This window comes from Streptomyces sp. NPDC051041 (assembly GCF_044456065.1).
Taxonomy (GTDB): Bacteria; Actinomycetota; Actinomycetes; order Streptomycetales; family Streptomycetaceae; genus Streptomyces; species Streptomyces glaucus.
On sequence record NZ_JBITFM010000001.1, the window covers coordinates 1 to 55,506 of the forward strand.

A 55,506-nucleotide genomic window follows, 5' to 3' on the forward strand; every position below is an offset into this window, starting at 1 on the left:
CGCCCGTGGCCAGCATCGGCACGAACGCAGCGGTCAGCACCCCGACTTGTACGCGGGTCAGCTTCGCGCCGGTCATCGGGCACCCCCGGCGGTGAACAGAGCAGCGACGATGAGCAGGGCGCCACCGGTCATGGTCAGGTCGACCGCACGGCGCAAACAGGTGAACTTCGCGACCGCCAGCCGGGACAACCCGGCGATGTCGGCGGCCAGATCCGAGATGACGGCATCACCGATCTCGTCGGCGGTGAGAGTGGCCCACAGGGGGAAGCCGTGCCGACCACGAAGGTTCGGGCGCACCGACCGCAGCAGCAGACCGGCCGCACCGACCAGCATCGCCAGGCCGATGCCGCCGGCGATGTAGGCGGGGAGGTTCAGCGAGAGGTCGCGGGCGACCGTCCAGCTTCCGGCGAGCACCGCGCCGACGAACGCCAGCAGCAGCGCCGTCTTGGCGTCGGTCCGCGCGATCTCCGCCTTCACCTCCGCGTGCGCGGCGGTCAGGTTCCGGTCGGTGGCGCTCACGCGGCACCTCCCGGACGGGGCAGGGCGCGGCACTTCTCCGCGTGGGCCTGGGCCCAGGTACGCGCCTTCCGGGTCGCCCACTCGCTGTTTCGGTCGAACGAGGGGGGGCTGCGGCTCGCCGTGCTCATTGGCCCAAAAGTCGAAGCCCCAGTCCTCGGTGTGGTTGTCGTGGCACCCCGTGCACTTCGCGGTCGTCTCGGTGTTCTGGGAGACGTGCGTGTAGCCGGGCTGTTCGATCAGGTCGACGAGCACACCGCCGACGGTGAGGTAGCGGGCGATGACACCTTGCGGCCACTCGGTCGGCTGGATGCTCACGCGGCACCCCCCGGCAGGCTCGTGTCGGCCGCGCGGTTGAGCAGCGCGACCCGGGCGGCCAGTGCCCGACGGCGGGCCCGGCGGATACGCCGGACGTCCAGCTCGGTCGGCATGCGGTCCAGCGTCATGATCTGCGCGTCCAGCAGGTCGACGTCCGCAAGAATGACGGGCATCTCCTCCTCAATCGCCTCCAGCTCCGCGGCCGTCGGCTCACGCCAGTCGGCGAATGCGGTAACAGCGTCCTGAACAGTGACGATGTGGTCCATGGGTCGTGGTTCTCCCTTGCAGGTGAACGGCCCGAACAGCGCCCCTGGAGCTGCAACTCCGGGGGCGCGCGCCGTTCATCGGGTGTGGGTGAGGCGGGCTGGTGTGCCTACTTCTGGGTGATCGTGATGGTGCCGGTCGGCTCGTAACCCCTGCTGCGCAAGCTGCGCTCGACCGCCTTCCTGGCGGCCTGCGGCGAGGGCGCCCTCAGCGTGCCGCTCGCGCTCGTGCTCTCCCCACGGGTCAGGGTGTCGGCGATCTTCTCAGCGGTAAAGGTGTACTTCGGCATGAGGTTCTCCCCTCAGTCTCGGGACCGGCCCGGCCCGGCTCCCCTCGGCGCTGCTCGTACGAGACGAGCAGCGGAGGCAACCGGCCGCAGCAGGAGAGCTGCGAAGGGTCGAAGAGCACGCGGGCGCCGTAGCCCCGCGCCGACCGCCTTATTGGAGGAGGCGACGACCTCATCACGCTGTTGAGTTCTCAAGCAACGACCAGCCCAGGGCCCAAGGCGTGCGGCCGTAGCCGCCTTCCTGTCGGGCTGTCCCGTCCGGTGTGACTTCAGATTGACCTAGGTCAATCTGGCTGTCAAGTGGTTCGGTTGGAGGATCTGAGATTGACCTAGGTCCGGTTACTCTCGGAGGCATGGACCAGAGCGCCGAAGCGCCCAAGACATCGCCCACGGCCAAGCAGATCGCGGCGGATTTCCGCACGAAGATCACGGGCCCCGACCGCGAGTACGAGCCGGGTGACCGCCTTCCGGCCGCTCGCGCGCTCGCCAAAAAGCTCGGCGTGCAGCTCATGACCGTGCAGAGTGCGTACGGTCAGCTACGCGATGAAGGGCTGATTCTCACCCAGCAGGGGCGTGGAACATTCGTTCGCGACCCCTCCGTACCTCTCGGTACTGAACCCGGCAGCAGCCCAGCGTTCACCGCGTTGGCGGCGGAGCTGAACACGATTCATGACGCTCTCCGCGCACTCGGAGAGCGGCTTGATCGCCTTGAGCGGCTCGTGGAAGGCGAGACTCCATCTTCTTCGTGAGTTCGTCCGCACGCCTCAGCAAGCGTTCGGCCTTGGCGCGGGCCTCACTCAGGCTGGCTTGCACCAGTGCGAGTTCGGCAGGAGTCAGGCCTTCCAGCTCGTTGTTCCCTGGCATGCCCCCAGCGTGCAGCCGGAAACAGCAGTGGACCCGGACACACTGTCCGGGTCCATCTCTCTTGCTGCTCAAGAGAGTTGAATGAGCGTCATCGCGTGACCTGATTCACCGTGCTCAACACCGCTGCCCAGGGAAGGTCACGTCTTGCCGGCGCCTCCCGAGGCTCGTACAGCGGCCACACCTCCGGCCCGTAGACCAGGTGCACGCCTCCCGCCCGGAGAGCGTCGATGTGGCGTTGCCACGACGGATGCCGGGCGTGCGCAGCGTTCACCCTTGGGAAGACGACGACGGGCAGATCGAGGGTGCCGATCGCCTCGCCGACCTGCGTCAACGCCTGGTTGTCCATCACGCCAGTCGCAAGTTTGGCAACCGTGTTGGCGGATGCAGGAGCGACGACGTAGCAGTCGACCGGTGGGTGCGGTCGAGCCTCTCCCGGCGACCTGGGTTGGTCTCGGACCGGTAGCCCGGTCAGCTTCTCCAGCCGCTCGACTTCCCCGCTCAACCGAAGCCATTGACCGGCGTTCGGGGTCAGGGTTACGGCCACCTGCCACCCCTGGCTCATCGCCGGCTCGACAAGGCTGGTCCGCAGACCTTCCACGCCACCGGCCGCCGACCCCACTACTCCCAGCACCCCTGGCTTGCTCGAACTCACTGCACCGCCCTGCACCGTTGTGCCATCACGAACACCTCAGAGGAGCGCGAGCCGCCCGTCACCGGTGACTGTTTGATCAGGTCTCGCAGCGTCTCGCGAACCCTGGGATTGTTGCGTACAAGCTGGGGGGAGGTGCGCTCAGCGGTCCGAAGTTCCTGGAACGCATCGTCTCCACGGCCGGCGAGCGACAGGGCGCGCGCGAAGTCGATCCGATGGGACACGCTCCGCTCCTGCGGCATGTGGTCGACGTTGATACGGCCGTACTCCACCACGTACGCCACGTTGTCGAGGTCCAGCTCGATGGATACGCGGTGCAGCAGTACGTTCGTGGGCCCGAACCCCGTCTGCCAGTAGTTTTCGTCTGAGCCGAGGTTTTCCGCAAGTTCTTCGGCTCGATCCAACAAGCCGGCCGCGGTAGATCGGTCTTGGTGGCGGGCCGCTGCGACAGCGGCCCGCAGGTGGATCATCCCCAGCAGGCTCAATGCCGCGGGGTCGTTGTCGGTCACCTGAGACGAGAGCCATGCGGCGGCCGTGTTGCCCAGCTCCAACGCGTCGTCGTACCTGCCGTTGGCCAGTAGCGCGTGTGTGCCGGACCGTGCGGCGGACGCCAGAACGAGCGGGTCGTCGGACTCGTCTGCGGCACGCATCGCGCGCTCGGCAGCGAGCCATGAGATGTCCGATTCGCCGATCTTCGCGAGCGTCGTTGCTGCAAGGTGGTGGGTACGGGCCGACACTGCCCAGCAGTCGCTGCGGTCCTCGCCGCGTCGTGCGGCTCGTTCCTCCAGCTCTTGAGCAGTCTGGAGGAGCGCGGGAAGCGCGGCAATGACGCTGCCAAGCCGCCCAGCCTGATAGTCGTCCCATGCCTGCTCCACGCGCACAGCCACGGGCGCGGGTGTTGGGAGCTGCACCTCAGCCTCGGGGCCGAAGAGCAGACGAGACAGCCGACGCGGGCTCATGAGCGCGTCGCGCACGGCCGGAATGTCGTCCTGCTGCTTCTCGTCCTCCATGAGCACGGTCTGACCGAGCAGGTCCCCGAGGGGCGCGCGCAGGATGCGCGACAGTTCCGCGAGCATGTCGATCCGGGGAGGTTTCCGGCGCCCCGTCTCGATCTTCGCCAGCCAGTCAGTGCTACGCCCGACCAGGCCGGCGAGCACCTCTTGCGTATAGCCACGCCGCTTCCGGTAGAACGCGATCCGCTCACCGATGCTGAGGTGATCTCCAAGGCCACGCATTGCGTGCTGCCTCCTGCTGGGTTGTAGGGGCCCCTCTACGGTATAGGGCACGGTGTTGGGCAGGGGACCTTGCTTCCCCCCAGCCCAGAACGAGCGTGGGCGATTCAATTCGCAGGGACCCGGACAGTCTGTCCGGGTCCCTGCGAGCGGGTGTGAGCCACATCGGAGGAGCCACATCTCGCCGCTGTTACGGGTCGGAGATACTTCACGTCTCTCCGTCAGGAGATCTGATGAGTAGCCAGGGCTGCACCACTCCCAGACCCCTGATGGGACGCTGCCACATGGGCATTGCCTGGAATCTACCTCCCTCTGCCCCCTCCTCACGCAGAGTGGCTTCCTCGCGGAGCTGCTCGACTAATTGCTGATCAGCCAGTACTCCGTCTTTGGGTGCTATGGCGCAGAGCCTCTCTGCGAGACTAACCGTCTGACCCAGAATAATTCCGGCTTGCGAATAAACTCGTCCGTAAGCGAGGCCAGTTCTGACCTCAGCGTATGAACCATCTGCCTCTATTTGCTCCACAGACTTTACGGCCTCTGAGTGGGTCAGCAGTAAGGCAGTTTCTGCTCCTGCGCTTGCGGAGGAGGTGATGAATGTTACGTCGCTATTACGGGTATGGAAGAATCTAGCTCCCGTAATCGCCGCAACCTGTTGGTATAGCCTTCGCAGTCTCTCGATAATCGAAACTACGTCCGCTTCCTCCAGTCTCCTGACCAGGCGGGTGAAACCGACCATCTCAAGCATCCCGACAGTCATAGCGCCCGTAATTGATTCCTCTTCCCCGGGGCCTTCGAGAGCGGCGACCTTGATCTCAAGCGACGAGCATTCGGCTTCCAGTTCCTCGGCCCGTCTGCCAACTCTATTCAACTCGTCCCTGAGTGCCGTCACTTCGTTTTCAAGTTGGGCCTTTTGTTGCAGCAGGCCGTCGCGCTCCTCCGTGACCCTATCAAGCTTCAACTCCATGATGGCGTCTCGATGCTGAAGCTCGCGCAGTTGTAGTTCAATATCATGCAGAAGAGTCTTACGGTCCTGCAGTGCCTCCGTTAAGACTCTGATCTGAATCGCACTCTGTTGTGCTTTCCTGTCAGCCTCGGCGAGCTGTTGTCGGGTTAGCTCAAGAAGACTTGCAGGGTTTCCGCGGGCTTCGACGGCTGCGCGGTACTGATTTCGCAGGAGCTCTAACGTCTCATCCTTAATCGACTCGCCCCTGTGGGCGGCAACATCTCGTGCTAGCTCTAGGATGAATTCCCAGGGAGGCAGTCGAGACCCATTTAGGTATCGCGAAATCGCTCCAGCATCGCGTGAACGGCGCACCGCATATCGCCTGACTGACGTTTCTAGTCCATTGAATAGCACGCGGAGGCTATTGGCCAGGGATCTAGCTTCGGCTGGTAACTCACCATCGAGAGGCCTCAGAAGAGCTGGAACGTTCTCGTTAGCCATAGAGGTCTCCTCACGCACGTGTTGCCAAGTGGTTGGCAACACGTGCCACGTCGCGCAACAGGGCCGTAGTCGAGAAGTCTAGGCAGCGACAACCCGCCATGCAGACGAAAGGTGTTGTTCGTTGATCCCGGTTCCCGGCTCTCGCTATCTGGCAGCTGTCCAGCGTGTGGCTCTCGTCTTGCTCCTGGTGCCTCCCTTGCTGATCGTCACCGTGGCGTGCGTCCCTGCCCTACTGATATTGCCGTTCAGTCGAGCTGGGTGCGACCGAGCAGGGATGCTTATTGGGCGCTTCGTCAGCTGGACACGAACCCTTCTCCACGGTGTTCGCCCGCTCGATTGACGCAGGTGTGCCCCCGCTTGGACCTGCTGGAGCGGGGCCGTCCCTGGGCCGTCGGAGGACGGCCCAGGGTGACCACCAACGACCAACGCCGACCACTCGACCGTTGGTCCACGCTGCGTCTACGTCTATTGCCTGAGGTCACGCCCGAGCTGGGTCACTTCCTGCGCAACAAGCGGCAGGAGTGGGAGGAGTACCGCTCCGAGGTCACCGCGTTCGAGCTGCGCAAGAACCTGCCGGTGCTGTAGGCGCGGGTCGGAGCGGGCTGCCGCCGGTCCGATCCCGCCGGGCCGCCCGACCGGGGTCAGGCGGCCCGGTCCCCCGGCGGCAGCGCCAGCACCGCGACGACGGCCCGGTGGTCCGTCCCCGGCACGGTGCGCTCGCCGACGGAGATCCCCGCCAGGCCGGGGCCGTGCAGCACGTGGTCCAGCTGGATCAGCGGGGGGACGAGGGCATGGCCGACGGGCCAGGTGCGGGCCCAGCCCCGGCCGAGTTCGGCGTGGGTGTCCGTGAGGCCGGCCGCGAGCAGCCTGCGCATCGGGGTGTGGTCGAGGGAGGCGTTGAAGTCGCCCAGGAACACGGTGTCCGGGCCGCTGCGCCGGGCCAGGGAGGCGAGGGCGGTCATGTCCCGCGTCCAGCGCTCCGCGTCTCCGAGCGGGTAGTAGGTGTGGACGGCCACGAACCGCACCCTGCGCCCGCCGACGGTCGCCTCGGCGGTGGTCTGGGGCCAGGCGGTGTCGGCCCGCGTCGTGCCGGCGCGGGACAGCGGGCGCCGTGCGTAGATCGAGGAGTCGTACTCGGGGTGGAGTTCCCGGTACGGCATCAGCGTGTCCAGGCCCGCGGCGTCGAGCGCGGCCACCCCCTTCGACGGCAGTTGCTGCACGGCCAGCACGTCGATCCGCTCGGCGCGGACCAGCTCCACCAGCGCACGGGCGTCGGCGCCGCCGCCGTCGGCGTTGACGGTGGCGACGCGCAGCCCGGCCGACCCCGGCGGCACGTGCCGGCTCTCGGGTACGAACCGCGGCGCCAGCAGCGCCACGTGGACGGCCGCCACGACCGCGGCGACGGCCACGGACCACCGGGACCGCAGGCCGGGGGCGGCGGCCAGCACGCCCAGCACCAGCACACCGAGGACGGCCGCGCAGGGCAGGAGCACCAGGGGCACCGCGAGCGGCGTTCCCGCGTCGAGTCCCGTCAGCCGGACCACGAGCGGGGCGGCGGCTACGGCGAGCGCGACGCCGCAGCCCAGCCGTGCCCACGCGCGTCCGCGCCGGCCGGGTGTCCGCCGCCGGTCCGCGTCGCGGAGGGCGCCGGTGGCCGTGTCCGTCATTCGTCCCACCCCGGAGTCGTGTCCGGCGAGACGCTCGTGATCACCGGTTCCCGGTAACGGGACGCCGGCGCGGGTGCGCGCGGTTCCCCGTGCGGTCGGCCGCCGGGCCCTCCCGCCGCTCAGCGCCCCGGCGTGGACCGGAAGGGCCCGCGGCACGCCGGGCGCGCGGGGCCTGCGGTGTCGCGCCGCCGGCCCCTCCCCGCGCGTGGGCGCGCTCCCACAAAATCCGGAGGAAAACGTTCCGTAACTGCGCGGAACCTTGCCAGTTACTCCCGCACCACTCTACTGTCGCCGCCAGAAAGCGCTTTCCCAACCCATGAGCCGGGTCGCGCGGCCGCTTCCGGCCGCTCCGCTGACATGCCCATGTCATATGACGGGTCACGCCCGGCATGCGAGGACGAAAGGCGAGGCGAGGATGAGACGACCAGTCGCTCTGCGACTCTCCGCGGCGCTGGCCACGGGGGCCCTTGCGGCCGTGGCCGGTGTGGCCCTGTCGCTGCCCGAAGCGGCGGCGGCGACCACCGGAGCCACCGGCTACGCGACCCAGAACGGCGGGACCACCGGCGGCGCGGGCGGACAGACGGTGCGGGCCACCACGGGAACCGCGATCCACCAGGCCCTGTGCAGCCGGGCCAGCAGCAGCACCCCGATCACCATCCAGGTCGAGGGGACCATCAACCACGCCAACACCGCCAAGGTGTCGGGCAGCAGTTGCAGCACCGCGGCCGGAGTGATCGAACTCAAGCAGATCAGCAACGTCACGATCGTCGGAGTCGGCAGCGGCGCCGTCTTCGACCAGCTGGGCATCCACATCCGGGAGTCCCGCAACATCATCATCCAGAACGTGACCGTGCGGAACGTCAAGAAGTCCGGCTCGCCCACGTCCAACGGCGGCGACGCCATCGGCATGGAGAGCGGCGTCCGCAACGTCTGGGTCGACCACGTCACCCTGGAGGCGTCGGGCGGCGAGTCGGAGGGCTTCGACGGCCTCTTCGACATGAAGGACGACACCCAGTACGTGACCCTGTCCTACAGCGTCCTGCGCAACTCCGGCCGCGGCGGCCTCATCGGCTCCAGCGAGAGCGACACCTCGAACGGGTACGTGACGTTCCACCACAACCTGTACGAGAACATCGACTCCCGGGCGCCCCTGCTGCGCGGCGGCATCGCCCACATCTACAACAACCACTACAGGAGCCTCAACGAGTCCGGCATCAACTCCCGTGCCGGGGCCCGCGCCCGGGTGGACAACAACTACTTCGAGGACTCCAAGGACGTCCTGGGCACCTTCTACACCGACGCGGCCGGGTACTGGCAGGTCAACGGCAACATCTTCGACAACGTGACCTGGTCCGCCCCCGGTGAGGACACCAACCCGGCCGGTCCGGACCCGCAGTCCAACACCAGCGTCAGCGTCCCGTACTCCTACAGCCTCGACGCGGCGAACTGCGTGCCGAGCGTCGTCGCCCAGACGGCGGGCGCCGGCAAGGGCCTGAAGGTGTCGGACGGCAGCTGCACGCCGCAGAACCCGGGCCCGACGCCGACCGACCCGACGCCGACCCCGACCGACCCGACCCCGCCCAGCGGGACGAACCTCAGCCTCGGGGCCGGCGCCGACGGTTCCAGCAAGGCCGACGGGACGAGCTACGGCAACGTGCGGGACGGGGACCTGAGCACCTACTGGTCGCCGGCCGGCTCGACCGGTTCCGTCTCGGTCAAGTGGGGGTCCGCCACCGGTGTCTCCAAGATCAACATCCGGGAGGCGGCGGGCTCCGCGGGCGTCATCGGGTCCTGGCGGGTCGTCAACGGCGACACCGGCGCCGTGCTGACCTCCGGCAGCGGCGCGGGCGTCATCAGCTTCCCCAAGGTTTCGCTGAAGAAGATCACCTTCCAGATCACCGGCTCGACCGGCACCCCGAAGGTCGCCGAGTTCGAGACCTACGCCGGCTACTGAGGTTGAACTCGTGATGTCGTGTCCTTGCTCAGTGAGCCGAGGCACGATAGTTGTCACATAGGCACCTTGTTGTCACCGTGGCCGGGGTTGGTGGGCGTTGTAGCCGGCTGAACGCTGACGCCAGTTGAGGCAGCAGTGGACTGTCGGTGGCTGGTGGCAGGATCACCGGCATGGTTTTCGTACGTACTACTCCGCCGCGGCCCGTCCAGGTCACCGCGGTCTTCCCCGAGCTGGCCCCATTGGCGCGACCTGCCATCCGGTTGCATCCACGTCCGGGGTCGCCTTCGGTCAGGGACAGCTCGGTCGGTGGGCCGTTGCTGTGGCCAGCAGGGGAGCCGTGGCCGCACTGCGAAGACGTGCACCTGCACGTGGACACTGGATTTCGTGAGTCACTGACCGAAGTGCGGCTCCAGAGACGCTTGCAGTCCCGGTGGCGCCCTGATGACCGGCCTCCCGCGTACACGCCCGAGGAGGAGGCGCTCAAGGAACGCGCTGCCGCGCGACTCGCTGAACGGCTCGACGCCGGCCCTCCCTGGCCCGCCGAATGCCCGGTCCCGCTGTTGCCCGTGGCTCAGCTGTTCCTGCGTGACATACCCCTGTTGCGGCCGCCCGGCCAGGCCGATCTGCTTCAGGTTCTCTGGTGCCCGTACGAACACGAACCGGACTACAAGCCGTCGACCGCGCTGTTCTGGCGGTCGGCCGTAGAGGTCGGCGATATCCTCGCCACACCGCCGGAACCGTACGAGGCGGACTATCCGGGTTATGTGCCAGAGCCGTGCGTGCTGGCGCCAGAAGCGATCACCGAGTACCCCAACAGCCTGGATCTGAGCCCGGAGCTGCAACGGATGCTGGAGGACTGGAACAGGTGGCAGGCGGCCGGTGCCGGCGTGGACAGCTCCTACGCGCGGTATCCGCGCGAGTTCTATTCCATTCATCTGGGCAATGCACCCGGCTGGAAGGTCGGTGGCTGGCCCCCTTGGGGCCGTACCGACCCGAACCCCCGGCACTGCGCTGTGTGCGGGGTGCAGATGATCCCGCTGCTGACGATTGCTTCCCGGGAGTGGGACGGCGGTGAAGGTCACAGCTGGGCGCCGCAGGAAGAGCAAGCTACCGCCCTCGCTGGCTCTCGCGGCCCGGGCCAGTACCCCTCGCAGCCGACGAGGGTAGAAGTAGGCAGCACGGACAACATGCAGATCTACGTCTGCCCGGCCTCCCCCGAACACCCACACAGAGACCTGATCCAATGAACTGTCGGCCTGCCACACACCCTCCTGCAGACGGGGACAGGAACGCTGCCGAGTCAGGGCTTGTGACGAACCGCTTGTCTCACCGGTGACAACCAGGCTGCTTCCTCCGGTCGAAACCGCAGGTCGACGGAGGCCGAGGATGACAACTATCTCACTTCGGCTCACTCAGGTGGGTCTGATGTCAGGCCGGTCTCGGCGAGGCAGCCGTCGATGAGGTGGCTACGGTACTGGATGTGCCGTAGACCGCGTCGGATGCGCTGGATGAGGTGTTCGGGGGTGTGGAAGGCGACGTGGGAGAGCCAGCCGCGTCGCAGGAGGGACCAGATCCCTTCGACGGGGTTGAGGTCGGGTGCGTAAGGCGGCAGGTAGTAGATGGTCAGCCAGTCCCGGGCCGCGGCCCATTCCCGCAGGTCGGCGGCCTTGTGGACGTTGAGGTTGTCCCAGATGAGCACGATCGGGCCGCCGAGCTGCTGGTGGGCGGCGATCAGCAGGTCGCGGTAGTCGCGCCAGGAGAAACTCTTGCGCCCGTCCCGGCTGCCGTCGTCCCGGCGGGGCCGGTAGACCAGCCTCGACCGGTGGCCGGGTTTGTAGCAGGTCAGCGCCGCGATGGAGACCCGTCTGCGGGAGCGGCCGCGGACCCGCACCACCGGGGTCCGGCCGCGCTGTGACCAGGTCCTGGACTGCGGCGGCGTCATGGAGAATCCGGCTTCGTCCTCGAAGACGAGCCAGGCTCCACGGGCCGCCGCGAGCCTTCCGCGCAGGGCCACACCTCCTTGACCCACCCGGCCACCGCCTCGTCGTCCCGCTCGATCGCGCGTCTGGCCGGGACCTGGCAGGACCACCCGTTACGCACCAGCAATTTGCGCACGCCCTGGATGGTGTAGGTCAGGTGGAAGCGCCGGCCGATCAACGTCTTGATCCGCGCGAGCGTCCACCGCTGGTCTTCCCAGCCGTGCGCGGCCGGCCCCTTGACCAGCTCCGCCTCCAGCTGAGCGAACTGCTTCTCGCTCAGCCTCGGCAGCGACGCCGGCCCCTGCGACCGCAGAGCCCGCGGACCACCCTCATCCCACATCTGCCGCCATCGCTGCACCGAGCGGACGCTGACCCGCAGGTCCTTGGCGATCACAGAACTCGCCTCGCCCCGGGCGAACCTCTCGGCTGCCCTGAGTCGTAACTCCTGGCGAAACTGCTGCCGTTCGGCCGTCAGCCCGCCCCCTTGTGGATACCGCATGTACCGGTGATACCGCAGCCGACGACCAGCCGTCAGCCCCTACGACTCCACGAGTTCAACCTCAGTAACCGGCCCGGGGGCCGTCCCCGTGACGGCCCCCTCCCGGCACGTCACGGGGCGGCCGTTCCCCCGGCACACGTCACGAAGCGGCTCCACGCGGCCGTCGTGAGGATGAGGCGGGGGCCGTCGGGGGCCTTGGAGTCGCGGACGTGGACGGCGCCGGGGGCTGTCGCGATCTCCACGCAGTCGTTTCCGTCACCGCTGCTGCTGTGGCTGCTCCTGCGCCACGCCGACGTGGGGGAATCCTCGGTGGAGGGGGTATGGGTCATGACTCTCCAAGCATCTGCTCGATGAGGGCCCGCGATTCTCGGGGCGTGAGGGCCTGGGCGCGGATCATGCCATAGCGCAGTTCGAGGATCCTCAGCTGCTTCGGGTCGGTCACCGGCCGCCCGGCGAACGCCCCGTCGGAGCGCCCGACCGCAGTGCCGTCGGGAAACTTCAACACCTCGATCAGCCCGCCCGTCCCGAAGTGGTCCTCGATGTCGGTCGGCATCACCTGGATCGACACGTGCCGCAACTTCCCGAGTTCCAGCAGGTGTTCGAGCTGCCGACGCCACACCATTCTGCCCCCGACCGGACGGCGGAGCGTCGCCTCCTCCTGGACGAAGCTGAGCGCAGGTGCCGGTGACCTCTCGAAGACCGAACGCCGGGCCAGCCGTGCGGCCACCATCCGTTCGGTCTCCTCCTCGGTGTAAGCGGGAAGCCACACCTCGAACAGCGCCCGCATGTGTTCCTCGGTCTGCAGCAGGCCGTGGATGTTGTGATTGCTGTACAGCCCGATCTCGACCGCACCGGCCTCCAGCCTCGCCAGGTCCCGCACCTTCTTCGGATACCGGACCTTCGCCACGTCCTCCTTCATCGCGGCGAGCAGCCCGCCCGCCCCCAGCACCTCGTCCGCCTTCTCCAGGTACTCGGGCCGGGGGATCCGCTTCCCGCTCTCGACCTTGTAGACGAGGTCCTCCCCGTACCCCGCCGCCGCCGCGAAGTCCGCGGCCCGCATGCCCACGGCCTCCCGGCGCAGCTTCAGCTGCCGCCCCACCGTGGCGACGACGGCCACCCCCCATTCGTCGTCCGGGTCGACCTCCCACCCCGGCTCGTCCGCTCCCGTCCCGTCCTCGGGCCGTACCGCCCCGCCGTCCACCGACATCCGCACCCCTTCGCCGTACGTGTGCGCCGTACGCGTCGTATCGCGACGGGGGCCACGGTAGGCGGGGCGGCGGCGCCGGGTGACGCGAACGGGCTCCGCGGCACGCCAACGGGTGACGCGGGCCGTTCCCGTGACCGGCAAGGTCCGTTTCCCGCGCGCGGCGCCTGATCGATCCGGCACGGCGGGGTACCCGGGGGCCATGTTCTTCTTCTTCAGCAACCGGATCGGCTGTCTCGGCTCGCTGCTCGTCAGCCTGGTGGCGACCGTCGTCCTGATCATGATCTTCAGCCGCTGACCCGCCGGCTCGCCCGGTCCCGCCCGTCCGCGTCCCGGTCCCGGGGCACATGGAGGAGCCCCGCGCCTCGGGTCCGAAGCGCGGGGCTCCGCTCGAACGCGCCCGGTGCCGGCGGGCGGCGCGGCGGACCTCAGCCGCCGGGGCCGCGCTGCCGGGCCTCGTCCGCGAGGTGCCGGCCGGAGTCCCGCGCCTGCTCGGTGACCTGGCCGGTCTGGCCGCGCGCCTCCTCCTGCGTGGTGCGGGCGGCCTGCGCCGCGGTGTCCTTCACCTCCGCGGCAGCGCTCTGCGCCACCTCCTTGGCGCCTTCCTTCAAGTGCTGGGCGGACTCGGCGGCGGCCTGCTTCACCGGCTCCAGCGCCTCACCGCCGCGTTCCATCAGATCGGAGGCCTTCTGCTGCTCGGCCTCGGAGGCGGGCAGCAGCGAGGACGCCAGCAGCCCGACGCCGAAGGCGACCAGGCCGGCGGCCAGCGGGTTGCCCCGGGTCCGGCGGCGGGCCATGTCGGGCGCCTGCTGCACGGCCTGTCCCGCCTGGCCGACCGCATCGCGTGCCGAGCCGGCCACCCGCCCGGTGCCTTCCTGGAGCGAGCCGGCCACCCGCCCGGTGCCCTCCTGGAGCGAGCCGGCCGCCGACTGCGCGGTGTGCGTCACGCCGTGGGCGGCGTCCGACGCGGTGCCCATGACCCGTTCGCGGATGCCCGCCACCGCGCCGCGCATCCGTTCCGTGCGGCGGCGGACCACCCGCCGGGGGCTGGTGCGGTCGGCGAGCTGGTCCACGTCCGCGGACAGCTGGCCGCGCGTGGCCTCTATCTCGGCCCTCATTTGGTCGGGTGACGTGCCCATTCCGCGTTCTCCTTCATCGTCTCGACGGTTCGCTCGGGCTTCGGTGAGACGGTGCGCATCCGTGCGCGCCCCTTCTGGTACAGCACGGCCGCGACGACGGCCCACACCGCGGCGACGATCAGCGCGGCCCAGCCCCCGTCCATCACGTTGGCCAGCCCCAGCACGGCGGCCAGCGACAGGAACAGCAGGACCAGGTAGCCGGCGAAGCCGGCCCCGCCGTACATCCCGGCGGCCTTGCCCGTCTTGGTCGCCTCCTCCCTGACCTCGGCCTTGGCCAGCTCGATCTCCTGGCGGAAGAGGGCCTGCAGGTCCGAGGTGATGACGGACAGCAGCTCGCCCACGGACCTGTCCTGCCCCTGCGGCTCGGCCGAGCCGGGCGTGGGGGGGATCGAGGTCATCTCACACCTCCGGGTACGGACGGCCCGGCGTGCCGCTCGGCGGCGTGCCGACGGGCGGCGAGACCGGCGGTACGGGCGACGTCTGCGACGGGGCCTCCGTCAGGGAGGGCGTACGCGGCGGGACGTCCGTCACGGGCCCCGGAGCGGGTCCGGGCGGCAGCGGCCGGGTCGCCGGCGCGCCCAGTGCGTCCTGGTCCGGCGCGCCGGCGGCCCGCCCCTGTCCCGGCCCGCCGGACCGGGAGGCGGCTCCCGCCGCCTTCGCCAGGCGCCCGACCGCCAGCCCGGCCAGCAGCGCGCCGCCCAGGAAGGCCCCGGGACGCCGGCGGGCGAAGCCCTGGAGGTCGGCGACGAGGCCTTCGACCCCCTGCTTCTCCAGGTACTCGGCCGCCCGGTGCCCCTTGTCGGCCGCCTGGACCGCCAGACCGCGGGCGGGCGAGCCGTTCCGGGCGCCCTCGGCCATGCCGGAGAGGTCGTCGGCCCACTGCCTGAGCGCGCCGGCCGCGCGCCTGGTCTGTTCCTCGGCCTCGTCCATCGCGCGGCTTCGCAGGTCGTCGATGACTGTGCCGGCCTGCTGCCGCGCCTCGCCCACCACGGCCCGGGCCTGGTCCGCCGCGGTCCCCGCGACCTGGGTCGCGGCCTGCTTGGCCTGGTCAGCCGTCGCGGAGGTCTCTGCCTTGACCCTCTCGCCGGTGCCCCCGGTTCCGGTCTGTACGGATTCACTCATCGGCGACTTCTCCTCATCGGATGTCTCGCGTTCGGTCCCGTGTCCCGGACGGCCGGAGGCCGTACACCGGGCATGACACGTGACCGTCCGTCCCGATCCGAGTGGCCATTTACAGCGGTTTGACACGTTTTGTCCGAAGGTGGGTCGGGTCGGGACCGCCGACGCGCGGGGCGGGAGCCCTCGGGTCCGGACGGCCGGCCCGTCCGGCGGGCCCGCCCTCCGCGCGACGCCGGTCGCCTGACGGCGCCTCGGACCCGGGCCGGACCGCCGCGGGCCACCGGCCCTGCCGCCTCCCCGCTCCCCGGGCCGCCCTTCGGCCGCCTCCCCGCTCCCCGGCCGTCTCCCCGGCCGCGCAGGCGCCCGACGATGATCCGCAAGCGCCCGTCGGCGGTCCGTCGGCGGTCCGCGGGTGCCTGTCGGCGGTCCGTCGGCGGTCCGCGGGTGCCTGTCGGCGGTCCGTCGGCGGTCCGCGGGTGCCTGTCGGCGGTCTGTCGGCGGTTTGTCGGCCGGGGCTGACACCGTCGTCGGCATGACGCGAATCGACAAGCCGACGAGCGGAACGCCCGCCGTCACCGTGCGCGGGCTGGTCAAGCACTACGGCGAGACGAAGGCGCTGGACGGGGTCGACCTGGACGTGCGCGAGGGGACCGTCATGGGGGTGCTCGGGCCGAACGGGGCCGGGAAGACCACCCTCGTCCGGATCCTCTCCACCCTGCTGGCCCCGGACGCCGGGCGGGCGGTCGTCGCCGGCTACGACGTGGTGCGGCAGCCGCGGCAGCTGCGCCGGGTGATCGGCCTCACCGGCCAGTACGCCTCCGTGGACGAGAAGATCCCCGGCTGGGAGAACCTCTACCTGATCGGGCGGCTGCTGGACCTGTCCCGCAAGCAGGCCCGCGCGCGGGCCGACGAGCTGCTGGAGCGGTTCTCGCTGACCGAGGCCGCGAAGCGGCCGGCGGGCACCTACTCCGGCGGCATGCGGCGGCGGCTCGACCTGGCCGCCTCGATGATCGGGCACCCGGCCGTGCTGTACCTGGACGAGCCGACGACGGGGCTGGACCCCCGGACCCGCAACGAGGTGTGGGACGAGGTCAAGCGCATGGTCGGGGACGGGGTGACCGTGCTGCTGACCACGCAGTACATGGAGGAGGCCGAGCAGCTCGCCGCCGAGCTGACCGTGGTGGACCGCGGCAAGGTCGTCGCGAGCGGCGGCATCGAGGAGCTGAAGGCCCGGGTCGGCGGCCGTACGCTGCGCGTCCGCCCGGCCGACCCGCTCCAGCTGCGCCCGCTGGCCGCCGCCCTGGACGAACTGGGCATCACCGGGCTCGCCGGCACCACCGTGGACGACGAGCGCGGGGCGGTCCTGGTGCCGGTCCTCAGCGACGAGCAGCTGACCGCCGTGGTCGGCGCCGTCACCGCGCGCGGCATCACCCTCTCCTCCCTCACCACCGAACTGCCCAGCCTGGACGAGGTCTTCCTGTCCCTCACCGGCCACCGGGCCAGTGCCCCGCAGGACGCCCCGCCCGCCGACTCCCGCGAGGAGGTCTCCGTATGAGCGCCGCCACCGCCCCCGCCGCCGACACGCGCATCCCGCTGCGCGGCCATCTGCGCCACACCGGCGCGCTGGTCCGCCGCAACCTGCTGTGGATCCGGCAGGACCCGGAGTCGATGTTCGACGCCGTCCTGTTCCCGGTGGTCTTCACCCTGCTGTTCGTGTACGTCTTCGGCGGCTCCATCGGGCAGGCGCTCGGCGGCGGGCAGGACCAGTACGTGCAGTACGTCGTGCCCGGCCTGATGGCCATGATGGGCATGAACATGGCCCAGGGGGTCGGCACCGGCTTCAACCAGGACTTCAACAGCGGGGTGATGGACCGGTTCCGGTCGCTGCCGATCGGGCGCGGCTCCGTGCTGTTCGCGAAGATCGCGGTGGAGCTGCTGCGGATGCTGCTCGCGACGGCGATCCTGATGGTCGTCGCCGTGCTCGTGGGGTTCGACATCACCGACTGGCCGGGACTGCTGGCCTCCGTGGGGCTGTCCGCGGTGTTCGGCTCGGCCCTGATGTGGGTGTTCCTCACCCTCGGCGTGGTGATGAAGAACGCGCAGTCGGTGCAGGCGATGGGCTTCCTGGTGCTGCTGCCGCTGCAGTTCGGCTCGTCGATCTTCGCGCCGACCGACTCGATGCCCGGCTGGCTGCAGGCGTTCACCGACTACAACCCGCTGTCCTCGCTCGCGGACACCGCGCGCGGGCTGATGGTGGGCGGCCCGGTCGCGCACGACCTGTGGGTGACGCTGGCCTGGTCGGCGGTGCTCACCGCGGTGATGGCGCCGGTCGCGATCCACAAGTTCCGGACGAAGAACTGACGCGTCCGGCCCGGCGGCCCGCGCCGGACCGGGCTCAGACCAGGGCGGCGGCCTCCTCGGGGGAGAGGCCGCCGCCCTCGGCGTACGCGGCGTCGTAGGCCTCGGCGCCTAGCGCGGCGCGGGTCCGCTCGACGGCCCGCTCGTGCACGGCCCGCTCGTAGGCGCTGTCGACATGACCGGTCGGCAGCGCCGCGTCGACGGCGCCGAGGCAGCGGGCGGCGTCCCGGGCCCGGCGTCCGCCGTCGAGGCCGGCGAGGGCCAGCGCGGCGATCCTCAGGTACCCCGAGCGCATGCTCGGCGCGATGACCGTGGACAGCGGGTCGCCGGCCTTCGCCAGTGCCCGGCGTATCTTCTCCAGGGCCGCCTCGTTCCGGTCGTCGGCCGCGTCCAGCCACGCCTCGAACCCGAGGATGATCGCGTCGAAGACCACGAAGTGGGAGATGTCGAACTCCTCGCGCAGCAGCCGGAGTTGCTCGCGCGCCTCGGCGGTCCGCCCGGTCGCGCCCAGCCGGCCGACGAGGAAGAGCCGGGCGGCGGGCCCGGCCTCGTTGCCGTGGCCCTCCCGCTGGTCGATCACCTCGCGCAGCAGCCGCTCGCCCCGCTCGGTCTCGCCCGCCTCCAGCAGGGCGCTGCCCAGGCGGGAGATGAGCACCGCCTTCTGGGCGCGGGCGCCGAGGCGTTCGGCGTGTTCGATCGCCGCCTCGTAGTCGGCGGCGGCGAGCAGGTACGCGCCCTTGCGCTCGCGGGCCTCGCCGCGCGCGGCGAGCGCCTCGGCGCTGCCCCAGGCGTCCCCGAGGCGCCGGTAGATCTCCAGCGCCTCGTCGGCGTCCCGGCCGGCGTCCCCCGCCCACTCGGGGCGGTTGGCGAGCAGGTTGGCGCGCATCTGCAGGCTGGAGGCGAGCTCCCAGTCGTATCCGGGGGTCTGCCGGCAGGTGCGGACGGCGGCGTCGACCAGGGCCCACAGCCGGTCCATGTCGCCGGTGAGCATCACGGCGTAGAACCAGAGCATGCCGGGGATGCGGCAGGTCTGCGGCAGCCCGGGCTCGTACACCTTGCTGATGGTCCGCAGCTTCTGCTGGGCGCGCGGGTTCTGCCAGGCGTCCAGCTCCATGTCCATGCAGGCCAGATGGGCGAGGTGGACGCCGCGCCGGGCCTCGGCGAGGACCTCGCCGGTCATCGGGGGCGGCGCGGCCGTGCACGGCTCCGGCACGGGCGCGGCCCGGCGGACCGGCTCGGTGAACGGGTCGGGGCCGAGGGCCATGACCTCGCGGCACCAGGTGCGGACCTCGGTGCGCAGGTCGCGCATCCGCCAGAACCAGACCAGCGACAGCACCAGGCACAGCCCCTCCTGCTCGTCGCGGGCGGCGACGGCGTGCCGCAGGGCGGTGCGCAGGTTCTCGTACTCGCGTTCCAGCCGCCGGGCGGCGGCGAGCTGGTCCGGGCCGCGCAGCAGCGGGTCGGTGGTGCGGGCGAGTTCGCGGTAGTACGTCAGGTGCGCGCGTTCGGCGGCGGCCCGCTGCCCCGCCTCGTCCAGCCGCTCGCCCGCGTACTCGGCGACGGTCTCCAGGAGCCGGTAGCGCATCCCGCCGTCGTCCGAGGGGGCGGCCACGACGAGGGACTTGTCGACGAGCGAGCCCAGCGCGTCCAGCGTGCCCGGCCCGCACACGGCCTCGGCGGCGGCGAGGTCGCAGCCGCCCGCGAACACCGACAGCCGCCGCAGCACGTCGCGTTCGTCCTCGTCGAGCAGGTCCCAGGACCAGTCGACGACCGCGCGCAGCGTCTGCTGGCGGGGCAGGACGGTGCGGCTGCCCGAGGTGAGCAGGCGGAAGCGGTCGTCGAGCCGGTCGGCGATCTGCCGGGGCGTGAGCATCCGCAGCCGGGCGGCGGCCAGCTCGATGGCCAGGGGCAGCCCGTCGAGCCGCCGGCAGATCTCGGCGCACGACGCCGGGTCGTCCTCGACGCGGAAGCCGGGCCGGGCGGCGGCCCCCCGGTCGGCGAGCAGCCGCAGCGCCGCCGGTTCGGGCAGCGGCTCCACCGGCCGCAGCACCTCTCCGGCCACGCCGAGGGGTTCGCGGCTGGTGGCGAGGACGGTCAGCTGCGGGCAGCGGGCGAGCAGGTCCTCGGCGAGCCGGGCCGCCGCGTCGACGACGTGCTCGCAGTTGTCGAGGATGAGCAGCATCCGGCGCCGGGCGCAGTGCTCGACGAGCCGTTCGAGGGGGTCGTCGTGGCGGTCGGAGACGGCCCGCATCTCCTCGGCGCCGGCGCCGTACAGCACCGTCTCGCGGGCGCCGACGGCGGTGAGCACGGCCTCCGGCACGGCGTCCGGGTCGTCGACCGGCGCCAGCTCGGCCAGCCACACGCCGTCGCGGGCCGCGTCCCGCACGGTCTCCGCCGCCTCCTGCGACAGCCGCGTCTTCCCGGCGCCGCCGGGACCGAGCAGCGTGACGAGCCGGGCCGTGGCGAGGTCGCCCCGGATGGCGTCGATGTCGGCCTCCCGCCCGACGAAGGAGGTCAGGCGGGCCCGGAGGTTGCCGGGGGGCGGGGAGCCGGCGGGCGCGGCGGGTTCGGCGCGGGCCGCCCGCGGGGGCGGGGCGGGGCCGTCGCCCAGCAGCTGCCCGTGCAGCTCCCGCAGCTCCGGGCCCGGATCGGAGCCCAGGCGGGCGGCGAGGAGGCGGCGTACGTCCTCGTAGGCGGCCAGGGCCTCGGCGGTGCGGCCCGCGTCGCGCAGGGCGCGCAGGCGCAGGGCCTGGAGGGACTCGTCCAGCGGGTGGCCGTCGCACAGGGCGGTCAGCTCGGGCAGGGACCGCTCGGCGTCGCCGAGGGCGAGCGCGGCGGTGTGCCGGGCGCGCAGCGCGTCCAGGCGCCGCGCCTCCCAGCGGGCCGCCTCGGCGGTGCGGTCGGGCAGGTCGGCGAGGGCGGGGCCCCGCCACAGGGCGAGGGCGTCGTCGAGGACGACGGCCGCCTTGGCGGCGTCGCCGTCGGCGAGCGCGCGCGTGCCCTCGCCGGTCAGCCGCTCGAAGCGGTGCAGGTCGACGTCGTCGGGCGCGGCGCACAGGCGGTAGCCGCCCTCCGCCGAGGCGACCGCGTCCGCGCCGAGCGCCCGGCGCAGCCGCCCGACCAGCGCCTGCAGCGCGCCGGTGGCGTCGGCGGGCGGGCCGCCGTCCCAGACCTCCTCGACCAGCAGGCCCACCGGCACGCTGCGGCCGGTCCGCAGGGCGAGGACGGTCAGCAGGGCACGCAGCCGCGCCCCGCCGACCGGGACGACGGTGCCGTCGGGGCGGAGCGCCTGCGTGGTGCCGAGGATGCGGTAGCGCACGGGGTTCATTCTCCCCGGAGGCGTCGAGGACGGTCACGGGGCTCCGGCGGCGCGGCGCGAGGGCCGGGCGGCCGCTCGCGGCGGCCCGGCGCGCTCCGGGCGCCGGGCACCCGCCCCCGCCGGCCGTCACGAGCCGCGCACAGCGCTGTGCGCGGCACCCGGCGCGGGCGGCCGACGATCGCCGGTCCCGTCCCCCGCCTTCCCCGGAACCGATGGGCCCGCGCGAGACGTTCTCCCTCCGCGCCCGGTACGGTCGGGCCGTCCCCACCCCGTGCCCGAGCGTCCAGGGAGCCCCATGACCACCGCCACCATCCGCCCCGGCGACCGGAGGGTCAGCCCCGTCTTCGTGGGGATCCTGGCCGTCACGGCGGTCACGGGCTGGGCCACCTGGACCGGGTTCGCCGAGCAGCCCGGCGTGGCCGTGTTCCTCTTCGTCACGGCCGCCTGGATCGTCTCCCTGTGCCTGCACGAGTACGCGCACGCGCGCACCGCCCTGCACGGCGGCGACATCTCGGTCGGCGCCAAGGGCTACCTCACGCTGAACCCGATGAGGTACACGCACGCCCTGCTCAGCATCGTGCTGCCGGTGCTCTTCGTGATCATGGGCGGGATCGGCCTGCCCGGCGGCGCCGTCTTCATCGAGCGCGGACGCATCCGGGGCCGCTGGCGGCACAGCCTGATCTCCGCGGCCGGGCCGCTGACGAACGTGCTGTTCGCGGTGGTGTGCACGGCCCCGTTCTGGCTGGACGCCCTGGACGGCGTGCCCCGCGAGTTCCGGTTCGCGCTCGCCTTCCTCGCCCTGCTCCAGGTCACGGCCGCGATCCTGAACTTCCTGCCGGTGCCGGGCCTGGACGGCTACGGCGTCGTGGAGCCCTGGCTGTCGTACGGGGTGCGGCGGCAGCTGGAGCCGTTCGCGCCGTTCGGCCTGCTGCTGGTGTTCGCGCTGCTGTGGGTGCCGTCCGTCAACGCCGTCTTCTTCGACGCGGTCGACGCCGTCCTGCGGGCGCTGGGGACCGGCGGCTTCGACACGTACTGCGGCTTCGAGCTGTTCCGCTTCTGGGACACGGACGAGATCTGCTCGGTCGCCCCGTGACGGGACGGGCCCGTCACGGCCTCCCCCGGGGCGCTCCGCGACGGCCTCACCCGGTGACGGAGCCGCCCCGCCCGGCCCGGTGGCGCTTGAGGTAGTACCAGGTCATGTTGGACGACAGCCCGGCCAGCAGCACCCAGACGATGCCCAGCCAGCTGCCCCGGACGAAGGAGATCACGGCCGCGGCCACCGCGAGCACGCAGACGATCAGGGTGTAGAGGGCGAGGCGGGGCATGGGGTCGGCTCCTGTCGGGGGACACTGCGCTTGTTCCTGCCGACCAGTGTCCCCCATCGCCTCATACGTCCGTGATCCGGAGCCCCGCGTGCGCCTTGTAGCGGCGGTTGACGGAGATCAGGTTGGCGACCAGCGACTCCACCTGGTGGGCGTTGCGCAGCCGCCCGGCGTAGATGCCGCGCATGCCGGGGATGCGCCCGGCGAGCGCCTGCACGGTCTCCACGTCGGCGCGCGCCTCGCCGAGGACCATCACGTCGGTGTCGATCTCGTCGATCCCCGGGTCCTGGAGCAGGACGGCCGACAGGTGGTGGAAGGCGGCGGTGACGCGGGAGTCCGGCAGCAGGGCGGCGGCCTGCTCGGCGGCGCTGCCCTCCTCGGGCTTCAGCGCGTAGGCGCCCTTCTTGTCGAAGCCGAGCGGGTTGACGCAGTCGACGACGAGCTTGCCGGCCAGCTCCTCGCGCAGGGACGCCAGGGTCTCGCCGTGGCCCTCCCACGGCACGGCGACGATCACGATGTCGCTGCGGCGCGCGCACTCGGCGTTGTCGGCGCCCTCGACGCCGTGCCCGAGTTCCCCGGCGGCGGCCCGGGCGCGTTCGGCGGCCCGGGAGCCGATGATCACCTTCTGGCCGGCCTTGGCGAGCCGGTAGGCCAGGCCCTTGCCCTGCGGTCCGGTCCCGCCGAGCACGCCGACGACCAGCCCGGAGACGTCGGGCAGGTCCCAGGGGTCCTTGGCGGGGGCCTTCTGTGCACTGTCGGTAGAGGTCATGGGCCCGACCTTACGTCCGCGGCGGCGGGACCACGGGCTCAGGTGAGGCCGCTCACGGGAACGCGCCGGAAGGCGATCGTCTCGTACGCGCCGAAGTCGCCGGTCTCGTACAGGAGCCCGACGGTGTTCTCGTCGACGCGGACGAGGTCGGAGTAGGCGGCGGGCAGGCCGTCGACGGTGTGCACCGGGCGCCAGGTGGTGCCGGCGTCGGTGGAGGCGCGCACCGTCATCAGGGCGCGGAAGCCGGGGTCGGCGGGGCCGGAGAAGAGCAGCACGTCGGGGTCGCGGAGCTGGAGCAGGCTGCCCTGGCAGACGGGGCCGGTCAGTCCGGCCTGCGGGCGGAAGCGCTTGACCAGGGTCCGCCCGCCGTCCCCGGAGTACGCGTCGGCGCGGTTGCCGGGGGACGGGGAGTCGTTGCGGGCGTTGAAGTAGACGCGGCCGTCGGGGAGTTCGGCGGCGGTGGTCTCGTTGACGTTGACGTAGCCGTCGGTGTTGTCGTCGACGTAGCCGATCCGCCAGGTGGCGCCGCGGTCGTCGCTGAGCAGGCAGTGGCCGCCGTTGTACCGGCCCTCGGTGCCGTCGTCCCCGCCGGCGGGCGGCAGGGAGTGGTTGGCGGGGACGACGACGCGGCCGCCGCTCAGCTGGAGGGCGTGGCCGGGCGTGGTGGCGTACCAGCGCCACTCGGGCTTCTTCACCGCCTTGGTGATCTCCCTGGGCGCCGACCAGGTGGTCCCGCCGTCGTCGCTGTGCCGCACCCACACCCGCCGCCCGTCCGCGGCGCCGACCGTGCCGCGCCGGATGGCGTCCTCGGTGGCGGAGGCCGCGTTGCGCACGTGGACGAGGAGGACCCGGCCGGTGTCCAGAACGACGGGGGCGGGGTTGCCGGCGAGGCCGGCGCCGTTCTCCGCCGCGACCTGGAGCGGGCCCCAGGTGCGGCCGCCGTCCGTGGACCGCTTCAGCACGATGTCGATGTGCCCGAAGTCGTCCCGCGAGTCGACCCGGCCCTCGCAGAAGGCGAGCAGGGTGCCGTCGCCCGTGGCGACGAGGGCGGGGATGCGGAAGCTGGCGTAGCCCTCCCGGCCGGCGCGGAAGGGGACGCTGGTCTCTGCCATGGGGGCTCCTCGGAACGGACGGCGGGCCTGCGGGTGGCCCTGGCCCATGCCCGTTCCGGGCGAACTCCCGGTGAACTCCGCGTCACGAGTGGTGACGCCGGCGGGGTGCGGCCGCCCGGGCGCGGCGCCGGGGAAGCGCCCGCCGGGACGGGGCGGCCGGGGCGACGGGGCGGTCCGCGGGGCCGCCCGCCGCGGCCGGCGGCACGCCGCGCGGTCCCGCCGGTGCTCCGCGCCGGCCCTCAGTCCTCGCCCCGGTCCCGCGCGGGCGCGTCGTGCCAGCGGGGGTCGTTCTCCCACTGGAGGTCGCGCTCGCGGGCGAGTTCCATCGCGTGGGCGGCCTCGTCCCGGCCGGGGTACGGTCCGAAGCGGTCCTTGGCCGGGCACTCCGGCCCCTCCTCGACCTTCTGGTGCTTCAGGCAGTAGTACCACTCGCCGGGCTTGCCGGCCGTGCGCTTCTTGAACAGGGCCATGGGCAGCTCCTCTCGCCACCGACATGTTCCCCCACGCCCGCTGGTTAGACTCGCTGGCATGTCTGGCCAGTCGCTGCTCGTCCCGGGGAAGCTGTCCCCCGTCCGTTCCGTGCCCGGAAACATCCGCCGCCCCGAGTACGTCGGCAAGCCGGCGCCGACGCCGTACACCGGCCCGGAGGTGCAGACCCCCGAGACGATCGAGGCGATGCGCGTGGCCGGCCGGATCGCCGCGCAGGCGATGGCCGAGGCGGCCCGGCACATCGCGCCGGGCGTGACCACGGACGAGCTGGACCGGGTGGCGCACGAGTTCCTGTGCGACCACGGCGCCTACCCCTCGACGCTCGGCTACCGCGGCTTCCCCAAGTCCCTGTGCACCTCGATCAACGAGGTGATCTGCCACGGCATCCCCGACTCCACCGTCCTGCGGGACGGCGACATCGTCAACCTGGACGTGACGGCGTACATCGGCGGGGTGCACGGCGACAACAACGCCACCTACCTGGTCGGCGAGGTCGACGAGGAGAGCCGCCTGCTGGTGGAGCGCACCCGCGAGGCGCTGAACCGGGCCATCAAGGCGGTCCGGCCGGGCCGGCAGATCAACGTCATCGGCCGGGTCATCGAGTCGTACGCCAAGCGCTTCGGCTACGGCGTGGTCCGCGACTTCACCGGCCACGGCATCAACAGCTCGTTCCACTCCGGCCTGATCGTCCCGCACTACGACAGCCCGCACGCGACGACGGTCATGCAGCCCGGCATGACGTTCACGATCGAGCCGATGCTGACGCTCGGGACGCACGAGTACGAGATGTGGGACGACGGCTGGACGGTCGTGACCAAGGACCGCAAGCGCACGGCCCAGTTCGAGCACACGCTGGTGGTGACGGACACGGGCGCGGAGATCCTCACCCTCCCGTAGCCGGCTCCGGCCCGCGGCCCGTCCTCCCCGCGGGGCGGGCCCCCGGCCGTCGGGGAACCGCCTCCGCGTCTTCGCGCAGGCGTCCGGGCGCGGCTGCCGAAAGCCGCCGGGCACGGCCGTGCTCCGGCCCCCGGGCGGGCGGTTCCCGCTCCCGGCCCGGCTCAGCGCTCCAGCCGGACCCGCCCCCCGACCTCGACCCATCCCTCCGGCTGCGGGGCGGTGAGGATCTGGGAGCCCGCGCCCTGGGTGATGTTCAGGGCGCGGCCCAGCCGGTCGGTCAGCAGCAGGGCGGCGGCGCCGGTCGCCTCGTCCTCCTCGATGCCGTCCCCGCGCCCGGGAAAGCCCCGGGCGCGGACCCGCCCCGCGCTCTCGTCCTCCCACGCCCAGGCGTAGAGCCACTCCCCCGCCGGCGGGACGGCCAGGTCCTCGACCTCGGCGGCGGTGGCGTACCGGCGCAGGGTGCGCGGCGGCGCCCACTCGGCCCGCGCCTCGATCCAGCTGAACTCACCGTCCTGCCGGGCGCCCACGACGCCGGCGGGCGTGACGAGTTCGGGCACGTCGAGCAGCCAGGCCACGCCGACGCAGGGGTAGCCGGCGAAGGGCAGCCGCATGCCGGGCGTGTAGATGTCGATGACGCCGCGCTCGGGGTCGTCGACGAACACGGTCTCGCTGAACCCCAGCTTCGCGGCCAGTTCCTGCCGCTCGCCCGCGTCCGGCACCACGGACCCGTCCCGGACGACGCCGAGTTCGTTGCCGTATCCGCCGTTCGGCCCGCAGAAGACGCGCAGCACGTCGTAGTTGGTCACGGGGGCATTGAAGCATCACGGGCCGCGGCCGGCCGCGCCCGCGGCCCGTGCCCGGGTCGCGGTGGGGCCGCGGTACCCGGTCCCGGCATCCGGGCTTCGCCCGGTCCCGGTAGGGTTCGCCTCCGGAAAGGGGAAGGGGAAGGTACCCGATGAGCAGGGATCGCGGCCCTCGGGGGCTCCGCAGGCTTGGCCGGGGCGTGCTGGCGGCGGCCTCGGTGACCGCTTTGTCGTTGACGGCGAACGGGTGCGTGGTGGTGCACGGGGAGCGCGAGGTGCTTCCGGCGGCCACCCGCGCCGAGGCCGCGCAGGCGCTCCGGCAGTTCACGTCCGCGTACAACAAGGCGGACCGGGCGTACGACAGTTCCCTGGACGCCGACCACACCACCGGCGCCCTCGCCGCCATCGACTCGGCCCGGCTGAAGGCGGGGCACGCCAACCATCCGGGCGGCAACCCCTCGCACACGCCGCTGGAGCTGACGGACGCGAGGTTCACCATCCCCAAGAAGGCGGGCTGGCCGCGCTGGTTCCTCGCCGACGCCAAGGGCAACAAGGGCGGTGACGTCCGCTGGCTGCTGGTGTTCACCCGCGACGGCCTGGACGAGACCTGGCAGGTGGCGTACCTGACGCTGGTGGCGCCCGGCGACATACCCGGGTTCCGGACCGACCGGGACGGCTGGGCCGAGGCCGTCCCCGCCGACTCCGCCGAACTCGCCGTCCCCCCGCAGGAGTTGAGCGAGACGTACAGCGAGTACCTGGAGAGCGGCGGTGAGGACTTCGCGGCGGGCGCGCACACCAGCGACTGGCGGGCGCTGCGGAAGAAGAACGCGGCCCGGCCGGGGCTGGCCACGCAGTACATCGACGAGCCGCTGACGAACGGCGACTACGCGCCGCTGGCGCTGCGCACGGAGGACGGCGGGGCGCTGGTGTTCTTCGCCACGCGCCACTACGAGCGGCAGGTGGCCGCCCAGGGCGCCTCGGTCCCCACGCCGAACGAGGACGTGCTGGCGCTGACCAAGGGCGAGATCAAGCAGTCGCTGACGATGGAGTTCGTCTCCAACGAGGTCGCCCTGGACCCGAAGCGGGGCACGGACGGCGGGAAGGTGTCGGTCCTGGGCCGCATCCAGGGGCTGACGTCGGCGCAGGGCGGGTAGGCCGCCGGTTTCAGCGGCGCAGGGGCCAGGCCGCGCCCGCGTGGCCGGCCTCCTCGCCGGCGTACCGGGCGCAGGCGTCGGTGAGGTGTTCCAGCAGGCTGAGCGGATCGGGCAGCGCGTGCTCGGGGCCACGCACCCAGTGCACCGACTGGTCGCCGGGGAGCCGGGCGGGCGGGACGAGGACGTAGGAGCCGCGGCAGTGCCAGCGCAGGCCGGGATGCTCGTCCATGGTCTCGGGGTGGCAGTCCAGCTCGCACGGCCACCACTCGTCCTCGTCCTCGGGGGTGCCGCGGGTGAGGGTGAAGAACAGCATCCGGCCGTCGTCGCTCTCGGCGACCGGGCCGACCTCGATCCCGGCCTCGAGCAGCCGCCGGAGCGCCTCGCGGCCGGCCTGGAGGGGCACGTCGAGGACGTCGTGCACCATGCCGGTCGCGGTGATGAAGTTGGCCTGCGGCTGGTGCCGGGCCCAGCGCTCGATCTGGGCGCGGTCGGTGGTGGACTGCGTCTGCCAGGCGAAGGACACCGGGTGCCGGGCCGGGGTGGGACAGCCGACGCGGTCGCAGGAGCACATGTAGCCGGCCGGGTGCGCGGCGGGCGCGAGGGGCAGGCCCGCGGCGGCGGCGGCGAGCAGCAGGGCCTCCCGGCCGCCGTCGCCGGCGGCCTCCTTCGGGCGGCGTCCGCGCAGCCACTGGGAGAGTTTGCCCCGCAGGCCGGTCCGGCCGCCGAACTCCGCGCTCATCTATCCCCTCGCCTCGCCGTCGTGCGGAACAGCATGCCTCATCGTCCCATCATCCCGCGCCGCGGGGGGCACGGACGGCATACCGGGTACCGGGGGGACGGGGAGCGCCCCCCGGTCCGCGGCCGTCACCCGCCCCCGCCGGGTTCCGCCGCCCCGCCGGGGGCGGGTTCCGGCCGGGGGCGGGCGCTCACCGTGGCAGGAGGCCGTACAGCGCGTAGTCGACGAGGGTGTCGGTGTACTCGTGGGAGATCGGGCCGGTGCGCTGCAGCCAGCGCTGGGCGAGCGGGGAGACGAAGAGTTCCAGGGCGATGCGCGGGTCGATGTCCGCGCGGATCTGCCCGGCGTCCTGTGCGGAGCGCAGCCGGTCGGCGTAGAGCTGGAGCCCGGGTTCGAGCAGGCGGGCGAGGAAGACCCGGCCGAGCGGCTCGTTGACGACGCCCTCCGCGGCCAGGGCGCGGTACGGGGCGTCGTACTTCGGATCCCGCAGTTCGTCGACCGTGGCCCGCAGGACGGTCTTGAGGTCGGCGGCGAGGTCGCCGGTGTCCGGGAAGGCGTACTCCTCCTGCCCCGCCGCGCGCGCCGCCTGCTCGCCGAGGTCGAGGAAGGCCTCCAGCAGGACGTCCGCCTTCGACGACCACCACCGGTAGATCGTCTGCTTGCCGACGCCGGCGCGGGCGGCGATGCCCTCGACGGTGGTCCTGGGGTAGCCGACCTCGGCGACCAGCGCGAGGGCGGCGTCGTAGATGGCGCGCCGGGACCTCTCGCTGCGGCGGCCGGCGTCGGGGGCGGGCTTGCCGGAGGCGGGCTGGGGTGGTTTCTGGACGGCCATGGGCCGAATCTATCAGCTTGACAAGACGGAACGTCTCGCCGGACAGTGGAGCGGTTGGAGCGGCGAGACGAACCGTATCGTCACGTCGCTGTGGCTCGACGGGAGGAGTCCTCATGCCACGCAACGGAACCGGGGACATGCTGGGCGTCGGCGGCACCCGGCAGAACCTCGGCCGCGCGGCCCTGCGCGGCGGCGGCCGGGGCGACCGGGTCGGCGGCGGACCCGACCGTCCGGCGCAGAAGCGGGAGCTGCTGCGCCGGCTCCGGCAGGAGCGCCGGGCCGGCCGGGACGCCGCCGGACCGGCTAGGGACGGGCGTACGGCCGGGTCATGATCTCCATGTGGTGGCCGTCGGGGTCGTCGAAGTACGCGCCGCGCCCGCCGAACAGCCGGTTGATCCGCCCGGGTTCGGTGTGGCGCGGGTCGGCGTAGCAGGTGACCCCGGCCGCCTCCAGGCGGCTGATCGCGGCGTCGAACGCGGTCTCGGGGACGGGGAAGGCGTAGTGCTGCGGCTGGATCGGCTCGTCCCGCTTCTCGCGGTGGTCGAGGGTGACGCCGTTGCCGAGGTCGACGGGCAGGAACGGGCCGAACGGGGCGCCGACCTCCAGCCCGAGGACCGCGGCGACGAACCCGGCCGACCGCGCGCGGCCGGTGGCGTAGACGGCGGTGTGGTCGAGCCGGACGGCGGTCGCGGGCGGCTGCGGAGCCCGCGACCGCCGGGGGGACATGGTCTGGGACATGGCTGAGGTCTGCCTCCGGTCTTCGGTGACGGGATGCGCGCGGACGCGCTGGGGACGAAGACGCGGAGAAGGGGGCGGGGCTCTCGCCCGCCCTCGGCCGCGCTCGAGCGGGGAGACCCCCGCCGCGCTCACTCCGGGGCCGGGAACCTCACTCGTGCGTGGCCCATGGCCGACCCGGCAGTCACCCGGCCAACTCTATTGATCGCCGCGGGGGCGGGACAACGGCGTCTTCCGGCCGGGGCAGGGGCCCGGTGCCGCCGTGCCGGGGACGGGGCCGGGTGCCGTCGGGGACGGGACCGCGGCCGGGTGCCGCCGGAACCGGGGCGGGCCCTAAGGCGCCGGGGGCCAGGGATCGCCCCAGTCGGTGTCGCGGGCCGCCCGGTACAGCTCGCCGTGGCGCTTGGTGACGGTGGCCCGGCGCAGGGCGGGCTCGGTCTCGCACAGGTCCAGCAGCACCTGGCCCTTGCGGATCTGCGGGCGCCGGACGACGCGGGCGGGGGCGGGCGCGACGGGGAAGCGGGCGGCGGCGACGTAGGCGAACTTCTCGTCCTCGTAGGCCAGGGAGCCGCCCTTGACCTGGCGGTGCAGGGAGGAGCGGCTGACCCGGGCCGAGAAGTGGCACCAGTCCGTGCCCGGGGCGATGGGGCAGGCGGCGCTGTGCGGGCAGGGGGCGGCGACGTGGAGGCCGGCGCGGACGAGGCGGTCGCGGGCCTCGAGGACGCGGGCGTAGCCGTCGGGGGTGCCGGGCTCGACGACCACGACGGCCTGGGCGGCGCGGGCGGCGGCGTCGACCGCGGCGGCCCGGTCGGCGTCGGTCAGCTCGCCGAGGACGTACGAGACGGTGACGAGATCGGTGCTCTCGATGGTGAGCTCCGCTCCGATGCGTGAGCGCCGCCACTCGGCGGTCCTCAGCGCCGGGTGCGCGGCGGCGAGCTCCCGCCCGAGCGCGAGCGCCGGCTCGGCCCAGTCCAGGACGGTGACCGGCCGCTCACCCGGCCAGGTGGCGCCGACGGCCCAGGTCGCCGCGCCGGTGCCGCCGCCGACGTCCACGTGGCCGCCGGGCGTCCACCCGGGCGCCGCCTCGGCGAACGCCGCCAGCGCCGCGCACACCGCCTCGAACGTGGCCGGCATGCGGTACGCGGCGTACGCCGCCACGTCCGAGCGGTCCCGCAGCACCGGGGCGTCCGTCGGCGTCCGGCCCCGGTAGTTCGCGATCAGCCGCTCCACCGCCTGCGCCGCCGCCTTCGGCGGGAGCCCGTCGAGCAGCCCGGCCAGAGCGGCGCGGAGGGCGTCGGCGGGGGAAACGGAGGAGACGGGGGCGTTCACACGGCGATTCTACGGGGGCGCCGGGCGGCGGCGGGCCGGGCGGGCCGGGGAGCGGCGGGCCGGGCGGCCCTCGTCACCTTCCCCGCACCGCCCGCGCCAGGCGGGTCCCCGCAGCCGCGCGGGCCCGGTTCAGGGGGTCGCGGCGTCGCGGATGGACCGCGTTGGTCAGCAGGACCAGGAAGGTGTCCGTGGCCGGGTCCAGGACCAGGGAGGTGCCGGTGAAGCCCGTGTGGCCCGCCGCGCCGCGCCCGGCCAGCTCCCCCATGAACCACGGCTGGTCCAGGGCGAAGCCCAGCCCCGGCGGGGTCAGCAGGAGCTCGACGAAGTCGGGGCCGAGGATGCGGGCGGGGCCGTACGAGCCGCCCGCGAGCAGCGCGCGGCAGAAGACCGCGAGGTCCCGGCCGGTGGAGAACAGGCCCGCGTGGCCGGCCACCCCGCCCAGCGCCCAGGCGTTCTCGTCGTGCACCTCGCCCCGCAGCATCCCCCGGTCCGCCCTGGCCCACGGCCGCCGCTGGTCCTCCGTCGCCGCCGCCCGGGGGCAGGGGCCGAAGCCGGTCGCCGTCATGCCCAGGGGCCGGGTGATGCCGTCGCGGAGGAGGACGTCCAGCGTCCGGCCCGTGAGGCGTTCCAGGACGTGCTGGAGCAGCAGCATGTTCAGGTCGGAGTAGCAGTACGTGCCGGGTACCCCGACCGGCGGCTCGGCCCGCAGCAGCGCCAGGCGCTCGGCGTCGTCGGCGCAGTCGTACAGCGGCAGTTCGGGCCGCAGCCCGGAGGTGTGGGTGAGCAGCTGCCGCACGGTGATGCCGTGCCGGACCGCCGCGGGGAAGTCGGGCAGGTAGGCGCCCACCCGGGCGTCGATGCCCAGCGTGCCCCGCTCGATCTGCTGCACGGCCGCGACCGAGGTGAACAGCTTGGTGAGGGAGGCCAGGTCGAAAGGGGTGTCGACGGTCATCGGCACCCGGGCGCCGGGCGGCAGTTCGACGCCGCTGTCGGACCCGGGGTCGTACGCCGCGTACCGCACGGCCCAGCCGGCCGCCTCCGCCACGGCGATCACCGGCCCGCGCCCGGCCACCACGACCGCGCCCGCCGCCCGGGGGCGTTCCCCGGCGGTGAGGCCGCGGACCTCCCGGACGAGCCGGCGCAGTTCGCCGGGGTCGAGTCCGGCCCGCTCCGGCGCGCCGTCGCGCAGCCGGGGCGCGCTCAGCTCTCCTCCCGCTCCCGCTCGGCCGTGCGGGAGCGGGGAGCGTCCCCGTCCGGTGCGCCCGCGCGGGCGGCCCAGGGCCGGCACAGTCCCACGAAGCAGGCGAGCGCCACCAGCGCCGCGGCCAGCTGGACGAGCGCCATCGGCAGGGCGGTGTCCTCCCCGGCGACGCCGACCAGCGGGGAGGCGACCGCGCCGATGAGGAACGAGGAGGTGCCGAGCAGGGCGGACGCGGCGCCCGCGTTCTGCCTGACCCGCATCAGGGCGAGGGTCTGGGTGTTGGGCAGGGCGACGCCCATCGCCGACATCAGCACGAACAGGGCCGCCGCGACGGGCACCAGCCCGGTCTCGCCGAACACGCCGAGGGACATCAGCAGCAGCGCGACCGCCGCGGCGATGACGACCGCGAGGCCGGCGCCCAGCACCCGGTCGAGCCCGACCCGGCCGACCAGCACCCTGCCGTTGATCTGGCCGACGGCGACCAGTCCGACCGAGTTGAGGCCGAACAGCAGGCTGAAGGTCTGCGGGGAGGCGCCGTAGATCTCCTGGACCACGAACGGCGAGGCGGAGACGTAGGCGAACAGCGAGGCGAAGGCGAAGCCGCCCGTGAGCATGTACCCGGTGAAGGCCCGGTCGGCGAGCAGGCCGCGCATGGAGCGCAGGGCCTCGCCGACGCCCCCGCCGTGGCGCTCCCCGGCCGGCAGCGTCTCGGGCAGCCTCGCCCACACCACCCCGGCCAGCAGCACCCCGACCACCGCCAGCAGGAGGAACACGCCCCGCCAGTCCGTCACGCGCAGGATCTGCCCGCCGATCAGCGGCGCCACGATCGGGGCGACCCCGGAGATCAGCATGAGGGTGGAGAAGAAGCGGGCCATGGCCATGCCGTCGTAGAGGTCGCGGACGACGGCCCGCGCGATGACGATCCCGGCGGCGCCCGCGAGGCCCTGCACCAGCCGGAAGGCGACCAGGAGTTCGACGGTGGGGGCGAAGGCGCACAGGACGGTGGCGACGACGTAGACGGCGAGTCCGGCCAGCAGCGGGCGCCGGCGGCCCCACTTGTCGCTCATCGGCCCGACCACCAGCTGGCCGAGGGCCATGCCGGCCAGGCAGGCGGTGAGGGTGAGCTGGACGGTCGCGGCGGACGCGTGCAGGGACCGGGTGACCTCCGGCAGCGCGGGGAGGTACATGTCCATCGCGAGCGGGGGTATGGCGGTCAGGCCGCCGAGGATCAGGGTGACCAGCAGGCCGGTGCGGCGCAGCGCGGCGGGGGCGCTCCCCCGGCCGGGCGACGCGGACGGCTGGGCCGGGACGGCCGCCGCGGCGCCGGCCAGGAGCCCGTCGCCCGCGGCCGCCGCGGCGTCCGGGCCGGCCGCCGGTGACGGGGTGTTCGGTATGGACGCCCCACGCTCGGGCATGTTCCCCTCCCTCTCCGAGTGATCCGCCCCCTATGGTCTCAGCTCGAACAGAGTGTCAGGTGTCACATCCGGTCGCCGCCAGGGGGCGGAACGGGCGCCCGGCGCGTTCCGCGACCGCGCCGGGCGCCCGTCACCGCGCCGGGTGAGCGGGGCTCACGCCGGCTTCAGGCCCGGCGCCCCCGCCTCCGTCACGAAGGACGCGGCCGTGGTCACCGGCGCCCCGGGCCTGGTCACGTACGGCACGGCCCTGAAGTCGGCCCGGGCCAGCTGCTGTCCGAGCGTGACCGTCACGTAGCCGCGCCGCCCGTCGTAGAACCGCAGGTGCGGGTTGGCGGTCAGGTAGGTGTTCCAGTTCGCCGGCCTCTCCGCCCCGTCCTTGCCGCTGGCGATCGACGTGGCCACGATCTCCGTGCCGAGCGTGCGGGAGGCCGGGTCGTCGAAGTCGTCCTTGATGTCGAAGGCGTACGCGACGTGCACGTCGCCGGTGAGCACCATCAGGTTGTCGACGCCGGCCGCCCGGGCCCCGTCGAGGATCCGGCGGCGGGAGGCGCGGTAGCCGTCCCAGGCGTCCATGGACAGCTTGGCGACCGGGTTCAGGTCCAGCTTGCGCTGCGAGAAGGTGACCTGCTGCGGCACGACGTTCCACCGGGCGCGCGAGGAGTGCCAGCCGTCGAGCAGCCACCGCTCCTGCGTCGCGCCGGTCATGGTGCGCGCCGGGTCGTCGATGACGGGGCCGGGCAGCTGGGCGCCGTCGCCGTAGGCCTGGTCGGAGCGGTACTGCCGGGTGTCGAGGATGTCGAACTGGGCGAGGCGGCCCCAGTGCAGGCGCCGGTAGAGCCGCATGTCCGGGCCGTCGGGCAACTGCGGTCGGCGCAGCGGCTGGTGCTCCCAGTAGGCGCGGTAGGCGGAGGCGCGGCGCAGCAGGAACTCCTCCGGCGGGACGCTGTTCTCCGGGGTGCCGTCCGCGTAGTTGTTCTCGGTCTCGTGGTCGTCCCAGGTGACGACGAAGGGATGCGCGGCGTGCGCGGCCCTCAGGTCGGGGTCGGTCTTGTAGAGGGCGTACCGCAGGCGGTAGTCCTCCAGGGTGACCGTCTCGCGGTTGAACAGCGCGGGCAGGGTCCGGTCGGTGTAGTTCCGCGCCCCGCCGGCGGAGTTGACGGCGTACTCGTACAGGTAGTCCCCGAGGTGGAAGACCACGTCGACGTCCTCGGCGGCGAGATGGGCGTACGGGGTGAAGTAGCCGTCGTGGTACGCCTGGCAGGAGACGGCGGCGAGGGTCAGCGCCGGGACGCGGGCGCCGGGCGGCGGGGCGGTGCGGGTGCGGCCGGTGGGGCTGGTCCAACGGCCCGCGCGGAAGCGGTAGTAGAAGACGCGGTCCGCCTCCAGGTGGTCCACCTCGACGTGGACCGTGTGGTGGAACTCGGGGTGCGCGGTGGCGGTGCCGCGTCTGGCGATCCGGCGGAACCGCTCGTCGTGGGCCAGCTCCCAGTGGACGGTGACGCGTCCGGCCGGCAGGCCGCCGTCGGGCTGGTACGGGGCGGGGGCGAGCCGGGTCCACAGGAGCACGGAGCCGGGCAGCGGGTCGCCGGAGGCGACGCCGAGGGTGAAGGGGTCGTCGGTGATGCGGGCGGCGTCGAGTTCGGCGGCGGCGGCCGTGCCGGCGGTGGGCAGGTTCACCGCGAAGGCGAGCGCGGCGGCGGCGCCGGTCGCGGTCAGGAAGCGGCGGCGGCCGATGTGCCGGGCCGCCGCGCGCAGTTCGGGGGCGTGCTGGGACGGGCGTGCTGCGGGTGTCATCCGATTCTCCCCTGTCGCATGGGTGCAGGGGGCATTCGAATGACCGGGAGCGACACCCGGTTGGCGCGTACACAACAGAAGCATGGCGGGCGGATGAGTTCCGGATGGCGGCCCCTCCCGCACGCTGCGGATGCGTGAACGCCGTACGAACGGACGGACGGACGCGTCGCGGCACGCGGCGGAGCCGCCGCCGGAGGCGAACGCGCGATGCGCGGCGGCGCCGGACGCACGGTGCGCGGCGGCGACGGCGGCGGCGGCAATGCCGCGCACCGGACCGGACCAAACGTCGTCAAGCCGTCAACCGCTACAACCGGAATACGAAACTCCATGGCGTCGCCGCCGATGGAGGGCTTACGCTCATCACCTCCTTCGCCGCAGCTTCACACTTGGAGCGGCAAGCTCCCGCAGTCCACTCCGAGGGGGGAGGCGGCAGCCGTTCCACGGCACCGGGTGGGGGTGGACCCCCGGGGGGCAACTGCGGGGTACGCACCGGTGCGTGGGACGGCTGCCGGCAAGCCGGCGGGGGGCGGCTGCCGAACACGCCGGCGGGAGGGACGGCGGCGCGAGTACGCCGACCAGGGCCGTCGGGCCGGAGGCCGTCAGGACCGCTGCCGTCGAACCGGAGGCCGCCAGGCCGACCGCCGTCGGGCCGACCGCCGTCAGACCGGAGGCCGTCAGACCGGAGGCCGTCCGGGGGCCTGCTCGGCCCGTCCGAGGATCCGCTCCACCTCGGCCATCTGCTCCGCGGTGAGCGGCCCCTTCTCCAGCGCGCCCGCGTTCTCCTCGGCCTGCGCGACCGAGCGGAACCCGGGGATCGGCACGGTGCGCGGACTGCGCGCCCACAACCAGGCCAGGGCGCCCTGGGCGAGCGTGCGGCCGCCGTCGGTGAGGACATCGCGCAGCGCCTCGACCCGGGCGAACCACTCCGGGTCGGCGCCCGACCCGTCGCCGAACCCCTTCAGCCAGGCGGGCGGGCGGCTGCGGATGTCCCCGGCCTCCGGTGCCCGGCCGGGCACACGCCTGCCGGTGAGCAGCCCCATGGCGAGCGGACTGCGTACGACACTGGCCAGACCGGCCTCCTCGCACAGCCGCAGCATCCCGGGCGCGTCCTGGAGGACGTTGACGGCGTGCTGGACGGCGGCGCAGTGCGGCCCCTTCGCGAACACGGCGGCGCGCCCGGGATCGTCGGTGCTCCAGGCGTAGGCCCGGATCAGCCCCTCCCGCACCAACTCCTCACAGGTGTCGCGCAGCCGGGCCGCGCGCTCGGGGTCCGCGTCGCCGAGGTGGAACTGGTACAGGTCCACGTGGTCGGTGCCGAGGCGGCGCAGGGAGGCGGTCAGCGCGCGGCGGACGTGCGCCACGGAGTCGTCGCCGCCGGTCAGGGTGCGGGTCCGCTCGTCGAAGACGTTGCCCCACTTGGTGGCGACGACGACATCGGCCCGGCGCCTGCCGAGGGCCCGGCCCAGCACGCGTTCGCTGTGCCCGGTGCCGTAGACGTCGGCGGTGTCGAAGAAGGTGACGCCCAGGTCGAGGGCGCGCCGGATCGCCCGCACGGACTCCTCGTCGTCGACCCGGCCCCAACCCAGGGGCTGTCCGTCGGGGGTCCGCCACTCGCCGCCGATCGCCCAGCAGCCGAAGCCGAGGGCGCTGACCCGGATGCCGCTGCGGCCCAGGGTCCGTGTGGTCTCCGTCCGTGTGGTTTCCGCTCGTGTGGTTTCCGCTCGTGTGGTTTCCGCTCGTGTGGTCTCCATGCCCGAGGACGCTAGGAGTTGGAGCGCGCGCGAAGGCAAGGCACCGACGGCTCCGGCTCGTCAGGCCTGCCCGGTCTCGAAGCGGGAGATCCTGCCGTCCTCGTCGACGGTGAAGCTCCAGCGGGTGCGCATCTCGCCCCACGTGTCGTTGCGGTAGCGGGCGAGGAGACAGCGTCCGCCGTTGGACTCGTTGTCGACCTCCAGGTGGCCGTGGGAGGAGAAGATCTCCCGGTCGATCCACTCGGCGAGGTCGTGCTCCGCGCCGTCGTCCGCCATGGTCGCGCCGGGTGCGAGGAGCGCGAGGAAGCTCTCGCGGTCGTGGTGGTTGACGGCTCTGACGAAGGCGCGGACGGCCGGGTCGCTGAGACGGGTGGTCTGGATCGTCATGCCTGCCAGCCTCGTACCGGCCTCGGGCCCTCGCCACCCGCACCACCCGAACGGCGTCCGCGACGGGCCCGTGGGATGTGGGGCGGGGCCGGGAGTGCGACGGTGGGAACATGCTCCCCACCGTCCGCCTCCCGCTCCCCCCGCCCCCTGTTCTCTCCGTTCCCCACCCGACGAGGAGTCGACGTGACCCGTACCGACCGACGTGATCTCGGCCTGCTACTGCTCCGTCTGGGCACCGGCGGCGTGCTCGCCGCACACGGCGCGCAGAAGCTGTTCGGCTGGTTCGGCGGGGGCGGCATCGAGGGGACCGGCCAGTTCATGGAGTCCATCGGCTACGCGCCGGGCAGGGCGAGCGCGACGGCGGCGGGCCTGGCCGAGGCGGGCGGCGGCACGCTGCTGGCCCTGGGCCTGGCCACCCCCGCGGCCGGCGCGGCGTCGGCCGGCGCGATGGCGGGCGCGGCGGCCGTCCACGCCCCGAACGGGTTCTTCAACCAGAGCGGCGGCTACGAGTACGCCGCCTCCCTGGGCCTGACCGCCGCCGGCCTGGCCGTCACCGGCCCCGGCCGCTACTCCCTGGACCACCTGCTCGGCCACTCGGTCAACCGGGGCTGGATGGTGCCGGCCGCGTTCGCGGCGGTGGGCGCGGCGACGGCGCTGGTGGTGGGGGCGCGCGCCCGGCGGATGCGCGGGGCGGAAGAAGGCGGGCAGGAGCAGCCGCCCGAGGGGCGAACCGAGCAGCAGCCCGAGGTGTAGCCCGAGGTGCCGTCGGCACCGCCCGGGGAACTGTCCGGGGCCGTCCCGGGCGCAGCCCCGGGAACAACCTGGGCGCAGCCCGCGGCGCGGTCGGCGCGGGACCGCCACGGCCCCCGGTGTCGGACCCCCGTGGCAGGCTCTGCCCCCATGAGCGACCACACCACGCCCGCACCGGCCCCCACCAGCGCACCGGCCCCCGCCGACCTCTGGGACACCGTCGACGCCCTGTGGACCTGGCTGGAGACCCACCAGCCGGTCGGCGGCGAGCAGGGCGTCCTGCTGCGCATGCTGAAGCTGTCGGAGGAGGTCGGCGAGGTCTCCGAGGCGGTGATCGGCGCGACCGGCCAGAACCCGCGCAAGGGCACCACGCACACCTGGGACGACGTCCAAGCCGAACTCTGCGACGTCGTGATCACGGCCCTGGTGGCCCTGCGCACGCTGACACCGGAACCCCGGGAGATGTTCGCGCGGCACCTGGCACGGGTGGCGAAGCGGTCGCTGGGGACGCCGTGACACACGGCCGGAACGCCTCGCGCGCTCCGGCCGGAACTCGGTGCGTCCGGTATCCCCGGGGACCGGACGTAACTAGCCTCGGGCCATGTCCGGGACATCGGTGGCGCACTTCTACGACGACCTGGCCGACGACTACCACCTGATCTACGCGGACTGGGAGGCGAGCATCCGCCGGCAGGGGGACGCCCTGGACGCTCTGATCGGCCGGGACCGCGCGGCGGTGCTCGACTGCTCCTGCGGCATCGGCACGCAGGCCATCGGCCTGGCGCGGCACGGGCACCGCGTCATCGGGACCGACCTGAGTCCGCGCGCCGCCGCCCGCGCTGCCCGTGAGGCCGCTCACCGCGGCCTGACGCTGCACACGGCCGCCGCCGACATGCGGCGCCTCCCGTTTCCCGACGGCCGGTTCGACACCGTCGTCTGCGCCGACAACGCGCTGCCCCACCTTCTGGCGAGCCAGGACGTGCGCGCCGCCCTGGCCGAGATGCGCCGCGTGCTGCGTCCCGCCGGGCTGCTCCTGGTCAGCACACGCCCCTACGACGACCTGCTGCGCGACCGCCCCGCTTCGACAGCCCCACAGGTCCACCGGCCCGCCGACGCCGGGGAACGGGCCGTCGCCTTCCAGCTCTGGCACTGGCACGACAACGGCGAGCACTACGACCTGGAGCACTTCCAGCTCCTGTCGGCAGGCGGGGAATGGCGCGTCCGAACCCGCCGGACCACCTACTGGGCGCTCGGCCGGGACCGGTTGACCGGCTTCGCGGCCGACGCCGGGTTCGTGGACCTCGAGTGGCGGACGCCGCGGGAGACGGGCTTCTTCCAGCCGCTGCTCGTGGCACGATCCGGCAAGTAGCCGACTCCACCACCTGCCGGCCACCCGCCGGTCCCTTCACCCGGAGCGCTCCGGGGCCGCCCCGGCGGTCGTCCCGGTGCCGTCAGGGTCCGCGGCCGAAGCAGAAGGGCTGAAGGGCCAGCACATGATCATTACTGGCGTGGGCGAGGGACCGGTCCCGGGCCTCGGTGGGCCGGCACGTTATTCCGGCTCCACTCACCATCGCCGTGGGATCCGCACCCGCGTTCCCGTCATCCGCCGCCGGCCACGCGAGCACGTGACAGCCTCGGTTTCTTCCGGTATTCGGACACACGTCTTCACCACACCGGGACGCTCGGCCGCCCCGGGCCGACCGAGCGAGCCGTGCAAGGCGCGCGGAGCGGGATCCAGGATGTGCGTAAACTCAGTCAAACAATGCGTCCCCTCATGCACAGGCGATCACCGATCCATTGGACGCGAGGCCGTCACGAGTCCCGGAGGAGACCATGTCCACGACCGCAGGATCGCCCCCGGTTGTCGTCACCTTGGCGGAGATCGCCCGCATCGCGGGGGTCGGGCGCGCCGCCGTCAGCAATTGGCGGCGACGGTACGACAACTTCCCCTCTCCTGTCGGTGGCACCGACACGAGCCCGCAGTTCTCCCTTCCACAAGTCGAGGAGTGGCTCAGGCGCGAGAACAAACTCAAGACGGCGCTGAATCCACTCGACCGGCTCTGGCCGGAGTACGAGTCCCTGGGCGACCGGGACACGACAGGTCTGCTGGTGGCTCAGATAGGACTCCGGCAGAGTGGCGTCAGGGCAGGTGGACCGACGGCGGGGCCGCTCCTTGATCAGCGTCAGACCCGCCTTCTGGAACGCACCCTCGAGCTGGCGGAGCAGGACGAGGAGCACAGGGCCTTCGACCTCCTCCTGGAGCGGTGGCTTCGGACGCACGTGCGGCAGATCACGACGACTCCGGTGCAGTTGGCCGGACTCATGGCCCAAGCCGCAGCCGTGAGCCGCCCAGGCCCTGTGCGGAGCGTGCTCGATCCTGCGTGCGGCGTGGGGACGCTGCTCGTCGCAGCCGGTCGGCAGTGGGACGCCGACCATGCGGCGGGACTGCGCTTCCTGGGCCAGGACAGCGACGCGGTTCTTGTGGAACTGGCCAAAGCGCGCCTGACGGTCGGCGGCTTCGCCGGCCGCGACCTGTCCAACGTTTCGTTGGCGGCGGGTGACACGTTGCGGGCCGATGCCCACCCTGGAGCGCAGGCCGATGTGGTCCTTTCCAACCCGCCTTCGAACGAACGTGACTGGGGTCATGCGGAACTCGCCACAGACCCGCGTTGGGCGTACGGGCAGCCTCCGCGCACCGAACCGGAACTCGCTTGGGTTCAACATGCCGTGGCGGCTCTGGCTCCTGGAGGCGTCGCGGTTCTCGTACTGCCGCCCGCTGTGGCGGCGCGCCGCGCGGGGCGCCGGATCCGGGCCGGTCTCCTGCGGTCCGGTGTGCTCCGGGCCGTGATCGCCCTGCCGCCCGGTGCTGCTCCGCCCTACGGTGTCGGGCTGCATCTGTGGATTCTGCGCGCGGACGGGGGCGGGGACGGAGCGGACCGCACGGAGCTCACGTTCGTGGACACCACGTACACCACTCGTCCCGCGTCTGTCGACAAGAGTGGCGTCGACTGGCCCGCCGTGACAGCTCAGATCATGGAGGTTCTCAGCGGCACGAGCACGCTGGGAAGCGTCTCGGTGCCCGTGGTCGACCTGCTGGACGAACAGGTGGATCTCACGCCGGCACGACGTGTTCCGAGAACACGGGCCGCCACCATCGTCGATCTCAGGCGCCTCTGGACGCAGTTCGACGCGCATATGAGGGAACTGCGCGATGCCGCCGAAGTCCTGTCCGCACTCGTCCCCGCGGACAGCGACGAGGCGGTTCCGCTCATCAGCGTCGCAGAGCTGGAACGAGCCGGGGCTCTGGAAATCCGGACCGGGCAGGGGCTGCCGGAGTCTCTGGTGCGCCGCGGGGAACGCCAGGAGGGCGAGGCGCGCGTCCTCACGGGCGCTCCGCTGTCCGGGCAGGCGCAGCTGTGGCTTCCTGCGTCGGCCGTCGCGGCGGGTGATCAGGACGGCTCGCTCACGGTCACAGCGTCCCAGGACGTCATCGTCTCGGTGCTGGCCCGTTCCTTCGACGTACGGGTGGACACCGACGCCCCGTCCGTCCTGGGGCCCCAGCTCGCGGCGCTCAGGGCGAATCCCGCGGTACTCGACCCATGGTTCCTGTCCGGCTGCTTGCGCGCCCCGGCCAATGTGCACAGGGCCGGCACACACGCGTCCACCACGTCACGCATCGACGTACGGCGGCTGCACATCCCGAGACTCTCGCTGGAGGAGCAGCGCCGGTACGGGGAGATCTACCGGAGGATCACCGCCTTCGAATGCGAGATGACCGATATGAAGAGCGTGGGGGGTGAGCTGAGCCGGGCGCTGGGAGACCTGCTGGCCGCTGGGCACCTTCCCCGGAACTGATCCGGTTACGGCTCGGGCAGCCGGGCGAGAAGGTCGGTCACCTCCGCTTCGTAACCGGATTCAGCAAGTTCGACAGCGACCTCGCGGCAGCGGCTCATCAGCCGGTCGAGATCCGGTACGGCGACGGGAAGCAGGCTGTACATCACCGCGCGCCAGCCGCTGAACGCCCCGGCGAAGTCCCCCTCGGGCATCAGGCATTCGGCAATCCCGAGGCGGGCCTCCAGCACAAGAGGATCCGAGGGATCTCCGTTCTCGGCCACGTACTGGTACTGCTCCTTCGCCTCGCCCGTACGGCCGTTCAGCCGGGCGGCGTCAGCGCACACCAGCCGCCCCTCCAGGACGAGCGGCTCGCGGGCGCCCCAGTCCGACACCGCCTTGGGCAGCAGGTCGAGGAGTCCAGCGCAGCGGTCGCCAGGACCGTCGGCGAGCAGTTCCGCCCGGGCCTGGGCGATCCGCCCCGCGAACTGGTTGCGCCCCAGCCACCCGCCGCGACGACGGACCGGACGTCGCGATGCGCTACGGGGGGTGAGCCGGGTGCCCGCCGTGCCGGTCGTCGAGCTCTCCCGCAGCCGATAGCGTGCGGTCGGGTCCGGATCCAGTTCCGGGTCCGGGGCCGGGTCGCCCGGCTTCGGCAGGAAGTCACGAAGAACGTTCAGCACTTCGTCGATGGTCTCGGGGCGGTCCGCCGGGCTCTTGGCGAGGAGGTCCCAGGCCAGGTCGTCCAGTTCCTCGGGAATGCCGACGTTGATGCTCCGCAGACGCGGCGGCAGGTCCTCGAGATGCTGGGTGTCCTTGTTCCGGTCCGGCTTGTCCTCGAAGGGCTTCTCACCCGTGAGGAGTTCGAACAGCACACAGCCGAACGCGTAGAGGTCCACCGAGGCGGAGATGTCCTGCTGGCCCCGCAGCTGCTCCGGAGCCATGTACCCGGCGCTGCCCGGGGTCGCACCGAGTGCGGTGTAACGGGTCGCGTCGGGGTCGGTGAGGTAGGCGATACCGAAGTCGAGCAGCTTCACCGCTCCGTCCGCGAAGGCGATGACCACGTTGCCCGGCTTCAGGTCCCGGTGCACGACGCCGTTCGCATGCGCGTGCCTCAGAACTTCGGCGACCTGGACGGCGACGGCGACGGCGACATCGAACGGGAACGGCCGGCGCGTGTCCAGGAGTTCGCGCAGGCTGACCCCTTCGACGTATTCCATGACGAGGTAGGGCTCCTCGCCGAGGTAGCCACGGTGCAGCAGACGCGGAATCCCGGGGTGCTTCAGCTCCTCGAGGACGGCACCTTCGCGTTCGAACCGTTTCAGCAGCTCGACCCGGCGTCGCACCCGCTCTGCCGGAGTGAACCGACCTTGCGTGTAAGCGTCGAGCCGCAGCACCTTGACAGCGACCGCCTGCCCGGTTCCCAGATCGGTGGCCACCCAGATGGTGCCCATGCCGCCCTGGTCGAGCGCTTCCTTGACTCGGTAGCGGCCGTCTAGGACTTCCCCGGCTTCCACGCCTCACCCCCGGCTGTTCATGACGCGGCGTCAGCCATACTGTAATGGTTCACAAGCCACATTGAGTCAATCACTTGACTCAGTTCACAAAGATACGCTTCCCTGGGTTCGTTGGCGCTCTCGTTTCACCACGCCCGTAAAGGGGTGCACCGTGTCGCTCCACCCGCCTCCGCCCGGAACGAACGGAGACATCCGACTCATCCGCACCTCGCTGCCGCTGCTGCGCGAGGACCCTCAGGACTGCCCGCGCGGCAACGCCCTGCGCGCCAGGGCACTGCTCGCTCAGGTTCCGCCACGCCCACGGAGCAAGCCCGTCGAGGACTTCGCCCTCGGGCCGGTCATGAGCGTCCTGGATGCGATCGAGCACGAGGGAGAGGACGTCGACACCGCCTTGAAGCGGCTTCTGAAAAATCAGAAGTATCACGTGGGGCACGCGAGTTGGACTGAATCAGCCGTTCGGTCCTACCTGCTGGCACGCGCGGCGCGCGAAGCGCAGCGGCTTCTGCTCGGACGCCCGCCGACCCTGCCGGTCCGCGCCCAGTGGACGGCCATCACCCAGAGCGAGGCTCCGGACGCACGCGGGGCGATCCGCTACGAGCGCACAGCGTGGGGACGCCGGTACGCGTCCGCCGACGGGTCGGAACGCGAACTGTGGCTGCTGTCCGTGAATTCCGCCAAGGGGAACCGGCCACCGGCCGAGATCGCGGAGGCGGCGGCCGTGACAGCGGCCGGCATCCCCTCCCGGTCGGCGTTCCGGGACATCTTCCGTCCGGCGCCTGGCAGCACCGTACGCCCGCAGCGCGTCCGAATCGTAGGCATCGGCTGCGGCAGTGGCGATCACGACGTGCTGGCCGACTGGGACGCCGACGAGGTCGAGCGGCGGTTCACCGAGCACGCCAAGCCGGTGCTGCGCCGGGTGATCGAGGACGACCGGCTCAACCCCGGCTCCAGTTGCACGCGCTGCGAGGGCCTGGTCTCCTGCGAACAGCCGCCCCGGACTCCCGGAGTTCTCGGGGTCTCCGGGCCGCGCCGCCCCCGCACCCGCCGCTCCGTGTCCGCGAGCGACCTGCGCGTCCATGCGCGCTGCCCGGCGCAGTTCCACCTCACCCGTGTACTGCACCTGAAGTCGACGAATCCGGAGAGCGAGCCGATCCGCAGGGGACGAGCGGTCGACGAGTGGCTCAATCTCCGTCATAAGAACGGATGTTGCCGTACGGCCCCCCTCCCGGACACCCTTTCCGGCCTCTCCCCCGCCGAACTGCCGGCCGCCCTCGCCCTGGTCGCCGAACACCAGCGGGCCTGCCCTCTCGACGGCCTGCCACCCGACGAGGTCGTACGGGTGCAGCCACGCCTGACCGCGTACGACCCCGAACTGGACGTCGTCCTGATCGCCGACCCCGACCTCCTGTACACCCGTTCCGGAGGCTGGATCTGGCACGAGACGAAAACGGCTGCGAAACCTCCCTGGGAGGGACGCCCGCTGATGGAGACGTACCCGCAGCTCGCCTTCGCGGTGCTGATGATGTCCGCCGGAGTGCTCGGTGGTGATCCGCGCCGGTCGCTGATCGAGCTGGAAGTGCTGTACCTGGACGCGGAAGGAATCGGGAAGTCGCGCTGCGAGGAGATCGATCCCGGCGATCCCGAAACCCGGACCGAAGCACGCCGCATCATCGCCGGGCTCGCCGGCCCCTGGGCGGTGGACGAGACCTACGCGCCGACGCCAGGCGGCCACTGCGGCGGCTGCGACGTGCTCACACACTGCGCGGCCGGCCGCGCGCACCTGGAGGAACGGTGACCGCGACGACCGACGACGGAATGCCGCTTCACGACAACGACTGGTCCGCCCATCGCGGCATCCCCCTCATGCGCACGCTCGCCACCGCTCTCACGGTGCTCGACGCGGCCACCGGCCCCGACGCCTTCTCCCTGCCCTACCCGCCCGAGGTGCAGCGCGCCCTCGACCGGACGGTACTGGCCTGCCTGGAGCGCGGGGCCGAACCTCCGGTGAGCCTTCCGGATCTGCTGTCCTGGTGCCGCGAGCGACCGGTGGCGGACTGGCCGGTGGACCTGCCGGCCGAGGCGGCCGGTCCGGATGACCTGCTGCTCGACCCGGACTCCTCCCGCCCCACCGAGTTGTGCTACGAGTGGGCGGAGCAGTTCTCGGACACCGCGCTGGTTCTCTACGACCGCGAGATCATCCGCGCCGCGCTGAGGTTGTGCCGCGAGTACGGCGAGGAGGATGCGTACACCGAGTTCCGGCGGCTCCTGGTCACCCGGCCCGTCCTGACCTCGGCCGAGGAGTGGGCCGTGTCGATGGACCATGTGCTCGACCCGGTGAAGGAGCTTCTGAGCCGCATCTACCGCCCTGTCCCGGACAGCTACCTGCACGGTGGCGTCTACGCGACCTGCGGTCGGTGCCTCACTCTGCTGACACCGCTGCACGACGGTGGCTGGTGGTGCGAGCGGGACCGCTGCCGCCGCCGGGGTCGGCCGCCGGTGGGGCGTCGCATCGCCCAGGAGGAGGCAGGCGAGCTGCTCCAGCTGGTCAGGCCGCTGCGCCAGTTCGTCACCGGTCCCGGACGGGCGGAGGTGCACCTGGAAGGGCGGCTCACCGCACTCGGACTGAAGGTGCGGATGTGGCCGGCGTACGACGCCTACGACGTGCACGTCACCTTTCCCGACGGCTGGGTGTGGGCGGTGGACGTGAAGGACTGGGCCCATCCGGCGTTCCTGGGGCGGGCCGCCCGGCCGGTGCCGCAGGAGCCCCGGTACGACGAGGCGTTCTGGGTGGTGCCGCAGGAACGCGTCGACGACCGGCCGGGCTACATCACCACCTACGAGCGCAACCGCCCGGCCGCCGCCCGCCGAGTTCCGTTGCTCACCGACACTCAACTGCTCGCCCGCGCCGAGGACCGGCTCGCGCGCGTCGGCAAAGCCACGCACAAGGAGGAGACCGGCGATGCGTGACCGCGACAGCTGGCACCACCCGGTCAGCAGGGAGCTCGCCCGCTTGTGGGACGAGGTACCCGCCGAACTCGGCGACGTGAAACCCAGCCTGCTGTGTCAGGCGGAACTGGCCCTGCGGGTCCTGGAGCACATCGCGCCGCACGAACCCGTCCGCGGTGCTTACGTCCTGTTCAGCGGCTACGAGTTCGCCGGCGCCCGCGGATACGTGACCTCCCCCGAGCATCAGGTCATGCTCACCGCGGGCCGTCACCTCCTGTGGCACCTGCGTCGCGGCCGCGCCTGGGAGCGCACCCTGGAGACCTACCGGGGGTTGCCGGACCGGCTGCGAGCCTACGAGGTCCCCGCGCTCGACCGGCCGGCCCGGCGGCGTGAGCCGGCCGTCGCCTCGGACCGGTTCGCCGTCTACGACGACGCCCTCGCCGCGCTGCCCCCACTGGCCCGCAAGGCTCTGCCCCTCGCTCCGGCCGGCCGTGCCACCTTCGTCGACCGGCGCCGCCCCACCTCCGTGACGCTGCCCGAGGAACTGCTTCCCGACCCCGTTCCCGGCCATGACCCGGAGGCGGGGCGGCCGGGGAGTGGTGAGCCGCTCACGGTCAGCCGGGCCGAACTCGTCGAGACCGCCCGCTGGATGGACGCGACGGAGCGGGCGAATGAGGTGGAGAACCCGGGCCACTGGGAGGACCGCCTCACCGAGCTGCACATCCTCCCGCGCGACGCGGACGGGCTGGGTTTCTCGCAAGAGGGTGCTCTCCGGCTCGACGGGCTGTTGCATCTGGCCGGCATGGTCGGTGCGGGCAAGTCGACCCTGATGACACTGCTCGCGGTCTGGGGGGCTCGTCGGATTCCGGCCCTGCGCACCACGCTCGTCGTGGGCGACGTGGCCGAACAACTGCGTCTTACTGCTCTGTTCCGCGATCTGGGACTGACCGCCACGCCGGTGCTGGGTCTGACCACGCGGGAGACCCACGTGCAGCGGCTGCACCGGCGGCTCGCTTCCCGTGGCGTGCACAACCTGCTGGAACACGACGACCCGGGCTTCGACCACCTGAGCACCGTGTGCGTGGTGGACGCCCTGCGTGGCACCGAAGCGGCGCGACCCCTGCGGTTCGCGGATGCGCCGTGCACCTCGCTCTACCCGGAGAAGAAGCGTACGCCGGACGACACTCCGGACTCCGGCGCACTGCCCGAGCCCTACCGGCCGGGGCAGCGGCGCTCCCCGTCCGAGGACGACCGCCCGGCGGAAGTGAAGGGAACCCCGCACGGGTGCCCCCTGTGGTACGCGTGCCCACGTCATCGTGCGGCGCGGGAGCTGGTCGACTCCCTGATCTGGGTGGCCAACCCGGCGAGCCTCGTACAGTCCGCCGTGCCGCGCCACCTGGGCGACGAGCGGCTGCGTCATCTGGAACTCGCCTGCCTGCGCAGCGACGTCATCGTCGTCGACGAGGCCGACTCGGTGCAGATGAAGCTGGACGAGATCTTCGCGCCCTCGGCGACGCTGGTCTCTCCGGGCCCGGAATCCTGGCTGGACCAGGTGCAGACCCACCGCATCGAGGAGTTGTCCCGGCAAGGTCGGCTGCCGCTCACCGACCAGGAGATCGAGCGCTGGTCCTCCTCGCTCACGGTGGTGCACGCCGCCACGGACCGGCTGTACAAGCTGCTGATCTCCGACGCGGACCTGCGCGAGTGGGCCGACATCGAGTACTTCAGCCCATGGACCCTCCAGGAGAAGCTGCTCGGCTCCTGGTTCACGGACGATGCCGATTCCAGCGTTCCGGACGGCGTGTCCGATGAGTCGGAGCTGTACGAGGCGTACGAGGACGACGCTCCGGAACCCGAGTCGGCCGGACCGGAGGTGGACGCCCACCGCGCCGAACTGACCGATCGGTTCGACGACTTCCGGGACGACCCTCTGGGTGGCCGCGGCCCGTACGACAACCTGACGGACGACCTGGTGCGCCTGGCCCAGGATCTGCTGACCACACTGTCCTCCTCCGACACTCGTGAGCGTGTCCTCGCCGTGCTGCGCCCGCTGCTCGCGGGAACCCCCGCGTCAGTCCGGGCCCAGGACGACGCCTGGCTCGATCTGACCGCCCGACGCCTGGAGTTCATGCTGCTGCTCAGCGCCCTTCATCAGCGCCTCGACCGGCTGGTCTTCCTCTGGCCCCAGGTCGAGGCCGCCCTGCACCTGGACTCGACCGGCAACGAGCTGTCCCGCCGTCCGCCACTCGACTACGCCCCCCTGATTCCCGAGGCTCCGATGGGCAATGTCCTGGGATTCCAGTACCTGCCCGATGAACGGGAACGCGATGTCGAGGGGCGGCACAGCGGCACCTTGCGCTTCTTCCGATGCGCGGGCGTGGGCCGCGAGCTCCTGCTCTCCCTCCCGGAGGTGGGAGCCGACCCGGGGCGCGGACGCAGGGGGCCGCACGTCGTGCTCATGTCCGGCACCAGCTGGGCGGGCACCTCGACACGCGCGCACGTGGTCGCCCCGGTGGGGGCGGTGCTGACACCCTCCCCACGGTCCCTCAAGGCCGTGAGCGAGTCGGAATTCAGCACACACTTCCTGTACGACGACGAGGGCCGTCCCCTGAGCCTGTCGGGTACCGAGCCGAAAGCCCGGCCCGCCGCCTGCCGGGCGATGGTCAGCCGGCTCGGTTCCCCCGGCCGAGGCGGCGCCCCGAGCCCGCTGGAGCAGGAACTGGCCAGGGTCGCCGACAGCCGCCGACGCCGGGCGATCCTCCTGGTCGGCAGCTACAAGGAGGCGCACACCGCGGCGGAGGTCCTGCACGGGATGGAGCGCTGGCACGGCCGCGTCCGTGTGCTGACGGCCGACGACGCCGACCTGGACCAGGCCGTACGCGGCCCGGCATCGCCCAGGTCGGAGACGGACCGGGTCACGGCGCTGCGCCGGGGCGATCTCGCCACGTTCGCCCAGGACCCCACGGCGGAGATCCTCGTGGCCCCACTGATGGCGGTGGAGCGCGGGCACAACATCCTCAACGCCCAGCGCAACGCGGCTTTCGGCACGGCGCTGTTCCTGGCCCGGCCGCATCCGCGCCCGGACGACCTCGCCCTGGCCGTGTTCGCGATCAACGACTGGGCGGCCCGGTTCACCCGCGACGAGCCCGGGCTCCCGCAGGGCACGTTCGGCAAGCTGGTCACGGCCGCGACGGACCTGGACGCGGCCGGGCTCGCCTTCCGCCACGTGGCACGTGCCGAGTGGCGCCGGCTGCTGTCCCGCCGCTACATCTACTCCCGCCTGTCCGACCAGGAGAAGACGTCCTTCACGTGGGACCAGTTGGTGACGATCTGGCAGGTCATCGGCCGTCTGGTGCGAGGTGGCGTGCCCGCGCGCGTGGTCTTCGTGGACGCCCGGTTCGCACCGCGTACGGCGAAGGCGCTGTCCCCCGGCTCCGCGGCGGCGCCGCTTCCCCGGGAGGACGGTCTGCTGACCGGTCTGCGCGACGTGCTCGCCCCCTATTTCGCGGAGGGCGCGCCACCGCCCGACTGCCCCGATCCGGCAGACCCCGCGGTCGCCCGGCTGCTGTACGCACCGCTGTACAAGGCGCTCCGCGAGATCGAACACCACACCTGCTGACCCGCATCCGAGAGGACTTTTGACCATGGCCCGCCCCTACGACTCCATCCGCGCCGCCGCCGCACGTCCCGTTTCCCGGGACGCCTCGGTGGTCGAGCGGTACCGCGCACTGCCCTTTCCCGAGGAATGGACCGGGGCGCTGCTGGCCCTGTGCAACGCGGGCCGTGACAAGCCGCTGGAGACGGTGCCCACGTTCCGTATGGACCAGGTCGTGCAGGCGCTCGCCCCCGACGTCCTGGTGCGGCCCCGCCCCAACCGCCACCGCGGGGAGGGCCGGGACTTCTGGCTGTACGCCCCCGAGGACGTGCCCGATCCGCTGCCCGACGCGGCGCTCAGGGGGCTCCTCGGTGCCTGGCTGAAGGACCTGCGGCCGGAGCCCGAGTTCCGTTCGCTGCTGTCCGAGACCCGCTCGGCACTGTTGGAGAGCCCGCCTCGGTGGCAGGAGGGCGTACCCGTGGAACTGCTGCGCCACGAGCGGCCCACCGACGGTGACACGGCCGCTCCGGAGCCCCGCCAGTTCCAGCTGTCCACCGACTGGCTGGCCCGGCGGATCCTCGCTCTGGAGCCCTATGAGTTCGCGGGCGGCCGACTGCGTTTCCGGGCCATGCCGCGCGGGCCGATGGACAGGGGTGCCGAACTCGTTTCACAGGCACTGGAGTTCGAGGGGAGTCGGGGTCCTGAGTGGTACTCCGTCGTCCTGAACATCACGCTGCAGACGGTGCCCTTCGACCCGCTGCCCCGCTTCCACGTGCACAGCCACATCCGCCGGTACGCGACCCGGGTGAGCGTCAGGACGGGACGGCTGTACCTGCCGTTCGGCCGCCGCACCACGGTGCTGCTGCGTCCGCGGGTGCCGTGGCTGCCCGGGGCACCGGCGAGCGACCGGTTCGCGGTGGCGCGGCTCGCCTGGAGTGGGGGCGGGTACGACTGGGTCGGCGGCGGGCCCGCCGGGATGCTGCGGAGCATGTCCCTTACCGAGTCGTTCCCGGACGCCGACGCCATCCTCACCGACCCGGCGGGCTGGCTGGCGGACGACATGCGTGCGGCGGTCCTGTACAGCACGGCCATGGGCACGCACGAGGTCGGAGCCGGCCTGATGACGGACCAGCGCTCGAAGATCGTGGAGTGGGCCCTGCAGGCCCTTCCGGAGCAGCTGGAGCCGGTGCCCGCGCTGGTCCGCACCCGACTGTCGGGCAGCACGCCCGGTAACCCCCGCCAGGAGCCCTCCAAGGAACCGGCGAAGACCGAGGAGGAGCGCAGGCGCGCGGAGGCCCGGCGGCGCGGTGCGGCGTTCGTGCTGCGCCACCTGCTCCAGGACCTCGCCCCGGGGGAGCTTCTTACCTTGGAGGCGTGCTTGCTCTGGCAGACCCCGGTGATGCGGGACACCGCCATCGACGCGCTCGTCGCGCACCTGGATTTGAAGGGCGACGGCGGCGCGCCGGCGACCGAGGAAGCCTACGACGGCACGGTGGTCCTGGAGTGGCAGACCCCCGAACTCACCGTGCGCCTGCGCTGCCGCAGGCTGTCCCGTTCCCTCGGCCAGGACCTCGCCCTGCCGGAGGGCAACCGGCACTCGCGGGCCGCGGTGACCGCCGCGATCCGCGACCGCCGCCGGGAGATGACGGCCTTCCTCACCGAGGAGGGTGTCTCCTCGCCCGCGCCCACGCTCGCCCTGGTGGAGATCGACCGGGCGAAGGACTTCTCGTCCCCCGACCACGACGCGAAGTTCGCGCTGCGGCTGGGCTGCGCGGACGCCGGCGTCCTCACCCAGTTCATGGCCGTGCCGAAGAAGGCCAAAGGCTACAACAGCGAGAAGAACAAGGAGTTCCGCGCGGCGAAGGCCTGGGACGACGGACTGCGCCAGCTGGGTGTGCGGGTCCACCCCGAGCACAGCCTCGGCGATCGTCTGCCCGTCGGCATGCGGTACGCGGCGGTGTGGATGGTGCGCAAGAACCGGCGCAGCCGCACCCGGTGGGCGGGGCATGTGCCCGTGGCCGTGCTGGTCACGCCGGATCCGTCCGGTGAAGGACTGGCCCGGGTGGAGGGCTGGGACGACGAGGCGCGTGCCTGGGTGCCGTACCCGGTGATGCTGCTGAAGCTGACCAGGCAGTGCGAGGTTCCGAAGGACGTCATCCCCGTGCCGCGCGACGGCGAGGCCGTCGGAGCCGTCCGGCCGTCCTGGTGGGCGGACATGGCCGAGCAGCGGCGGGCGACCGAGGAGTGGCTCCAGCGGGTGCGCCGCACGCTGCGCGGCACGCCGACCGTACTGCTGGCCCACGGGCAGAACATGCGCTCGCACTGGACGTGGCTCCAGGACGGCACCGTGGTGGCGGACAAGTTCCGCGACGGCCACGCCCCCGCGCGCCGGCTGGACCCGGACCTGCGGCTGGTACGGGTGCGCACGGCACGCAACCGGGAGACGGCCCAGTGGTGGGGCGTGAACCCGGACGGCCCCAACGGCCTGGCCGCCCACCTGTGGACGGACCCGACCGCGGACCCCGACAAGGCCCGCGTCTTCTGGTCCACGACGCCCAAGGCCCGCACCTTCAAGCTGTCGGTCGCCGCCGACAAGCTGGCGCCCCGCGTCAACACCAAGGGAAAGACGACCATCGACACGGACAAGGCCGCCTGGAACCCCGGGCTGGTGGAGATCGCCGTTCTGGGGTGCCACCCCGGCGACGGCGATGTCCCGGAAGCGCTCGCGCTCGCCGTGCACCAGCTCCGGCAGGCCCCCGACCTGCCGGACGCGCTGAGCCTGCCGCTGCCCCTGCACCTCGCGGGGCTCGCGCAGGAGTACGTACTGCCGACCCGGAACGAGGACGCCGGGGAGGAGGGCGGCTCCGTCGACTCCGCCTCCGACGCCGACCCGGACATGGGGGCGGCCCCGGGCATCGAGTCGGCTCCCGAACCGGAGGAGGCGGAGTGGGAGCAGCTTGCTCTGGTGATCCCGGCGCAGCCCACCTCTGGGGAAGAGTTCGAGGAGACCGAGCTGCGCTGAGGCCCGCTGTCATGCCCCGTCCACCCCTGACCCACTGGTGGACGGGGCACGCTTCCAGGGGCACGGCGCAGGAAAGGGCGAGACAGCGGCCTCGCATCGCAGGCGGGTTTCGGACCAGTCGCCTGTTGCCTGCGCCCAACTGGGCCAGGAAGGTGTTCCCGGTCCGGCTGACTTACTCTCCGCTCATTGTTGAAGGGCGGCCCCATGCCGGGTCGGATGGCGGACCACATACGGGAACTACAGCGCCGAGGGGTTCTGGTGCGATGGCAGGGCACTCCCTGACGCCGTCCGCACCAACGCTTCGTCGACGTCATCACCGTCGAATCAACGCCATCTACATGGCCGATTGACAGTTACTCCACTCTGACGGCCGGGGCATGCCCAACAATGTGGGCCTCCAGTCCCACAAGATGCAGGAGGTCACAGATGGTCGCTGTCGCTCTCGTACACAGCACTGCGCTGATGATGGAGCGGCTCCCCGAGAAACCCCCGAAGTGGCTGACCCGAGGCGAGCGAACCTTCGCGTACCCGCATAAAGACTGGAGAAAGCCGCGCGTGTGGTGTCTCGCTTTCTTCACGAACGGCCACGAACGCTACGGGCAGCGCAAAATCATCGGAGTGGGCAGCGTCTTCCCCGGCAGACGGTCGGGCACCTACGAGCGGTCTCTGATCACGCGTGACTTCACGGCACTCCAGTGGCCCCTGCCGCTCGTCGATCTCGAGGGCGCTATGGGAGCCGGCCGGAGATTTCTCCGCGACGACGGCCGTATGTCCCCTGCCGCCGGCGACAATCTGCTCAACGGTGTCCGGCAGCTGCGGCCGGAACTGAACATGACGCTGGACGATCTGCAGAACAGTCTCGGAGCCAATCCTCCGACAGGGGATGTGGGGGAACGGCTGAGCCTCGAGAAGGACGCTGTGGGCACCCTCCTCGAGGCATTCGGTGCGGACCGCGATCCTCTCGAAGCGTGGCAGCCGCCGCACGGTGGGAACGACCCCCATCCCCGATCCGTCCCCTTCCTCGAAGGGTTGCCCGACCTCCGGCAGATCGAGGACCAGCAGATCGTTCATGACTACATGCGCTTTCCCGGCATGCAGGGAGACGACGCCGTACAGGTCGGCTGGCGGATCTACCGCCGCAACTCCGAGTCTCCTCACCGGTTGTTCGTGTACAACGCCAACCGCACGCATGCCGAGACCGTCATGGGCGTCGACATGATCTACGTGAACGAGCACACGCACAGCGTGGCCATGGTCCAGTACAAGCGCATGCGTCAGAGCGGACGCAGCTGGGTCTACTGGCACGACAGCACCGGTGAGCGGGAGCTGAAGCGGATGGAGGCCGTGGACGAGGAGTGCAGAGCCGAGGACGAACGGGTTCGGACGGGTCACCAGGGCTTCAGGGCACTGGGGGATCCACGCCTGGTCACCACGCCGAGCATGGTCAAGCTGTGTCGGACCGTCCCCTTCATGATGAACTCGGCCGCCCTCGTCCCCGGCATGTACCTCACCCGGGAGCACTTCTGGGAGCTGCTCCAGCGCCCCGAGTCCGGTGGGCCGTCCGGTGGGACACGCATCGTCGAAGAGTCAGTTCCCCGGTATCTGAACAACACCACCTTCACCACGTTGCTCAGGGACGGCTGGATCGGCACGCGCGGCACCAGCTGGGATTACGTCATCGACCTGATACGCGAGAGTCTGTCCGTCGGAGGGCCGGGCTCCGTCGTCGTCGGGATGCACCGGAGCGAGGTTCCGCCCGGCAATCGCCGAGTCAACTGACGCGCACCGCTCCAAGCGGGTGGCGGATCACTCCGACCGTGCCCATGAATGCACGGGTGTGCATCCCGCGCCGCAGCCGGTCAGTAAGGTGAAAGTGTTTTCTTGAGGGGCTGGCCGGAGGGGGCGCTGATGGCGACGCTGGGGATGCACCGGGACTTCCTGCTGGAGTTCGCGGCGCTGGAGAAATCCGTCCAGAAGCGCGTCTTCGAGGTGTTCGAGAAGTTCGCGGCGGCCACGCACGCAGGACTGCACCTGGAGAAGCTGACGCACCAGAGGGACCCGCGCCTGCGGACCATCCGCATCACCGACTTCTGGCGAGGCGTCGTCCTCAAGGCCGAGACCGGCGGCAGTTATCTGCTGCTGAAGGTCCTCCCCCACGACAAGGCCAACGACTGGGCCGCCAAGCACCGTGCGTCGGTGAACGAGGCGACGCAGGGCATCGAGATACGCAACGACGTGGCCCTGGAGCGAGCCACGGCCGGGCTGCGGGCGCTGGTCGCCGAGGAGCCGTCCCGTCTGTTTCCCGCTT

Annotated in this window: 49 protein-coding genes and 1 pseudogene (1 of these 50 only partly in view); 20 read left to right on the forward strand and 30 right to left on the reverse strand. The window is 72.1% G+C overall.

The window, feature by feature from the left end; genetic code table 11:
* Positions 1–72: 72 nt before the first annotated feature.
* From ACIBAI_RS00005 to ACIBAI_RS00015, 3 genes are all read right to left on the reverse strand, one after another.
* Positions 73–519, reverse strand: coding sequence for a Pycsar system effector family protein (locus tag ACIBAI_RS00005; RefSeq protein ID WP_399030704.1), 447 nt, complete (start codon positions 517–519; stop codon positions 73–75).
* Positions 520–830: 311 nt separating this feature from the next.
* Positions 831–1,100 (reverse strand): DUF6284 family protein, encoded by a 270-nt coding sequence (locus ACIBAI_RS00010; RefSeq protein WP_399030101.1) that lies wholly within the window; start codon positions 1,098–1,100, stop codon positions 831–833.
* 107 nt (positions 1,101–1,207) lie between these two features.
* Positions 1,208–1,387: a hypothetical protein gene (locus ACIBAI_RS00015; RefSeq protein ID WP_399030102.1), complete on the reverse strand. Its 180-nt coding sequence runs from the start codon at positions 1,385–1,387 to the stop codon at positions 1,208–1,210.
* 350 nt (positions 1,388–1,737) lie between these two features.
* On the opposite strand from ACIBAI_RS00015, the gene ACIBAI_RS00020 reads away from it, so the two are divergent.
* Entirely contained in the window at positions 1,738–2,133 is a 396-nt protein-coding gene (locus ACIBAI_RS00020; protein ID WP_399030103.1) for a GntR family transcriptional regulator, read from the forward strand.
* Between the two features lie 203 nt (positions 2,134–2,336).
* Here ACIBAI_RS00020 and ACIBAI_RS00025 read toward each other — a convergent pair whose 3' ends face one another.
* From ACIBAI_RS00025 to ACIBAI_RS00035, 3 genes are all read right to left on the reverse strand, one after another.
* The gene (locus ACIBAI_RS00025) at positions 2,337–2,915 is read right to left on the reverse strand and encodes a flavoprotein (RefSeq protein ID WP_399030104.1); all 579 of its coding nucleotides are present in this window, start codon (positions 2,913–2,915) and stop codon (positions 2,337–2,339) included.
* A complete protein-coding gene (locus ACIBAI_RS00030; protein WP_399030105.1) occupies positions 2,897–4,132 on the reverse strand; it encodes a helix-turn-helix domain-containing protein in 1,236 nt (411 codons plus the stop codon). The genes ACIBAI_RS00025 and ACIBAI_RS00030 overlap by 19 nt, the downstream gene beginning before the upstream one ends.
* 205 nt (positions 4,133–4,337) lie before the next feature.
* Positions 4,338–5,573 (reverse strand): hypothetical protein, encoded by a 1,236-nt coding sequence (locus tag ACIBAI_RS00035; protein WP_399030106.1) that lies wholly within the window; start codon positions 5,571–5,573, stop codon positions 4,338–4,340.
* A gap of 498 nt (positions 5,574–6,071) precedes the next feature.
* Between ACIBAI_RS00035 and ACIBAI_RS00040 the strand changes: the two are divergent.
* Positions 6,072–6,158, forward strand: a pseudogene (locus ACIBAI_RS00040) (glutamine synthetase); the annotation flags it as partial.
* 56 nt (positions 6,159–6,214) lie between these two features.
* On the opposite strand, the gene ACIBAI_RS00045 reads toward ACIBAI_RS00040, so the two are convergent.
* A complete protein-coding gene (locus ACIBAI_RS00045) occupies positions 6,215–7,240 on the reverse strand; it encodes an endonuclease/exonuclease/phosphatase family protein (RefSeq protein WP_399030108.1) in 1,026 nt (341 codons plus the stop codon).
* Positions 7,241–7,655: 415 nt separating this feature from the next.
* On the opposite strand from ACIBAI_RS00045, the gene ACIBAI_RS00050 reads away from it, so the two are divergent.
* The gene (locus ACIBAI_RS00050; RefSeq protein ID WP_399030109.1) at positions 7,656–9,194 is read left to right on the forward strand and encodes a polysaccharide lyase family 1 protein; all 1,539 of its coding nucleotides are present in this window, start codon (positions 7,656–7,658) and stop codon (positions 9,192–9,194) included.
* Between the two features lie 170 nt (positions 9,195–9,364).
* Positions 9,365–10,441, forward strand: a complete 1,077-nt coding sequence (locus ACIBAI_RS00055; protein WP_399030110.1) for a hypothetical protein — start codon at positions 9,365–9,367, stop codon at positions 10,439–10,441.
* Between the two features lie 161 nt (positions 10,442–10,602).
* Here ACIBAI_RS00055 and ACIBAI_RS00060 read toward each other — a convergent pair whose 3' ends face one another.
* From ACIBAI_RS00060 to ACIBAI_RS00090, 7 genes are all read right to left on the reverse strand, one after another.
* Complete coding sequence (locus tag ACIBAI_RS00060; protein WP_399030705.1) at positions 10,603–11,136, reverse strand: transposase; 534 nt, start codon at positions 11,134–11,136, stop codon at positions 10,603–10,605.
* Positions 11,133–11,672, reverse strand: coding sequence for a winged helix-turn-helix domain-containing protein (locus ACIBAI_RS00065; protein WP_399030111.1), 540 nt, complete (start codon positions 11,670–11,672; stop codon positions 11,133–11,135). The genes ACIBAI_RS00060 and ACIBAI_RS00065 overlap by 4 nt, the downstream gene beginning before the upstream one ends.
* A 110-nt stretch (positions 11,673–11,782) precedes the next feature.
* Positions 11,783–12,001 carry a DUF397 domain-containing protein gene (locus ACIBAI_RS00070; RefSeq protein WP_399030112.1) on the reverse strand — a complete coding sequence of 73 codons (219 nt, stop codon included), beginning with the start codon at positions 11,999–12,001 and terminating at the stop codon, positions 11,783–11,785.
* On the reverse strand, positions 11,998–12,879 hold the full coding sequence (locus ACIBAI_RS00075) for a helix-turn-helix domain-containing protein (RefSeq protein ID WP_399030113.1): 882 nt from the start codon (positions 12,877–12,879) through the stop codon (positions 11,998–12,000). The genes ACIBAI_RS00070 and ACIBAI_RS00075 overlap by 4 nt, the downstream gene beginning before the upstream one ends.
* A gap of 425 nt (positions 12,880–13,304) precedes the next feature.
* Complete coding sequence (locus tag ACIBAI_RS00080) at positions 13,305–14,015, reverse strand: DUF3618 domain-containing protein (protein WP_399030114.1); 711 nt, start codon at positions 14,013–14,015, stop codon at positions 13,305–13,307.
* Complete coding sequence (locus tag ACIBAI_RS00085) at positions 13,991–14,413, reverse strand: phage holin family protein (RefSeq protein WP_399030115.1); 423 nt, start codon at positions 14,411–14,413, stop codon at positions 13,991–13,993. The genes ACIBAI_RS00080 and ACIBAI_RS00085 overlap by 25 nt, the downstream gene beginning before the upstream one ends.
* 1 nt (position 14,414) lies before the next feature.
* Positions 14,415–15,137, reverse strand: coding sequence for a hypothetical protein (locus ACIBAI_RS00090; RefSeq protein WP_399030116.1), 723 nt, complete (start codon positions 15,135–15,137; stop codon positions 14,415–14,417).
* 529 nt (positions 15,138–15,666) lie between these two features.
* Here ACIBAI_RS00090 and ACIBAI_RS00095 point away from each other — a divergent pair.
* The gene (locus ACIBAI_RS00095) at positions 15,667–16,689 is read left to right on the forward strand and encodes an ATP-binding cassette domain-containing protein (RefSeq protein WP_399030117.1); all 1,023 of its coding nucleotides are present in this window, start codon (positions 15,667–15,669) and stop codon (positions 16,687–16,689) included.
* A complete protein-coding gene (locus ACIBAI_RS00100; RefSeq protein ID WP_344608132.1) occupies positions 16,686–17,495 on the forward strand; it encodes an ABC transporter permease in 810 nt (269 codons plus the stop codon). The genes ACIBAI_RS00095 and ACIBAI_RS00100 overlap by 4 nt, the downstream gene beginning before the upstream one ends.
* 34 nt (positions 17,496–17,529) lie before the next feature.
* On the opposite strand, the gene ACIBAI_RS00105 is transcribed toward ACIBAI_RS00100, so the two are convergent.
* Positions 17,530–20,820, reverse strand: coding sequence for a BTAD domain-containing putative transcriptional regulator (locus tag ACIBAI_RS00105; RefSeq protein ID WP_399030118.1), 3,291 nt, complete (start codon positions 20,818–20,820; stop codon positions 17,530–17,532).
* A 286-nt stretch (positions 20,821–21,106) separates the two neighbouring features.
* On the opposite strand from ACIBAI_RS00105, the gene ACIBAI_RS00110 reads away from it, so the two are divergent.
* Positions 21,107–21,904: a site-2 protease family protein gene (locus ACIBAI_RS00110; RefSeq protein WP_399030119.1), complete on the forward strand. Its 798-nt coding sequence runs from the start codon at positions 21,107–21,109 to the stop codon at positions 21,902–21,904.
* 46 nt (positions 21,905–21,950) lie between these two features.
* Here ACIBAI_RS00110 and ACIBAI_RS00115 read toward each other — a convergent pair whose 3' ends face one another.
* The 4 genes from ACIBAI_RS00115 to ACIBAI_RS00130 form a co-directional block, all read right to left on the reverse strand.
* On the reverse strand, positions 21,951–22,136 hold the full coding sequence (locus ACIBAI_RS00115) for a hypothetical protein (protein WP_399030120.1): 186 nt from the start codon (positions 22,134–22,136) through the stop codon (positions 21,951–21,953).
* 61 nt (positions 22,137–22,197) lie between these two features.
* The gene (npdG, locus tag ACIBAI_RS00120) at positions 22,198–22,902 is read right to left on the reverse strand and encodes an NADPH-dependent F420 reductase (protein WP_399030121.1); all 705 of its coding nucleotides are present in this window, start codon (positions 22,900–22,902) and stop codon (positions 22,198–22,200) included.
* A 38-nt stretch (positions 22,903–22,940) separates the two neighbouring features.
* The gene (locus tag ACIBAI_RS00125) at positions 22,941–24,014 is read right to left on the reverse strand and encodes an exo-alpha-sialidase (RefSeq protein WP_399030122.1); all 1,074 of its coding nucleotides are present in this window, start codon (positions 24,012–24,014) and stop codon (positions 22,941–22,943) included.
* A gap of 239 nt (positions 24,015–24,253) precedes the next feature.
* A complete protein-coding gene (locus ACIBAI_RS00130; RefSeq protein ID WP_399030123.1) occupies positions 24,254–24,484 on the reverse strand; it encodes a hypothetical protein in 231 nt (76 codons plus the stop codon).
* Between the two features lie 58 nt (positions 24,485–24,542).
* On the opposite strand from ACIBAI_RS00130, the gene map reads away from it, so the two are divergent.
* Positions 24,543–25,400: a type I methionyl aminopeptidase gene (map, locus tag ACIBAI_RS00135; protein ID WP_399030124.1), complete on the forward strand. Its 858-nt coding sequence runs from the start codon at positions 24,543–24,545 to the stop codon at positions 25,398–25,400.
* A 161-nt stretch (positions 25,401–25,561) separates the two neighbouring features.
* Here the strand turns inward: map and ACIBAI_RS00140 are convergent, their stop codons facing one another.
* Entirely contained in the window at positions 25,562–26,206 is a 645-nt protein-coding gene (locus ACIBAI_RS00140; protein ID WP_399030125.1) for a PhzF family phenazine biosynthesis protein, read from the reverse strand.
* 149 nt (positions 26,207–26,355) lie between these two features.
* On the opposite strand from ACIBAI_RS00140, the gene ACIBAI_RS00145 reads away from it, so the two are divergent.
* Complete coding sequence (locus tag ACIBAI_RS00145; protein ID WP_399030126.1) at positions 26,356–27,357, forward strand: hypothetical protein; 1,002 nt, start codon at positions 26,356–26,358, stop codon at positions 27,355–27,357.
* A 10-nt stretch (positions 27,358–27,367) separates the two neighbouring features.
* On the opposite strand, the gene ACIBAI_RS00150 is transcribed toward ACIBAI_RS00145, so the two are convergent.
* Entirely contained in the window at positions 27,368–28,096 is a 729-nt protein-coding gene (locus ACIBAI_RS00150; RefSeq protein WP_399030127.1) for a bifunctional DNA primase/polymerase, read from the reverse strand.
* A 187-nt stretch (positions 28,097–28,283) separates the two neighbouring features.
* Complete coding sequence (locus ACIBAI_RS00155; RefSeq protein WP_399030128.1) at positions 28,284–28,925, reverse strand: TetR/AcrR family transcriptional regulator; 642 nt, start codon at positions 28,923–28,925, stop codon at positions 28,284–28,286.
* Between the two features lie 113 nt (positions 28,926–29,038).
* Here ACIBAI_RS00155 and ACIBAI_RS00160 point away from each other — a divergent pair, with 113 nt between their 5' ends.
* On the forward strand, positions 29,039–29,257 hold the full coding sequence (locus tag ACIBAI_RS00160) for a DUF6243 family protein (protein ID WP_399030129.1): 219 nt from the start codon (positions 29,039–29,041) through the stop codon (positions 29,255–29,257).
* On the opposite strand, the gene ACIBAI_RS00165 is transcribed toward ACIBAI_RS00160, so the two are convergent.
* The 7 genes from ACIBAI_RS00165 to ACIBAI_RS00195 all read right to left on the reverse strand — a co-directional run bounded on the left by ACIBAI_RS00165 (position 29,229) and on the right by ACIBAI_RS00195 (position 37,537).
* Positions 29,229–29,651 (reverse strand): VOC family protein, encoded by a 423-nt coding sequence (locus ACIBAI_RS00165; protein ID WP_399030706.1) that lies wholly within the window; start codon positions 29,649–29,651, stop codon positions 29,229–29,231. The two genes, ACIBAI_RS00160 and ACIBAI_RS00165, sit on opposite strands and share 29 nt — an antisense overlap.
* A 342-nt stretch (positions 29,652–29,993) precedes the next feature.
* Positions 29,994–30,989 (reverse strand): small ribosomal subunit Rsm22 family protein, encoded by a 996-nt coding sequence (locus ACIBAI_RS00170; RefSeq protein WP_399030130.1) that lies wholly within the window; start codon positions 30,987–30,989, stop codon positions 29,994–29,996.
* 73 nt (positions 30,990–31,062) lie between these two features.
* A complete protein-coding gene (locus tag ACIBAI_RS00175) occupies positions 31,063–32,178 on the reverse strand; it encodes a serine hydrolase domain-containing protein (RefSeq protein WP_399030707.1) in 1,116 nt (371 codons plus the stop codon).
* Between the two features lie 11 nt (positions 32,179–32,189).
* Positions 32,190–33,605 (reverse strand): multidrug effflux MFS transporter, encoded by a 1,416-nt coding sequence (locus tag ACIBAI_RS00180; RefSeq protein WP_399030131.1) that lies wholly within the window; start codon positions 33,603–33,605, stop codon positions 32,190–32,192.
* A 153-nt stretch (positions 33,606–33,758) separates the two neighbouring features.
* Positions 33,759–35,399: an alkaline phosphatase D family protein gene (locus ACIBAI_RS00185; protein ID WP_399030132.1), complete on the reverse strand. Its 1,641-nt coding sequence runs from the start codon at positions 35,397–35,399 to the stop codon at positions 33,759–33,761.
* A 674-nt stretch (positions 35,400–36,073) separates the two neighbouring features.
* Positions 36,074–37,150: an aldo/keto reductase gene (locus ACIBAI_RS00190; protein WP_399030133.1), complete on the reverse strand. Its 1,077-nt coding sequence runs from the start codon at positions 37,148–37,150 to the stop codon at positions 36,074–36,076.
* A 60-nt stretch (positions 37,151–37,210) separates the two neighbouring features.
* Entirely contained in the window at positions 37,211–37,537 is a 327-nt protein-coding gene (locus ACIBAI_RS00195) for a nuclear transport factor 2 family protein (RefSeq protein ID WP_399030134.1), read from the reverse strand.
* A gap of 183 nt (positions 37,538–37,720) precedes the next feature.
* Here ACIBAI_RS00195 and ACIBAI_RS00200 point away from each other — a divergent pair, with 183 nt between their 5' ends.
* The 4 genes from ACIBAI_RS00200 (at position 37,721) to ACIBAI_RS00215 (ending at position 42,142) form a co-directional block, all read left to right on the forward strand.
* On the forward strand, positions 37,721–38,290 hold the full coding sequence (locus tag ACIBAI_RS00200) for a DoxX family protein (RefSeq protein ID WP_399030135.1): 570 nt from the start codon (positions 37,721–37,723) through the stop codon (positions 38,288–38,290).
* A gap of 147 nt (positions 38,291–38,437) precedes the next feature.
* Entirely contained in the window at positions 38,438–38,803 is a 366-nt protein-coding gene (locus ACIBAI_RS00205; RefSeq protein WP_399030136.1) for a MazG-like family protein, read from the forward strand.
* A gap of 85 nt (positions 38,804–38,888) precedes the next feature.
* Positions 38,889–39,656, forward strand: coding sequence for a class I SAM-dependent methyltransferase (locus tag ACIBAI_RS00210; RefSeq protein ID WP_399030137.1), 768 nt, complete (start codon positions 38,889–38,891; stop codon positions 39,654–39,656).
* 464 nt (positions 39,657–40,120) lie between these two features.
* Positions 40,121–42,142 carry an N-6 DNA methylase gene (locus ACIBAI_RS00215; protein WP_399030139.1) on the forward strand — a complete coding sequence of 674 codons (2,022 nt, stop codon included), beginning with the start codon at positions 40,121–40,123 and terminating at the stop codon, positions 42,140–42,142.
* Positions 42,143–42,147: 5 nt separating this feature from the next.
* Here the strand turns inward: ACIBAI_RS00215 and ACIBAI_RS00220 are convergent, their stop codons facing one another.
* Positions 42,148–43,635 (reverse strand): serine/threonine protein kinase, encoded by a 1,488-nt coding sequence (locus ACIBAI_RS00220; RefSeq protein ID WP_399030140.1) that lies wholly within the window; start codon positions 43,633–43,635, stop codon positions 42,148–42,150.
* 151 nt (positions 43,636–43,786) lie between these two features.
* On the opposite strand from ACIBAI_RS00220, the gene ACIBAI_RS00225 reads away from it, so the two are divergent.
* The 6 genes from ACIBAI_RS00225 to ACIBAI_RS00250 all read left to right on the forward strand — a co-directional run.
* A complete protein-coding gene (locus tag ACIBAI_RS00225; RefSeq protein ID WP_399030141.1) occupies positions 43,787–45,430 on the forward strand; it encodes a PD-(D/E)XK nuclease family protein in 1,644 nt (547 codons plus the stop codon).
* Positions 45,427–46,602 carry a hypothetical protein gene (locus tag ACIBAI_RS00230; protein ID WP_399030142.1) on the forward strand — a complete coding sequence of 392 codons (1,176 nt, stop codon included), beginning with the start codon at positions 45,427–45,429 and terminating at the stop codon, positions 46,600–46,602. Before ACIBAI_RS00225 ends, ACIBAI_RS00230 begins: the two co-directional genes overlap by 4 nt.
* Positions 46,595–50,200 (forward strand): hypothetical protein, encoded by a 3,606-nt coding sequence (locus ACIBAI_RS00235; RefSeq protein ID WP_399030143.1) that lies wholly within the window; start codon positions 46,595–46,597, stop codon positions 50,198–50,200. The genes ACIBAI_RS00230 and ACIBAI_RS00235 overlap by 8 nt, the downstream gene beginning before the upstream one ends.
* Positions 50,201–50,225: 25 nt before the next feature.
* Complete coding sequence (locus tag ACIBAI_RS00240; RefSeq protein WP_399030144.1) at positions 50,226–53,198, forward strand: pPIWI_RE module domain-containing protein; 2,973 nt, start codon at positions 50,226–50,228, stop codon at positions 53,196–53,198.
* Between the two features lie 426 nt (positions 53,199–53,624).
* Positions 53,625–54,977 carry a hypothetical protein gene (locus ACIBAI_RS00245; RefSeq protein ID WP_399030145.1) on the forward strand — a complete coding sequence of 451 codons (1,353 nt, stop codon included), beginning with the start codon at positions 53,625–53,627 and terminating at the stop codon, positions 54,975–54,977.
* 102 nt (positions 54,978–55,079) lie between these two features.
* Positions 55,080–55,506, forward strand: the 5' portion of a protein-coding gene (locus ACIBAI_RS00250) for a UvrD-helicase domain-containing protein (protein ID WP_399030147.1). It continues 1,751 nt past the right edge of the window; the window shows 427 of its 2,178 coding nt (coding positions 1–427); its start codon is at positions 55,080–55,082; the stop codon falls past the right edge of the window.

What these genes read in the sequence shown, in the direction of transcription:
- ACIBAI_RS00065 (WP_399030111.1), bottom strand. Translation starts at nt 11,672, where the DNA reads ATGCGGTATCCACAAGGGGGCGGGCTGACGGCCGAACGGCAGCAGTTT.
- ACIBAI_RS00235 (WP_399030143.1), top strand. Translation starts at nt 46,595, where the DNA reads ATGCGTGACCGCGACAGCTGGCACCACCCGGTCAGCAGGGAGCTCGCC.
- ACIBAI_RS00160 (WP_399030129.1), top strand. Translation starts at nt 29,039, where the DNA reads ATGCCACGCAACGGAACCGGGGACATGCTGGGCGTCGGCGGCACCCGG.
- ACIBAI_RS00050 (WP_399030109.1), top strand. Translation starts at nt 7,656, where the DNA reads ATGAGACGACCAGTCGCTCTGCGACTCTCCGCGGCGCTGGCCACGGGG.
- ACIBAI_RS00070 (WP_399030112.1), bottom strand. Translation starts at nt 12,001, where the DNA reads ATGACCCATACCCCCTCCACCGAGGATTCCCCCACGTCGGCGTGGCGC.
- ACIBAI_RS00180 (WP_399030131.1), bottom strand. Translation starts at nt 33,605, where the DNA reads ATGCCCGAGCGTGGGGCGTCCATACCGAACACCCCGTCACCGGCGGCC.
- ACIBAI_RS00085 (WP_399030115.1), bottom strand. Translation starts at nt 14,413, where the DNA reads ATGACCTCGATCCCCCCCACGCCCGGCTCGGCCGAGCCGCAGGGGCAG.
- ACIBAI_RS00240 (WP_399030144.1), top strand. Translation starts at nt 50,226, where the DNA reads ATGGCCCGCCCCTACGACTCCATCCGCGCCGCCGCCGCACGTCCCGTT.
- ACIBAI_RS00080 (WP_399030114.1), bottom strand. Translation starts at nt 14,015, where the DNA reads ATGGGCACGTCACCCGACCAAATGAGGGCCGAGATAGAGGCCACGCGC.
- ACIBAI_RS00035 (WP_399030106.1), bottom strand. Translation starts at nt 5,573, where the DNA reads ATGGCTAACGAGAACGTTCCAGCTCTTCTGAGGCCTCTCGATGGTGAG.
- ACIBAI_RS00030 (WP_399030105.1), bottom strand. Translation starts at nt 4,132, where the DNA reads ATGCGTGGCCTTGGAGATCACCTCAGCATCGGTGAGCGGATCGCGTTC.
- ACIBAI_RS00215 (WP_399030139.1), top strand. Translation starts at nt 40,121, where the DNA reads ATGTCCACGACCGCAGGATCGCCCCCGGTTGTCGTCACCTTGGCGGAG.
- ACIBAI_RS00100 (WP_344608132.1), top strand. Translation starts at nt 16,686, where the DNA reads ATGAGCGCCGCCACCGCCCCCGCCGCCGACACGCGCATCCCGCTGCGC.
- ACIBAI_RS00205 (WP_399030136.1), top strand. Translation starts at nt 38,438, where the DNA reads ATGAGCGACCACACCACGCCCGCACCGGCCCCCACCAGCGCACCGGCC.
- ACIBAI_RS00045 (WP_399030108.1), bottom strand. Translation starts at nt 7,240, where the DNA reads ATGACGGACACGGCCACCGGCGCCCTCCGCGACGCGGACCGGCGGCGG.
- ACIBAI_RS00095 (WP_399030117.1), top strand. Translation starts at nt 15,667, where the DNA reads ATGACGCGAATCGACAAGCCGACGAGCGGAACGCCCGCCGTCACCGTG.
- ACIBAI_RS00125 (WP_399030122.1), bottom strand. Translation starts at nt 24,014, where the DNA reads ATGGCAGAGACCAGCGTCCCCTTCCGCGCCGGCCGGGAGGGCTACGCC.
- npdG (WP_399030121.1), bottom strand. Translation starts at nt 22,902, where the DNA reads ATGACCTCTACCGACAGTGCACAGAAGGCCCCCGCCAAGGACCCCTGG.
- ACIBAI_RS00245 (WP_399030145.1), top strand. Translation starts at nt 53,625, where the DNA reads ATGGTCGCTGTCGCTCTCGTACACAGCACTGCGCTGATGATGGAGCGG.
- ACIBAI_RS00055 (WP_399030110.1), top strand. Translation starts at nt 9,365, where the DNA reads ATGGTTTTCGTACGTACTACTCCGCCGCGGCCCGTCCAGGTCACCGCG.
- ACIBAI_RS00165 (WP_399030706.1), bottom strand. Translation starts at nt 29,651, where the DNA reads ATGTCCCCCCGGCGGTCGCGGGCTCCGCAGCCGCCCGCGACCGCCGTC.
- ACIBAI_RS00060 (WP_399030705.1), bottom strand. Translation starts at nt 11,136, where the DNA reads ATGACGCCGCCGCAGTCCAGGACCTGGTCACAGCGCGGCCGGACCCCG.
- ACIBAI_RS00130 (WP_399030123.1), bottom strand. Translation starts at nt 24,484, where the DNA reads ATGGCCCTGTTCAAGAAGCGCACGGCCGGCAAGCCCGGCGAGTGGTAC.
- ACIBAI_RS00010 (WP_399030101.1), bottom strand. Translation starts at nt 1,100, where the DNA reads ATGGACCACATCGTCACTGTTCAGGACGCTGTTACCGCATTCGCCGAC.
- ACIBAI_RS00015 (WP_399030102.1), bottom strand. Translation starts at nt 1,387, where the DNA reads ATGCCGAAGTACACCTTTACCGCTGAGAAGATCGCCGACACCCTGACC.
- ACIBAI_RS00185 (WP_399030132.1), bottom strand. Translation starts at nt 35,399, where the DNA reads ATGACACCCGCAGCACGCCCGTCCCAGCACGCCCCCGAACTGCGCGCG.
- ACIBAI_RS00155 (WP_399030128.1), bottom strand. Translation starts at nt 28,925, where the DNA reads ATGGCCGTCCAGAAACCACCCCAGCCCGCCTCCGGCAAGCCCGCCCCC.
- ACIBAI_RS00195 (WP_399030134.1), bottom strand. Translation starts at nt 37,537, where the DNA reads ATGACGATCCAGACCACCCGTCTCAGCGACCCGGCCGTCCGCGCCTTC.
- ACIBAI_RS00075 (WP_399030113.1), bottom strand. Translation starts at nt 12,879, where the DNA reads ATGTCGGTGGACGGCGGGGCGGTACGGCCCGAGGACGGGACGGGAGCG.
- ACIBAI_RS00110 (WP_399030119.1), top strand. Translation starts at nt 21,107, where the DNA reads ATGACCACCGCCACCATCCGCCCCGGCGACCGGAGGGTCAGCCCCGTC.
- ACIBAI_RS00145 (WP_399030126.1), top strand. Translation starts at nt 26,356, where the DNA reads ATGAGCAGGGATCGCGGCCCTCGGGGGCTCCGCAGGCTTGGCCGGGGC.
- ACIBAI_RS00105 (WP_399030118.1), bottom strand. Translation starts at nt 20,820, where the DNA reads ATGAACCCCGTGCGCTACCGCATCCTCGGCACCACGCAGGCGCTCCGC.
- ACIBAI_RS00115 (WP_399030120.1), bottom strand. Translation starts at nt 22,136, where the DNA reads ATGCCCCGCCTCGCCCTCTACACCCTGATCGTCTGCGTGCTCGCGGTG.
- ACIBAI_RS00020 (WP_399030103.1), top strand. Translation starts at nt 1,738, where the DNA reads ATGGACCAGAGCGCCGAAGCGCCCAAGACATCGCCCACGGCCAAGCAG.
- ACIBAI_RS00190 (WP_399030133.1), bottom strand. Translation starts at nt 37,150, where the DNA reads ATGGAGACCACACGAGCGGAAACCACACGAGCGGAAACCACACGAGCG.
- ACIBAI_RS00210 (WP_399030137.1), top strand. Translation starts at nt 38,889, where the DNA reads ATGTCCGGGACATCGGTGGCGCACTTCTACGACGACCTGGCCGACGAC.
- ACIBAI_RS00090 (WP_399030116.1), bottom strand. Translation starts at nt 15,137, where the DNA reads ATGAGTGAATCCGTACAGACCGGAACCGGGGGCACCGGCGAGAGGGTC.
- ACIBAI_RS00150 (WP_399030127.1), bottom strand. Translation starts at nt 28,096, where the DNA reads ATGAGCGCGGAGTTCGGCGGCCGGACCGGCCTGCGGGGCAAACTCTCC.
- map (WP_399030124.1), top strand. Translation starts at nt 24,543, where the DNA reads ATGTCTGGCCAGTCGCTGCTCGTCCCGGGGAAGCTGTCCCCCGTCCGT.